Annotated in this window: 53 protein-coding genes and 1 pseudogene (2 of these 54 only partly in view); 31 read left to right on the top strand and 23 right to left on the bottom strand. The window is 64.1% G+C overall.

Translation table 11 applies throughout. From position 1 onward, the window contains the following. From IVA88_RS07790 to IVA88_RS07765, 6 genes are all read left to right on the top strand, one after another. A protein-coding gene (locus tag IVA88_RS07790; RefSeq protein WP_247496697.1) for an efflux RND transporter periplasmic adaptor subunit crosses the window boundary here: on the top strand, nt 1-272 show its 3' portion. Its footprint begins 922 nt before the window's first position; the window shows 272 of its 1,194 coding nt (coding positions 923-1,194); the start codon falls outside the window, past its left edge; the stop codon is at nt 270-272. Between the two features lie 74 nt (nt 273-346). Continuing rightward, nucleotides 347-3,442: a MexW/MexI family multidrug efflux RND transporter permease subunit gene (locus IVA88_RS07785; RefSeq protein WP_247496696.1), complete on the top strand. Its 3,096-nt coding sequence runs from the start codon at nt 347-349 to the stop codon at nt 3,440-3,442. A 141-nt stretch (nt 3,443-3,583) separates the two neighbouring features. Then, the gene (locus tag IVA88_RS07780) at nt 3,584-5,632 is read left to right on the top strand and encodes a sensor histidine kinase (protein WP_247496695.1); all 2,049 of its coding nucleotides are present in this window, start codon (nt 3,584-3,586) and stop codon (nt 5,630-5,632) included. Further along, complete coding sequence (locus IVA88_RS07775; RefSeq protein WP_247496694.1) at nt 5,629-6,018, top strand: response regulator; 390 nt, start codon at nt 5,629-5,631, stop codon at nt 6,016-6,018. Before IVA88_RS07780 ends, IVA88_RS07775 begins: the two co-directional genes overlap by 4 nt. After that, nucleotides 6,015-7,265 (top strand): adenylate/guanylate cyclase domain-containing protein, encoded by a 1,251-nt coding sequence (locus IVA88_RS07770; protein WP_247496693.1) that lies wholly within the window; start codon nt 6,015-6,017, stop codon nt 7,263-7,265. The genes IVA88_RS07775 and IVA88_RS07770 overlap by 4 nt, the downstream gene beginning before the upstream one ends. A gap of 9 nt (nt 7,266-7,274) precedes the next feature. Next, entirely contained in the window at nt 7,275-8,021 is a 747-nt protein-coding gene (locus IVA88_RS07765) for a hypothetical protein (protein WP_247496692.1), read from the top strand. Here IVA88_RS07765 and IVA88_RS07760 read toward each other — a convergent pair. The 12 genes from IVA88_RS07760 to IVA88_RS07705 form a co-directional block, all read right to left on the bottom strand. Continuing rightward, nucleotides 8,018-8,905 (bottom strand): ABC transporter permease, encoded by an 888-nt coding sequence (locus tag IVA88_RS07760; RefSeq protein WP_247496691.1) that lies wholly within the window; start codon nt 8,903-8,905, stop codon nt 8,018-8,020. The genes IVA88_RS07765 and IVA88_RS07760 overlap by 4 nt on opposite strands. Nucleotides 8,906-8,908: 3 nt before the next feature. Beyond that, nucleotides 8,909-9,850 carry an ABC transporter permease gene (locus tag IVA88_RS07755; RefSeq protein WP_247496690.1) on the bottom strand — a complete coding sequence of 314 codons (942 nt, stop codon included), beginning with the start codon at nt 9,848-9,850 and terminating at the stop codon, nt 8,909-8,911. A 31-nt stretch (nt 9,851-9,881) separates the two neighbouring features. Continuing rightward, nucleotides 9,882-11,393: an ABC transporter substrate-binding protein gene (locus IVA88_RS07750; RefSeq protein WP_247496689.1), complete on the bottom strand. Its 1,512-nt coding sequence runs from the start codon at nt 11,391-11,393 to the stop codon at nt 9,882-9,884. Nucleotides 11,394-11,416: 23 nt separating this feature from the next. Further along, nucleotides 11,417-12,517, bottom strand: coding sequence for a dipeptide ABC transporter ATP-binding protein (locus tag IVA88_RS07745; protein WP_247496688.1), 1,101 nt, complete (start codon nt 12,515-12,517; stop codon nt 11,417-11,419). Then, nucleotides 12,517-13,506 carry an ABC transporter ATP-binding protein gene (locus IVA88_RS07740; RefSeq protein WP_247496687.1) on the bottom strand — a complete coding sequence of 330 codons (990 nt, stop codon included), beginning with the start codon at nt 13,504-13,506 and terminating at the stop codon, nt 12,517-12,519. Before IVA88_RS07740 ends, IVA88_RS07745 begins: the two co-directional genes overlap by 1 nt. Continuing rightward, nucleotides 13,503-14,213, bottom strand: coding sequence for a DUF1028 domain-containing protein (locus IVA88_RS07735; protein ID WP_247496686.1), 711 nt, complete (start codon nt 14,211-14,213; stop codon nt 13,503-13,505). Before IVA88_RS07735 ends, IVA88_RS07740 begins: the two co-directional genes overlap by 4 nt. Nucleotides 14,214-14,222: 9 nt before the next feature. After that, the gene (locus IVA88_RS07730) at nt 14,223-16,028 is read right to left on the bottom strand and encodes a gamma-glutamyltransferase family protein (RefSeq protein ID WP_247496685.1); all 1,806 of its coding nucleotides are present in this window, start codon (nt 16,026-16,028) and stop codon (nt 14,223-14,225) included. An 81-nt stretch (nt 16,029-16,109) separates the two neighbouring features. Continuing rightward, on the bottom strand, nt 16,110-17,099 hold the full coding sequence (locus IVA88_RS07725) for an oligopeptide/dipeptide ABC transporter ATP-binding protein (protein ID WP_247496684.1): 990 nt from the start codon (nt 17,097-17,099) through the stop codon (nt 16,110-16,112). Then, nucleotides 17,096-18,082, bottom strand: coding sequence for an ABC transporter ATP-binding protein (locus IVA88_RS07720; protein ID WP_247496683.1), 987 nt, complete (start codon nt 18,080-18,082; stop codon nt 17,096-17,098). The genes IVA88_RS07725 and IVA88_RS07720 overlap by 4 nt, the downstream gene beginning before the upstream one ends. A 13-nt stretch (nt 18,083-18,095) precedes the next feature. Continuing rightward, nucleotides 18,096-19,064, bottom strand: coding sequence for an ABC transporter permease (locus IVA88_RS07715; RefSeq protein ID WP_247496682.1), 969 nt, complete (start codon nt 19,062-19,064; stop codon nt 18,096-18,098). After that, nucleotides 19,065-20,045 carry an ABC transporter permease gene (locus IVA88_RS07710; RefSeq protein WP_247496681.1) on the bottom strand — a complete coding sequence of 327 codons (981 nt, stop codon included), beginning with the start codon at nt 20,043-20,045 and terminating at the stop codon, nt 19,065-19,067. A gap of 101 nt (nt 20,046-20,146) precedes the next feature. After that, nucleotides 20,147-21,745: an ABC transporter substrate-binding protein gene (locus IVA88_RS07705; RefSeq protein ID WP_247496680.1), complete on the bottom strand. Its 1,599-nt coding sequence runs from the start codon at nt 21,743-21,745 to the stop codon at nt 20,147-20,149. Between the two features lie 293 nt (nt 21,746-22,038). On the opposite strand from IVA88_RS07705, the gene IVA88_RS07700 reads away from it, so the two are divergent. From IVA88_RS07700 to IVA88_RS07675, 6 genes are read left to right on the top strand one after another with little or no spacing between them, the layout of a single operon-like run. Beyond that, nucleotides 22,039-22,296 carry a DUF6489 family protein gene (locus IVA88_RS07700; RefSeq protein ID WP_247496679.1) on the top strand — a complete coding sequence of 86 codons (258 nt, stop codon included), beginning with the start codon at nt 22,039-22,041 and terminating at the stop codon, nt 22,294-22,296. Further along, nucleotides 22,296-23,096 (top strand): alpha/beta hydrolase, encoded by an 801-nt coding sequence (locus tag IVA88_RS07695; protein WP_247496678.1) that lies wholly within the window; start codon nt 22,296-22,298, stop codon nt 23,094-23,096. The genes IVA88_RS07700 and IVA88_RS07695 overlap by 1 nt, the downstream gene beginning before the upstream one ends. Before the next feature lie 46 nt (nt 23,097-23,142). Next, nucleotides 23,143-24,693 carry a wax ester/triacylglycerol synthase family O-acyltransferase gene (locus tag IVA88_RS07690; protein ID WP_247496677.1) on the top strand — a complete coding sequence of 517 codons (1,551 nt, stop codon included), beginning with the start codon at nt 23,143-23,145 and terminating at the stop codon, nt 24,691-24,693. A 10-nt stretch (nt 24,694-24,703) separates the two neighbouring features. Next, entirely contained in the window at nt 24,704-25,699 is a 996-nt protein-coding gene (locus IVA88_RS07685; protein WP_247496931.1) for an alpha/beta hydrolase, read from the top strand. 45 nt (nt 25,700-25,744) lie between these two features. Then, nucleotides 25,745-28,975: a cytochrome P450 gene (locus IVA88_RS07680; RefSeq protein ID WP_247496676.1), complete on the top strand. Its 3,231-nt coding sequence runs from the start codon at nt 25,745-25,747 to the stop codon at nt 28,973-28,975. A 30-nt stretch (nt 28,976-29,005) separates the two neighbouring features. Beyond that, nucleotides 29,006-29,680, top strand: coding sequence for a spermidine synthase (locus IVA88_RS07675; protein ID WP_247496675.1), 675 nt, complete (start codon nt 29,006-29,008; stop codon nt 29,678-29,680). Between the two features lie 29 nt (nt 29,681-29,709). Here IVA88_RS07675 and IVA88_RS07670 read toward each other — a convergent pair whose 3' ends face one another. Further along, on the bottom strand, nt 29,710-30,174 hold the full coding sequence (locus tag IVA88_RS07670) for a nuclear transport factor 2 family protein (protein WP_247496674.1): 465 nt from the start codon (nt 30,172-30,174) through the stop codon (nt 29,710-29,712). A gap of 127 nt (nt 30,175-30,301) precedes the next feature. Next, a complete protein-coding gene (locus tag IVA88_RS07665; protein ID WP_247496673.1) occupies nt 30,302-31,216 on the bottom strand; it encodes an alpha/beta hydrolase in 915 nt (304 codons plus the stop codon). 172 nt (nt 31,217-31,388) lie between these two features. On the opposite strand from IVA88_RS07665, the gene IVA88_RS07660 reads away from it, so the two are divergent. The 16 genes from IVA88_RS07660 (at nt 31,389) to IVA88_RS07585 (ending at nt 45,168) form a co-directional block, all read left to right on the top strand. Continuing rightward, the gene (locus tag IVA88_RS07660; RefSeq protein ID WP_247496672.1) at nt 31,389-31,772 is read left to right on the top strand and encodes a hypothetical protein; all 384 of its coding nucleotides are present in this window, start codon (nt 31,389-31,391) and stop codon (nt 31,770-31,772) included. Beyond that, nucleotides 31,769-32,851, top strand: coding sequence for an alpha/beta fold hydrolase (locus IVA88_RS07655; RefSeq protein WP_247496671.1), 1,083 nt, complete (start codon nt 31,769-31,771; stop codon nt 32,849-32,851). Before IVA88_RS07660 ends, IVA88_RS07655 begins: the two co-directional genes overlap by 4 nt. Then, nucleotides 32,848-33,441 (top strand): GNAT family N-acetyltransferase, encoded by a 594-nt coding sequence (locus IVA88_RS07650; protein WP_247496670.1) that lies wholly within the window; start codon nt 32,848-32,850, stop codon nt 33,439-33,441. Before IVA88_RS07655 ends, IVA88_RS07650 begins: the two co-directional genes overlap by 4 nt. 204 nt (nt 33,442-33,645) lie before the next feature. Further along, on the top strand, nt 33,646-34,101 hold the full coding sequence (locus tag IVA88_RS07645) for a phasin (RefSeq protein ID WP_247496669.1): 456 nt from the start codon (nt 33,646-33,648) through the stop codon (nt 34,099-34,101). Nucleotides 34,102-34,212: 111 nt separating this feature from the next. Next, nucleotides 34,213-35,499 (top strand): DUF445 domain-containing protein, encoded by a 1,287-nt coding sequence (locus IVA88_RS07640; protein WP_247496668.1) that lies wholly within the window; start codon nt 34,213-34,215, stop codon nt 35,497-35,499. A gap of 201 nt (nt 35,500-35,700) precedes the next feature. After that, complete coding sequence (locus IVA88_RS07635) at nt 35,701-36,471, top strand: alpha/beta hydrolase (protein WP_247496667.1); 771 nt, start codon at nt 35,701-35,703, stop codon at nt 36,469-36,471. 92 nt (nt 36,472-36,563) lie between these two features. Further along, nucleotides 36,564-37,430, top strand: a complete 867-nt coding sequence (paaX, locus tag IVA88_RS07630) for a phenylacetic acid degradation operon negative regulatory protein PaaX (protein ID WP_247496666.1) — start codon at nt 36,564-36,566, stop codon at nt 37,428-37,430. A 76-nt stretch (nt 37,431-37,506) separates the two neighbouring features. Next, on the top strand, nt 37,507-38,499 hold the full coding sequence (gene paaA, locus IVA88_RS07625; RefSeq protein ID WP_247496665.1) for a 1,2-phenylacetyl-CoA epoxidase subunit PaaA: 993 nt from the start codon (nt 37,507-37,509) through the stop codon (nt 38,497-38,499). 10 nt (nt 38,500-38,509) lie between these two features. Then, nucleotides 38,510-38,797 carry a 1,2-phenylacetyl-CoA epoxidase subunit PaaB gene (gene paaB, locus IVA88_RS07620; RefSeq protein ID WP_247496664.1) on the top strand — a complete coding sequence of 96 codons (288 nt, stop codon included), beginning with the start codon at nt 38,510-38,512 and terminating at the stop codon, nt 38,795-38,797. Further along, the gene (gene paaC / locus IVA88_RS07615) at nt 38,797-39,573 is read left to right on the top strand and encodes a 1,2-phenylacetyl-CoA epoxidase subunit PaaC (RefSeq protein WP_247496663.1); all 777 of its coding nucleotides are present in this window, start codon (nt 38,797-38,799) and stop codon (nt 39,571-39,573) included. Before paaB ends, paaC begins: the two co-directional genes overlap by 1 nt. Further along, nucleotides 39,567-40,070: a 1,2-phenylacetyl-CoA epoxidase subunit PaaD gene (gene paaD, locus IVA88_RS07610; protein WP_247496662.1), complete on the top strand. Its 504-nt coding sequence runs from the start codon at nt 39,567-39,569 to the stop codon at nt 40,068-40,070. The genes paaC and paaD overlap by 7 nt, the downstream gene beginning before the upstream one ends. A gap of 2 nt (nt 40,071-40,072) precedes the next feature. Next, the gene (gene paaE, locus IVA88_RS07605) at nt 40,073-41,155 is read left to right on the top strand and encodes a 1,2-phenylacetyl-CoA epoxidase subunit PaaE (RefSeq protein ID WP_247496661.1); all 1,083 of its coding nucleotides are present in this window, start codon (nt 40,073-40,075) and stop codon (nt 41,153-41,155) included. A gap of 55 nt (nt 41,156-41,210) precedes the next feature. Next, the gene (gene paaI / locus IVA88_RS07600) at nt 41,211-41,660 is read left to right on the top strand and encodes a hydroxyphenylacetyl-CoA thioesterase PaaI (protein ID WP_247496660.1); all 450 of its coding nucleotides are present in this window, start codon (nt 41,211-41,213) and stop codon (nt 41,658-41,660) included. A gap of 35 nt (nt 41,661-41,695) precedes the next feature. After that, complete coding sequence (gene paaK / locus IVA88_RS07595; RefSeq protein ID WP_247496659.1) at nt 41,696-43,027, top strand: phenylacetate--CoA ligase PaaK; 1,332 nt, start codon at nt 41,696-41,698, stop codon at nt 43,025-43,027. 51 nt (nt 43,028-43,078) lie between these two features. Beyond that, a complete protein-coding gene (locus IVA88_RS07590) occupies nt 43,079-44,083 on the top strand; it encodes a zinc-binding alcohol dehydrogenase family protein (protein WP_247496930.1) in 1,005 nt (334 codons plus the stop codon). Nucleotides 44,084-44,085: 2 nt separating this feature from the next. Continuing rightward, a complete protein-coding gene (locus IVA88_RS07585; RefSeq protein ID WP_247496658.1) occupies nt 44,086-45,168 on the top strand; it encodes a YeeE/YedE family protein in 1,083 nt (360 codons plus the stop codon). Nucleotides 45,169-45,172: 4 nt separating this feature from the next. Here the strand turns inward: IVA88_RS07585 and IVA88_RS07580 are convergent, their stop codons facing one another. The 5 genes and pseudogenes from IVA88_RS07580 to IVA88_RS07560 form a co-directional block, all read right to left on the bottom strand. Continuing rightward, nucleotides 45,173-46,396: a bifunctional alpha/beta hydrolase/OsmC family protein gene (locus tag IVA88_RS07580; protein WP_247496657.1), complete on the bottom strand. Its 1,224-nt coding sequence runs from the start codon at nt 46,394-46,396 to the stop codon at nt 45,173-45,175. A 25-nt stretch (nt 46,397-46,421) separates the two neighbouring features. Continuing rightward, nucleotides 46,422-47,081 carry a sulfite oxidase-like oxidoreductase gene (locus IVA88_RS07575; RefSeq protein WP_247496656.1) on the bottom strand — a complete coding sequence of 220 codons (660 nt, stop codon included), beginning with the start codon at nt 47,079-47,081 and terminating at the stop codon, nt 46,422-46,424. A gap of 3 nt (nt 47,082-47,084) precedes the next feature. Beyond that, the gene (locus IVA88_RS07570) at nt 47,085-48,407 is read right to left on the bottom strand and encodes an MFS transporter (protein ID WP_247496655.1); all 1,323 of its coding nucleotides are present in this window, start codon (nt 48,405-48,407) and stop codon (nt 47,085-47,087) included. 33 nt (nt 48,408-48,440) lie between these two features. After that, nucleotides 48,441-49,665: pseudogene (locus IVA88_RS07565) on the bottom strand (cytochrome P450). Nucleotides 49,666-49,723: 58 nt separating this feature from the next. Continuing rightward, nucleotides 49,724-49,933, bottom strand: coding sequence for a ferredoxin (locus IVA88_RS07560; protein WP_247496654.1), 210 nt, complete (start codon nt 49,931-49,933; stop codon nt 49,724-49,726). Between the two features lie 135 nt (nt 49,934-50,068). Here IVA88_RS07560 and IVA88_RS07555 point away from each other — a divergent pair, with 135 nt between their 5' ends. Next, a complete protein-coding gene (locus IVA88_RS07555) occupies nt 50,069-50,716 on the top strand; it encodes a TetR/AcrR family transcriptional regulator (RefSeq protein ID WP_247496653.1) in 648 nt (215 codons plus the stop codon). On the opposite strand, the gene IVA88_RS07550 is transcribed toward IVA88_RS07555, so the two are convergent. From IVA88_RS07550 to IVA88_RS07535, 4 genes are all read right to left on the bottom strand, one after another. Then, nucleotides 50,713-51,351 (bottom strand): aspartate/glutamate racemase family protein, encoded by a 639-nt coding sequence (locus IVA88_RS07550; RefSeq protein ID WP_247496652.1) that lies wholly within the window; start codon nt 51,349-51,351, stop codon nt 50,713-50,715. The genes IVA88_RS07555 and IVA88_RS07550 overlap by 4 nt on opposite strands. Nucleotides 51,352-51,504: 153 nt before the next feature. Next, a complete protein-coding gene (locus IVA88_RS07545) occupies nt 51,505-52,518 on the bottom strand; it encodes an amino acid ABC transporter substrate-binding protein (protein ID WP_247496651.1) in 1,014 nt (337 codons plus the stop codon). A gap of 12 nt (nt 52,519-52,530) precedes the next feature. Then, complete coding sequence (locus IVA88_RS07540; RefSeq protein WP_247496650.1) at nt 52,531-53,880, bottom strand: aspartate aminotransferase family protein; 1,350 nt, start codon at nt 53,878-53,880, stop codon at nt 52,531-52,533. 2 nt (nt 53,881-53,882) lie between these two features. Continuing rightward, nucleotides 53,883-54,755 carry a MurR/RpiR family transcriptional regulator gene (locus tag IVA88_RS07535; RefSeq protein WP_247496649.1) on the bottom strand — a complete coding sequence of 291 codons (873 nt, stop codon included), beginning with the start codon at nt 54,753-54,755 and terminating at the stop codon, nt 53,883-53,885. A gap of 86 nt (nt 54,756-54,841) precedes the next feature. On the opposite strand from IVA88_RS07535, the gene IVA88_RS07530 reads away from it, so the two are divergent. Together IVA88_RS07530 and IVA88_RS07525 are read left to right on the top strand one after the other, a co-directional pair. After that, nucleotides 54,842-56,029, top strand: a complete 1,188-nt coding sequence (locus IVA88_RS07530; protein WP_247496648.1) for an ABC transporter permease subunit — start codon at nt 54,842-54,844, stop codon at nt 56,027-56,029. A 2-nt stretch (nt 56,030-56,031) separates the two neighbouring features. Further along, a protein-coding gene (locus IVA88_RS07525) for an amino acid ABC transporter permease (RefSeq protein ID WP_247496647.1) crosses the window boundary here: on the top strand, nt 56,032-57,003 show its 5' portion. 135 nt of this gene lie beyond the right edge of the window; the window shows 972 of its 1,107 coding nt (coding positions 1-972); the start codon lies at nt 56,032-56,034; the stop codon falls past the right edge of the window.

Genomic DNA, 57,003 nt, shown 5'->3' with positions numbered 1-57,003 from the left:
TGCCGGAGACGGCGGTCGACTACACGCTGTACGGCGACTCGGTGTTCGTGATCAGCGAGAAGAAGGAAGAGGACGGCAAGACCAGCCTGAGCGCGGTGCGCACTTTCGTGCAGACCGGCAACCGGGTCGAAGGTCGCGTCGAAATCGTCAAGGGCGTGAAGCCGGGCGACAAGGTCGTCGCCGTCGGCCAGCTCAAGCTCCAATCGGGCGCGGCGGTATCGATTTCGACCGACCCGGCCCCGCAGATCCCGGCGCAGCCGCCGCGATACTGAGGTCGTCACGTCGCAGCATGATCCGGCTTGGCCGGGTCATGCGCTTTGCAAGTCAATGAATCGAGATCGCCGCGATGCGCTTTACTGATATTTTCATCAAACGCCCGGTCCTGTCGGTCGTCGTCAGCCTGCTGATCCTGCTGATCGGCCTGCGCGCGGCGACGACGCTGCCGATCCGGCAATATCCGAAGCTGTCGAACACGGTCATCAACATCACGACCGTCTATCCAGGCGCGTCCGCGGACCTGATCCAAGGCTTCATCACCACGCCGATCGAGCAGGCGGTCGCTTCCGCCGAAGGTGTCGACTACATCACCTCGTCCTCGGTGCTCGGCACCTCGACGATCCAGGTCTACATCAAGCTGAACTTCGACCCGAACCAGGCGCTGACCGAGGTTCTGGCCAAGACGAACTCCGTCAAGTACCTGATTCCGAAGGAATCCAACGATCCGATCGTTACGAAGACCACGGGCCAGACCACGGCCGTGATGTATCTCGGCTTCTCGTCCGAAGAGCTGTCGGGCTCGGCGATCTCGGACTATCTGACGCGCGTTGTGCAACCGGTGCTGTCGACCGTCGACGGCGTGGCTTCGGCGGATATTCTCGGTGGCCAGACCTTTGCGATGCGGCTGTGGCTTGATCCGCTGAAGATGGCTGGGCGCAACGTGTCGCCGGCTGACGTGGCCGCGGCAATCACCGCCAACAACTTCCAATCGGCGGCGGGCCAGACCAAGGGCTACCTCATCGTCTCGAACGTTTCGACGAATACGGGCCTGACCGACGTCAATCAGTTCAAGAAGATGATCGTCAAGGCCAAGGACGGCGGCTTCGTACGTATGGAGGACATCGCCACCGTCGAGCTTGCGGCTCAAAGCACCGATGCGAGCGTCGCCTTCAACGGCGAGCACGCGATCTTCATCGGTGTGCAGGCAACACCGCAAGGCAACCCGCTGACGCTGGTCAAGGGCGTGCGCGCGCTGTTCCCCGAGCTCGAGCGCAATCTGCCGCCGTCAATGAAGATGAAGGTTGCCTACGATTCGACCAAGTTCATCCAATCCTCGATCGACGAGGTCGAGAAGACATTGGGCGAAGCCGTGATCATCGTGATCGTGGTGATCTTCCTGTTTCTGGCGTCGTTCCGTTCGGTCATCATTCCCGTCGTCACCATCCCGCTGTCGATGATCGGCGTCTGCACGCTGATGCTGGCGCTGGGCTTCAGCTTCAACCTCCTGACTTTGCTCGCGATGGTGCTCGCGATCGGCCTCGTGGTCGACGACGCCATCGTCGTGGTGGAAAACATCCACCGCCATCTGGAGGAAGGGAAAACGCCGGTCCAGGCGTCGCTGGAAGGCGCGCGCGAAATCGTCGGTCCCGTCGTCTCGATGACCATCACCCTCGCAGCCGTGTACGCGCCGATCGGGTTCCTCGGTGGCCTGACCGGCTCGTTGTTCCGCGAATTCGCCTTCACGCTCGCGGGCTCGGTGATCGTGTCCGGCGTGATCGCGCTGACGCTGTCGCCGATGATGTGCTCGGTGCTGCTGAAGAACAGCGAAGAGGGTCGCTTCGCCAAGTTCGTCAACAAGGTGTTTGGCGGGTTGACGCGATGGTACGGGCGAAGGCTCGACCGCTCGCTCGACTACAAGGCCATCACCGGCCTGTTCGCGGTGACTATTCTCGGGCTCGTCGGCTTCCTCTACATGCACACGTCGAAGGAGCTGGCGCCTGAGGAGGACCAGGGGATCGTGTTCGCGGTGACCAAGGCGCCGAAATACGCCAACATCGACTACGTCGATTTCTACGGCGAAAAGCTCGACAAGGAATTCCAGAAATTCCCCGAGACCGATCTGCGCTTCGTGCTGAACGGCATCAACGGCCCGCAGGGCGGTATCGCCGGCATGCTGCTGAAGCCCTGGGAGGAGCGCAAGCGCTCGTCGATCCAGCTGAAGTCGCTGGTGCAGGCCGAGCTCTCCAAGATCGAGGGCGTGCAGGCGTTCGCGTTCAACCTGCCGCCGCTGCCGGGCGGCCCGGGCGGCCTTCCGGTGCAGATGGTGATCAACTCTACCGCCAGTTTCCAGACTGTCTATGAACAGATGGAGAAGCTGAAGGCAGCTGCCCGCAAGAGCGGCATGTTCATCGTCTCCGACAGCGATCTTGCGTACAACCAGCCGAACGTGAAGGTGACGATCAACCGCACCAAGGCGCAGGATCTCGGCATTAACATGCAGAACCTCGGCAGCACGCTCGCGGTGCTGCTCGGCGGCAATTACATCAACCGCTTCAACCTCGAGGGCCGTTCCTATCAAGTCATCCCGCAGGTGCCGCGCGCCCAGCGGCTTTCGCCGGAATCGCTCGCCGGCTACTACGTGACGACCAACACCGGCCAGCAGCTTCCGCTGTCGACGGTGGTGTCGATCGAGACCAAGACTGAGCCGAATTCGCTGACACATTACAATCAGCTCAATTCGGCCACCTTCTCGGCGGTGCCGATGCCCGGCGTAACCGTCGGTGCGGCGGTCGACTTCCTCGAGAGCGAGGCCAAGAACCTGCCGCAGGGTTTCAGCCATGATTATCTCGCTGACAGCAGGCAGTATGTTCAGGAAGGCAACCAGCTCGCGATCACCTTCGGCTTCGCGCTGATCATCATCTTCCTGGTGCTGGCGGCGCAGTTCGAGAGCTTGCGCGATCCGCTGGTCATCATGATCTCGGTGCCGATGGCGATCGTTGGCGCGCTGATCCCGCTGTTCTTCGGTGTGGCGACCATGAACATCTACACCCAGGTCGGCCTACTGACCTTGGTTGGCCTGATCACCAAGCACGGCATCCTGATGGTGGAGTTTGCCAACGAGCTCCAGATCAACGAGCGGCTCGACCGCCGCTCGGCGATCGAAATGTCCGCCCGTATTCGTCTGCGACCGATCCTGATGACGACGGCCGCGATGGTGACGGGCCTGATTCCGCTGCTGACCGCGACCGGCGCAGGCGCGGCCAGCCGCTTCTCGATCGGTCTTGTGGTCGTCGCCGGCATGTCGATCGGCACGCTGTTTACGCTGTTCGTGCTGCCTGCCGTCTATGTGGTGCTGGCGACCGATCATCGCGCGGCGGCGGATTCCGAGCGGAACAAGCAGGTCAACGACCTCGACCTCAACACCAAGGCGCTGCGGCCGACCTGAGGCCGCAGGTAAGCGAACCCGAGGGCGGCAGGGGCCAATCCGCTGCCGCCCTTTTCTATTTGCCTCGGGCGCCCCGGCTGCATGAGGCCTTTCCCGCGCCCGCGAGAGACAAGGTCCGGTCTTCTTGCTAGGTTCGGCGCGATGAGCCTTTCCCTCAACCCCGACACCCCGCAAGCACGGACGCTGCCAAGCGCGGCGCCGGGCGGCGTCGTGTCCGGTACCCCGCCAGGGCAGGGGATCAGGAGCCGACTGTTCGCCAAATATGTCGCCCTCTTCGTGGCCGTCGTCGCGATCGCGCTGTTGGCCAACGGCCTGTTCGAGGTCCTCTTCTATTATCGCGAGCACAAGGCGGCGCTGATCCGGGTTCAGCATGAACAGGCCGAGGCGGCCGCGGCCAAGATCGGTCAGTTCGTCAAGGAGATCGAGAACCAGCTTGGCTGGACCACGCAGCTGCCCTGGTCGGCGAGCTCGATCGAGCAGCGCCGGTTCGATGCGCTGCGCTTGCTGCGCCAGGTGCCCGCGATCACCGAACTCGCCCAGGTGGATTCCACGGGCAAGGAACGGCTGCGGGTCTCGCGGCTCGCCATGGACGCGATCGACAGCGGCATCGACCTGTCGGGCGATCCGAAGTTCACCGAGGCGGTCGCGCACAAGGTTTTTTACGGTCCGGTCTATTTCCGCAGGGAGTCCGAGCCGTACATGACCCTGGCGCAGGCCGGGCCGCGCAAGGATGCCGGCGTCAGCATCGCGGAGGTCAATCTCAAGCTGATCTGGGATGTCGTGTCCCAGATCAAGGTGGGCGAGCACGGGCATGCCTACGTGGTCGGCCCGGAGGGTCGCCTGATCGCGCACCCCGATATCAGCCTGGTCCTGCGCAACACCGACATGTCCGGTCTCCCCCAGGTGCGCGCCGCACTTGCCGTAGGCGGCGCCGCGCTCGACGCGCTTTCCGAAGCGCGCAACATCCAGGGACAGAAGGTGCTGACCGCGTCGGCCTCGATCGCACCGCTGCACTGGACCATGTTCGTCGAGCTGCCGGTGGAGGAGGCCTATGCGGCGCTCTATGCCGCGTTGCAGCGGCTTGCCTTCGTGCTGCTCGCTGCGTCGGCCTTCGCGGTGCTCGCCGGGATCTTCCTGGCGCGCCGCATGGTCGGACCGATCCAGGCGCTGCGAAGCGGCGCCGAGCGCATCGGCGGCGGCGATTTCTCGCAACGCATCTTGATCAAGACTGGCGATGAACTCGAGGGCCTCGCGGACCAGTTCAACGACATGGGTGAGCGCCTGCAGGAATCCTACACGGATCTTGAGAACAAGGTTGAGCACCGGACCGCAGAACTCCGGAAATCCCTCGACGATCTTCGCGCCGCGCAGGACCGCCTGGTCCAGACCGAGAAGCTCGCGTCGCTCGGCCAGCTCACGGCGGGGATCGCGCACGAGATCAAGAACCCGCTCAATTTCGTCAACAATTTCTCGGCGGTGTCGACCGAGCTGATCGACGAGCTCAACGAGGCCCTGCAAGCGACCTCGCTCGACGGCAAGACGAAAGAGGAGGTTGACGAGCTGACCGGCATGCTCAGGAGCAACCTCGATAAGGTGGTGCAGCACGGCAAACGTGCCGATTCCATCGTCAGGAACATGCTGCTGCATTCGCGCGAGGGCTCCGGCGAGCATCGCCCCGGCGATATCAACGCGGTCCTGGAGGAGAGCCTTAATCTCGCTTATCACGGCGCACGTGCTGAAAGGCCCGGCTTCAACGTTACGATCGAGCGCGGCTTCGACCCCGCCGCGGGCATGGTCGATATCTATCCGCAGGAAATCATGCGAGTCTTCCTCAATCTTATCTCGAACGGCTTCTACGCCACCGCCAAGCGTAAGGAGAGCGCCGCAGACGCCTTCGAGCCAACCCTGCGCGCGGCAACGAAAACTCTCGGCGACAGGGTCGAGATCCGCATTCGCGACAACGGCACGGGGATCCCGCCCGAGGTGAAGGAGAAGATGTTCAATCCCTTCTTCACCACCAAGCCGGCCGGCGAGGGCACCGGGCTCGGCCTTTCCATGAGCCATGACATCGTCGTGAAACAGCACGGCGGCACGATCGACGTGAACACGGAGCCCGGTGTATTCACCGAGTTCATCATCACCCTGCCGCGCATGATGGCGGCGGGCGGCACATCCGGAGGCAAGAGTTGAACGTTTACATCCTGGTCGTCGATGACGAGCCCGACGTCGAGGCGCTGTTCCGGCAGCAGTTCCGGCGCGACCTGCGCGCCGGCCGCTTCCAGATGGAATTCGCGCCGTCCGCGCCTGACGCGCTGAAGCTCGCCGCCGAGGTTCGCGATCCCTCGTTGATCCTGATTCTGTCCGACATCAACATGCCCGGCATGAGCGGGCTCGACATGCTGCCGAAGGTGCGTCTTGCGCATCCGGACGTTCCCGTCATCATGATCACCGCCTATGGAGACGCCGAGACGCGCCGGAAGGCGATCGAGCGCGGCGCGGTCGGACTTCTCACCAAGCCGATCGATTTCGCGCTGCTGCGGCAGGAAATCGACACGAGGCTCGAGCAAGCCGCATGACCGCGACCATCCTCTTCGTCGACGACGAGCCGGATCTCGAGGCGCTGGTCCTGCAAAAGTTCCGCAGGCAAATTCGCGACGGGCTGGTGACCATCATGTTCGCGCGCGACGGCCTCGAAGCGCTGCAGTCGCTCGAGCAGAACCCGCACGTCGACATGGTCGTGTCCGACATCAACATGCCCAGGATGGACGGGCTGTCGCTGCTGGCGAAGCTTCAGGAATCCGAAGACAAAAAGTCTACCATCATCGTGTCGGCCTATGGCGACATGAGCAATATCCGCACTGCGATGAACCGCGGTGCATTCGACTTCCTGACCAAGCCGATTGATTTCGCCGATCTGGAGATGACGATCCAGAAGACCATCCGCCACATCGAGATGCTGCGCGAGGTGCGGCGCCGCCAGATGGATGCCGAGCGCGCCCACGCCGCGCTCTCGCGTCATTTCTCGCCGGAACTCGCCAAGCGTCTGGCGGCAGGAGGCGAAGGTGAGGAGATCGAAGTGCAGTGGCGCGATGTCGCGACCATCTTCACCGATATTACCGGCTTTACCTCGCTGGTCGAGAGCGCGCCCCCCGAGACGCTGGGCGCGCTTCTCAACGAATATGTCGGCGGAATGACCGAAATCGTCTTCGCGCATGAGGGGACCGTCGCCAAGATCATCGGCGATGCGATCCAGGTGCTGTTCAACGCGCCCGGCGATCAGCCGGACTATGCGACGCGCGCGGTCGCCTGCGCACACGATCTCGACGCCTGGGCGGAGGATTTTTCCGCACGTTGGAAGGTGAGAGGCGTGAATTTCGGCACCACGCGCATCGGCATTCACGCCGGGCCGGCGCTGGTCGGAAATTTCGGCGGCAACCGGTTTTTCGACTACACCGCGTATGGAGACTCCATCAACATCGCGGCGCGGCTGGAAGCCGCGAACAAGCATCTGGGCACGCGGATTTGCGTGAGTGCCAGCGTCGCCAATGCGGCTGAGAATTTTCGCGGTCGTCCGGTCGGTGAGCTGATGCTGCGCGGGCGCAGCGAGCCCTTGCGCGCGTTCGAGCCGCTGGCGCCGGCCCAATTCGCTGCGCCGGAATCGGCGCTGTATTCTGACGCTTTTGCCAAGATGGAGGCCGGTGATGCCGCCGCCATGCCGGCGTTCGCCGCGCTGGTCGGCATGCACGCCGACGATTCCCTGGCCGGCTTTCACCTGAAGCGCCTGCTTAACGGCGCCAAGGGTATTCGCATGCAACTGGAATAGGAGTCCGACATGACACTCGAATTCTCCGCCGGCAATTACCGTTTCATTCCGTCGGTATTCCAGTATTCAGCCGGTGCTGCCGCGGATGACGGTTATGAGATCGAGCGCGTGCGGTTCGATCGCCTTGTGCCGCTCGCGGAAGGGTTTGCGCTCGCCGCTAAATATATCCAGGAGGCGGGGCGGCCGCTGACGGCGTTCTGTGCCTGCGAGCTGCGCTCACCGGCGGCCTTCAGCGAGGAAGGCTTTCGCGCGTTCAACCTGCACTATGTGAAGACGCTGTCCGAATGGGGCATCTTTGACGGCATCACCAATCCGGTGGCGCGCAGCAATGTCTGTCCCGAGATCGATCCACCGGCCGAGCCGTCGTTCTACGCTTACTCCTTCACGCGACCGACAAGCTCGAAGACGCCGAGCTTCGTGATTGCCGGCGGCGCTGAGGCGCGCGAGGGCGGTGGGACCTATGTCGAGCGCACCGTGCGCTATCGCGACCTCAGCCCGGAAGGCCTGCGCGAGAAGGTGCGCTTCACGACGACGTCCCAGATGGAGAACAGGATGACGGCCTTGGGGTTCGGCTGGAAGGACACGACCGGCGTGCAGGCCTATTCCGTGCACGACTTCCACCACGCGCTGGTGGACGAGCTCGTCCGCCGCGGGGCATTGCGCTCCGGCCTGACCTGGCACTATGCCCGGCCGCCGGTGGTCGATCTCGAATACGAGATGGATTGCCGCCGCGTGATGCGCGAAGTGGTTATCTAGCGCTGGCGCGGATCGAGCGCGTCGCGCAGGCCGTCGCCGAGCAGGTTCAGCGACAGCACGACCAGGAATATCGCAAGCCCCGGCCAGATCGCCATCCAGGGCGCCTGGGTCAGGAAACGCTGCGCCGCGTTGAGCATGCTGCCCCAGGACGGCGCCGGCGGCTGCTGGCCGAGGCCGAGGAAGGACAGCGCGGCTTCGGCGATGATGGCGGCGGCAATCGACAGCGTCGCCTGCACCAGCAGCGCCGGCAGGATGTTGGGCAGGATGTGCGAGAACGCGATCCGCCACGGCGGATTGCCGAGCGCGCGCGCCGCCTCGACATAGTCCTCGGCCTTGACGACAAGCACCTGGCCGCGGGTCAGGCGGATGAAGATGGGGGTTGCCGAGATGCCGATCGCGATCATGGCATTGCCGAGGCTCGGCCCAAGGAATGCGGCGAGCGCGATCGCCAGGATCAGGAAAGGGCAGGCCAGCATCGCGTCGGTGATCCGGCTGATCAGCGCATCGACAAAGCCGCCGCGATAGCCGGCAAGCAGGCCGAGCGGAACGCCGACGCCTAGCGCGATCGCGACCGAGATGAGGCCCGCGAGCAGCGACGCGCGCGCACCATAAACGACGCGGCTCAGGATGTCGCGGCCGAGCTCGTCAGTGCCGAACCAGTGCGCCGCAGTCGGCGGCTTGCGGACCAGACTCCAGCTCGTCGCGATGGGGTCGTAGGGCACGACGAGCGGCGCAAGGGCCGCAAGCAAGATGAACGCCGTGATCACGACGAGCCCGAACACGGCGGCCTTGCGCTTGAACAGCCGCCGCCGGGCGCGACGGGCCGGGCTGTCCAGCTCGTAGGCTTGGGTGGTGGGAGTTGCTGATAGTGCAGCCTCGGTCATCGCCTAGCCCCTTAGCCGCGGATTGACCAGGACATAGGCGACGTCTGCAACGAGGTTCAGGGTGATGTAGACGGTGGCTGTCACCAGCACGACACCCTGTACGACCGCGTAGTCGCGGTTGAACACGGCGTCCACGATCAGCTTGCCGAAGCCGGGAATGGAGAAGATCTGCTCCGTCAGCACCGCTCCCGACAACAGCGTACCGAGCTCGAGCGCGCCGAGCGTGATGATCGGCGTCAGTGCGTTGCGCATGGCGTGCTTGAGGATGACCGAGCGTTCGGACAATCCCTTGGCGCGCGCGGTGCGGACGTAGTCGCTTTCCAGCACCTGGAGCATGGCGCTCCGGGTATGCCGCATCAGGACCGCGGAAATCGCGTTGCCGAGGACGAAGGCCGGCATGATCGTCGCGGCGAGGCTCGCGCGCCAGTTCTCGGTCAGCGGCACGTAGCCCGACGCCGGCAGCCAGCCGAGTTCGATCGAGAACAGGAAGATCAGCATGATCCCGAGCCAGAAATTCGGCGTCGAGATGCCCCACAGCGCGAACAAATTGGCGCCATAGTCCCAGGCGGTGCCCTTCTTCACGGCGGAGACGATGCCGGCGGGAATGCCGATCAGGAGTGCGATCAACATTGCCATCGAGCCGAGCTGGAGCGTCACCGGCAGCTTCTGCGCGATCAGCTCGCGCACCGGCATCTTGTTGCGCAGCGATTCGCCGAAATTGCCTGATAGAACGCCCTTGAGCCAGTAGACGTACTGCACGGGAATCGGCTGATCGAGCCGGTATTGCTGGCGGATCTGTTCGATCACGGCGGGATCGCGCTCCTCGCCGGCCATCACCAGCGCCGGATCGCCCGGTAACAATTGCTGGAGCGAGAAGATCAGGACCGACACGAAGAACAGTGTCGGTACGATCTGCACAATGCGGCGGGCGAGGAAGTTCAGCATGGCGCCGGCCGCGTCTCAGACGATGCCACGCTCACTTGAACTTCAGCCCGACCACGCGCACCAGCCCGTCGGGCATCTGCCTGTAACCCTGGAGCTTGGTCGTGTGCGCAATCAGAAGCGTGCGGTGGTAGATGTAGATGATCGGCAAATCGTCGAGCACGATCTTGGTCAGCTTTGCGTAGATCGCCTTGCGCTCATCGACGTTGGCGGTCAGCCGGCCGTCTTCCATCAGCTTGTCGGCTTCCGGATTGGCATAGCCGCCGTCGTTCTGCGGTGCCTTGCTGCGCATGAAGATGTAGGAGTTGCCGTCGGGGTCGATGCGGCCGCTCCAGTTGATCTGGAAGATCTGGAATTCGCCGGCCTGGGCCTGCTTGAACGTCGTTGCGAATTCCACGGCGCGGATCTTGATGTCGAAGCCCGCTTCCGCGGCCATGGACTGGATGACCTGGGCTACGGCTTCGTTCTCCGCGCCTTTGGGAATCATGTAGTCGACGGACACCGGCGAAGCGACTCCGGCTTCCTTCAGAAGCGCCTTGGCTTTCGCGATGTCACGGCCACGGACCGGAAATGCCTTCTGGTAGTAGGGGTGGGTTGGGCTGACCCATTGATTGCCCGGCGTGAACTCGCCGTTGAAAACGACCTGGTTGAGGGCCTCGCGATCGATCGACAGGTCGAGCGCCTGGCGGACTTTCGCCGATTGGCTCAATGGCCCCTTGGCCTTGTCGTTGCCGATATTGACGGTGAGGCCGTAATAGCCGAGCTCCGGTGCCGTCGATAGCACGAGGCGCGAATCTGCGCGCACGTCCTTGATGTCGGTGGCGAGCACGCGCTCGATCAAATCGAGTCCGCCGGACTTGAGGTTCGCAAGGCGCACCGTGGCGTCCACGATCGGCAGGAACACGACTCGGTCGATATGGATGTTGTCCTTGTTCCAGTAATCGGCGAATTTTTCGAAGACCATGCGGTCCTGCTGCACGCGCTCGACGAATTTGTAGGGACCGGCGCAGATCGGATGCAGGCCGAACTTGTCGCCGGCCTCCTTCGCCGCCTTGGGCGACACCATCATGCCGGAGCGGTCGGTCAGTTGGGCGATCAGCGGCGAGTAAGGGGTCTTCAGCACCAGCTTGATGGTGAGGGGATCGACAACCTCGACGTGATCGACGCTGGCAAGCTCGGACTTCCGGAACGAGGTCGGCAGCGTCATGTGCCGCTCGATCGAGAATTTGGCGGCTTCGGCGTCCAGCGGTTCGCCGTCGTGGAATTTGACGTTCGGCCTGAGCTTGATCGTCATCTCCTTGCCGTCGGCCGAGGTCTCGTGCGACAGCGCAAGCTGCGGCACGATGTTGAGCTTCTCGTCGATGTCGAATAGCTTGTCGCAGAAGGCGGAGAACACGATGCGCCCGACATAGGTGCGGCCGATGCTGGGGTCGAGGATATCAGGGTCTTCGGCGATGCCGATGCGAAGCGCGGTCTGGGCCTGTACGCCGCCCACGAGCGACGTCAGCAATGCCGACGCCAGGATTGCCAAACGCATAGGATTCATCGCTCTCAACCTCTGTTTTACGGCTATGCCGGGTCCGTCCCCAATGAACTAACCCCGCTGCCGCGGACTGCTTCCGGGCCGCCGCTGAACGCGGCGACCAATTTTTCGAGAACTGGCGAGAAACCGCCGTCCGTCGGGACGATCGCCGCGGACGATGGCAGTTCCGACGTTCGGTGGCACGCCGTTGCATGTCCGATGCCATCCGGCACGAGTTTTGGCATTTCGCTGCGGCAACGGTCGACCACATAGGGGCAGCGGGTGTGGAAGCGGCATCCCGGCGGCGGATTGAGCGCGCTGGGAATCTCTCCCTGCAGCACAATCCGGCTGCGCTTTGCCCGCGGCTTGGGCACCGGGATCGCGGAGAGCAGGGCCCGGCTATAGGGATGACGCGGCGCGGCAAACAGCGCATCCGCCGCCGCCGTCTCGACGATCTGGCCGAGATTCATCACCGCCACGTGGTCGGCGATGTGCTTGACCACCGCGAGATCGTGCGAGACGAAAATGTAGGCGAGGCCGAGCCGGTCCTGGAGTTCCCGCAGCAGATTGAGGATTTGCGAGCGGATCGAGACGTCGAGCGCCGAGACCGGCTCATCGCAGATGATCAGTTTGGGCTCGACCGCGAGCGCGCGGGCGATAGCGATGCGCTGGCGCTGCCCGCCGGAAAACTCGTGCGGGTAACGTCGGGCCAACCGCGGCTCCAGCCCGACCAGCCGCAAGATCTCCTCGACGCGTTCGCGCCGCCGGGCGGGCGGCACCAGATCGTGCAGCGCCAGCGGCTCGGCCAGGATCTGGCCGACCGTCATGCGCGGATTGAGCGAGGCGTAAGGATCCTGGAAGATGATCTGGGCTTCGCGGCGGAAGGCGCGCAGCGCGCCGGCGTCGAGCGAGAGGAGATCGCGGCCTTCGAAACGGATTATGCCGGCATCCGGCTCGATCAGCCGCAGCACCAGGCGGCTGACGGTGGATTTGCCGCAGCCGGATTCGCCGACCAGGGCCAGCGTCTTGCGGGCCTCCAGCGAGAAGGACACGCCATCGACAGCCTTGACATGCGCCAGCGCGCGGCCGAACAGCGAGCGCTCGGCGACGAAATGCTTGACCAGGCCTTCGACCTCGAGCAGCGCCATCACGACACCAGGCGTTCGAGCGGCGCGCGGATGCAGCGCGAGAGGTGGCCGGGGCTGACTTCGACCAGCGGCGGCGGCGCCCTGGTGCAGGCGTCCAGCACGAAGGGGCAGCGCGCGGCGAAGCGACAGCCGGCGGGGGGCTGCGCCATGTTCGGCACCATGCCCTCGATCGTCGCGAGCTGTCCGGCGCGATGGTCGAGCCGCGGAATCGAGCCGAGCAGGCCGACGGTGTAAGGGTGTTGCGGCGCGGAGAACAGTTCGTCGACCGGTGCGCGCTCGACGATTTCGCCGGCATACATCACCGCGACCTCGTCGCAGACTTCGGCGACCACGCCGAGATCATGGGTGATCAGGATGATGGCCGCGCCGCTCGCAGCCTTCAATTCCCGCATTAATTCGAGGATCTGCGCCTGCAGCGTGACGTCGAGCGCGGTGGTCGGCTCGTCCGCGATCAGCAGCCGCGGGTCGCAGGCGAGCGCCATCGCGATCATGACGCGCTGGCGCATGCCGCCGGAGAGCTTGTGCGGATATTCGTCGATCCGCCGCTCGGGCGAGGGGATGTGGACGCGACGCAGCAGCTCGATCGCTCGTTCGCGCGCACTCCTGCGCGAGCCGCCGCGGTGGCGCAGAATCGTCTCGACGATCTGATCGCCGATGGTGAAGCTCGGATTGAGCGACGTCATCGGCTCCTGAAAGATCATCGCGAGCCGGTTGCCGCGCAGATCGCGTAGCGTCTTGTCCGATGTCTTGAGCAGATCGAAACCGTCGAAGCGGATCGCGCCGGAGATCTCCGCGCCCTGTTTTGGCAGCAGGCCCATGATCGCCAGAGACGTCACGCTCTTGCCGCAGCCGGATTCGCCCACGAGGCCGAGCGTCGCACCATTGGCGACGCTGAGATCGACGCTGTCGACCGCGTGGGTGACGCGGCCGTCATCGCCGTGGAAACGGATGCGCAGATCTTTGATCTCGATGAGAGGGGCCGCGCTCATGATCGTTTTGCGCGCGCTGCGGCGATGCTGGCCTCGATGGCGCTGCGATCGGTGTTGCCGGCCGGGTTCTGACGCGTCGGCATGGAGGCGCGGAAGTGGACCCAGAGCTCGTGGCTAACCCGCTCGAGCCGCTCGAGTTCGCCGAGCGGATCGGGATGATCGTCGGCGCGCACATCCAATGCCGGCCATTCCTCCTCGTCGTGGATCAGGAGCGCGGCGGACTGCTTGCCACGCTTGTCGCCGCCAGCGGCTTCGCCCGCCCGCATCGCGGCGAGCAGGCGGCGCGGGAACGGCAGGCTCTCATTGGCGATATAGGTTCTTGCGGTCTCGTCGAGCACATCGGCGCCCGCGAGCATATTGCCGGCAATGGAAAAACCGTTACCTGCGATGTGTCCGCACCAGTCGACGCAGTCGCGTCCGGTATGCGCGGCAATCGCGCCGCTGGCGTCCATCATGTGGAGCTGGCGAATTTCGCGGCCGTCGTCCGTCGCGAGAAGAGTGGCCAGCACGTCGTGCGCGTTGAGACCCTCACGCAGCAGCTTGATGCCGTCAATCCCGTAATAGGGATTGACGAAGGCCTGCGTCGCGATGGCGCCGAGGCCCGCCGCGATGTAGGGGACGCGCGCGCCGACGGCGAAGAAGCGCGTGGCAACGGCGATGCCGAACTGGCCGGTAGCAGGATCGCGCGCGATGATCGACCAGGTCATGTACTGCCTCTAGCGTCCCGCGGCATAGCCCTGCATGCCGCGCGGATTGGCGGCGGCGCGGCGGCGCGGACCGACGCGCGAGGCCGCGGTGAGGCGGCCTTCCGACCAGTCCGGTCCGACCTCGACGATATGTCCGCGTTCGCGAAGATTCTCTATCGTCGCCTTCGGCACGCGGTTCTCGACCACGAGCACGCCGGGACGCGCGGTGCGGGGCCAGAACGAGATCGGGAAATGCTCGGAATGCCAGGCCGGCGCGTCGATCGCCTCCTGGAGATTGAGATTGCAATGGACGTGCCGCAGGAAAAACTGCGTGATCCACTGATCCTGCTGGTCGCCGCCCGGCGAGCCCCAGGCCAGATAAGGCTCGCCGTCGCGCAATGCCATGGTTGGGGACAGCGTGGTGCGCGGTCGTTTGCCGGGCGCCAGCGCAGCGGGGTGGTCCTCCTCCAGCCAGAACATCTGGGCGCGGCTGCCGAGGCAGAAGCCGAGCTCGGGAATGATCGGAGAGGATTGCAGCCAGCCGCCCGACGGTGTCGACGACACCATATTGCCGGCCTTGTCGATGATGTCGAAATGCACGGTGTCGCCGCGCACCTCGCCGAAGCGGCCCACCGTCGGTTCGCCGGCACCGAGCGCGCCGACCGCCTCGCGCTGACCCTCGGCACGGCGCAGCTTGACCACGCCGCCAAAGCCCTCGATCGAACCGGGGAGGAAGTCGAGCGAAGCCTTGTCGGTGACGAGCTTGCGCCGTTCGTCATTATAGGCGTCCGACAACAGTGTCGCGATCGGGATCTCGTTGAACTCAGGGTCGCCGTAGAATTTTTCGCGGTCGGCGAAGGCGAGCTTGGCGCATTCGATCTGGAGATGGATGAATTCGGGTCCGGTCGGATCGAGCCCATCGAGCGCAAAGCCCTTCAGCAACGCGAGTTGCTGCAGGGTCACCGGACCCTGGCTCCAGACCCCCGCCTTGCAAATGGTGTAGCGGCCATAATCGTAGGTGAGCGGGGCCTCGACAGTGGGCTGCCATCTCGCCATGTCATCGGCCGACAGCACGCCGCGATGTGGCGAGCCGCTGACGTCCATCACGTCCTGCGTCCGGCAGAATTTGTCGATGGCTTCCGCGACAAAGCCATGCGACCAGGCTTTTCGCGCGCGCTCGATCTCGGCGTCCCGCCCGCCGCCGCCGCTTTCGGCTTCGCTCAGGATTCGTGCGTAGGTCGCCGCAAGTGTCTTGTTGGTGAAGAGCGTGCCGGGCCTCGGCACTTCGCCGTTCGGGAGGTAGACGGCGGCTGACGTCGGCCAGTGCTTGCGGAACAATTGCTCGACGGTCTGGATCGTGGCGCAGGCGCGCTCGACCAGCGGATAGCCGTCGTGCGCATAGGAGATTGCGGGCTCCAGCACGTCGCGCACGCGCATCGTGCCGTAGTCACGCAGCAGCATCATCCAGGATTCGAAGGTGCCGGGGACGCAGGCCGCGAGCAGACCGGTGCCGGGCACCATGTCGAGGCCTTCGCTCTTGTAATGTGCGATGGTGGCGCGAGCCGGTGCCGGACCCTGGCCGCAGATCACCTCGGTGCGGCCGCGCTTCACGTCGTGCACGATGATCGGGACGTCGCCGCCGGGGCCGTTCAGATGCGGCTCGACCACCTGGAGCGTGAAAGCGGTGGCGACGCCGGCGTCAAAGGCGTTGCCGCCCTTTTCCAGGATGGCCATGCCGATGGCGGTCGCGATCCAGTGCGTGGTCGCGACGACCCCGAATGTGCCTTCGATCTCAGGGCGTGTCGTGAAGGGATCGGGATTGACGATACTGGCCATGGACTACCTCATTTGCGGCGCGCGCAATTGATCACAGGGCCAGGCCGCCGCCAAATGCGCAGGCTGCATGGCACGCGCGCGTCATGCCGGTACCGGCGCGGTGTTCACCACGTGGCAGGCGACGCCGTCGATCAGTTCCGGGGCTTCCTTGCGGCAGAGATCGAACGCCAGCGGGCAGCGCGGATTGAAGGCACAGCCGGGCGGCGGATTGATCGGGTTCGGGATCTCACCCTTCACTGGAATCCGCTGGCGGCCGCTCATGGCGAGATCAGGCACGGCACCGAGCAGCATCTTGGTGTAGGGCATGCGCGGACGAGCAAACAGCTCGCGTCCTTCCGCGATCTCGACAATGCGGCCGAGATACATCACGCCGACGCGGCTCGCCATATGGCGGACCACGGCGAGGTTGTGGCTGATGAACATGTAGGTCAGGCCAAACTTGTCCTGGAGGTCGCGCATCAGGTTCAGGATCTGCGCCTGCACGGAGACGTCGAGCGCCGAGGTCGGCTCGTCGCAGACGATGAATTCGGCATCGGAAGCGAGCGCACGCGCGATGGCGATGCGCTGGCGCTGGCCGCCGGAGAATTCGTGCGGAAACTTCAAGCGGTCGTCGGGATGCAGGCCGACGAGGCTGAGCAGCTCGCCGACGCGTCCCTGGATGTCGCGCTCGCCCTGGATCAGGTCGAAGGCGCGGATCGGCTCGGAGATGATGGCATCCACCCGGAAGCGCGGGTTCAGGCTCGCATAGGGGTCCTGGAAGATCATCTGGATGCGGCGGCGCAGCTTTCGACGTGCCGGCGCCTGCCGCGGGTCGGTCATCGAGACGCCGTCGATCAGGACGTTGCCGGAGCTCGGCGGCAGCAGGCCGACGACCATCCGCGCCACCGTCGTCTTGCCCGAGCCGGATTCTCCAACCAGTGCAAAAGTCTCGCCCTTCCTGATGTCGAAAGTGACGCCGTCGACGGCCTTGAGATATTCGAGCTGGCCGCCCTCGAGCACGCGGTTGAGCCAGGGCTTCGAGACGTCGAAGACGCGCCGCAGATTTGTGGCCTGGACGAAGGGAGCGCTCACGCCGCGCTCTCCGTCGGCACGCTGTCATAGAGGTGGCAGGCAACGGATTGCGTGCCGCGCGGCAGCGGCTCGGGCCGCTCGATGCGGCAGCGGTCGAATGCGAATGCGCAGCGCGGATTGAACGAGCAGCCGCGCGGGATCGCCGACAGGCGCGGCATGGAGCCGGGGATCTGCACCAGACGCTTGTCGTCGCCGGCAAGGGTCGGGATCGCGCCCATCAGGCCCTTGGCATAAGGGTGCAGCGGATTCCTGACGACGTCCTGCACCGGACCGATCTCGGCGACGCGGCCGGCATACATCACCGCGACACGGTCGGACGCCTCCGCGATCACGCCCATGTCGTGGGTCACCAGCATCACGGCGGTGCCGTGGTCGCGACCGAGTCGCTTGATGAGCGAGATGATTTGCGCCTGTACGGAGACGTCGAGCGCCGTGGTCGGCTCGTCCGCGATGATCAGCTCCGGCTCGGCGCAAATCGCGAGCGCAATGACCACGCGCTGGCGCATGCCGCCGGAGAATTCGTGCGGATAGCCGTCGATGCGCTTTTCCGGTGCGGGGATCCCGACTTCGGCGAGCAGGTCGATGGCGCGGCGGCGCGCGGCGGTCTCGGACAGGTTCAGATGGGTTCTGATCGTCTCGATGAGCTGATCGCCAATCTTGTACAGCGGATTGAGCGAGGTGAGGGGATCCTGGAAGATCATGCCGATACGTTTTCCACGCACGCGGCGCATCTCTTCCGGCGGCAGATTGTCGATGCGCAGGCCGGACAGGCGGATCTCGCCGCCCGAGATGCGCCCCGGGGGATCGATCAGGCCAATGACCGCGAGTCCGGTGACCGATTTGCCGGCGCCGGACTCGCCGACAACACCGAGCACCTCGCCCTTCGCGATGTCGAAGGAGACACTATCGATCGCGCGCAGCGTGCCCCGGCGGGAGGCGAACTCGACCTGAAGATTACGAACGGAGAGAACGGGCTCGGTCATGAACGCTGCATACTCATCGGAGTTTCGGGTTAAGCGCGTCGCGCAGCCAGTCGCCGAGCAGATTGATCGACAGGATCAGCGCCGCGAGTGCGATTCCAGGGAAGGCGACGATCCACCATTCGCCCGCGAACAGATAGTTGTTGCCGATGCGGATCAACGTGCCCAGCGATGGCATGGTCTCAGGCATCCCCGAGCCGAGGAACGACAGCGTCGCCTCGGTGATGATAGCGAGCGCGAGATTGATGGTGGCGATGACGAGAATCGGCCCCATCGTGTTCGGCAGCACGTGGCGCAACATGATCACCGGGGCGGGCAGGCCAATGAGCTGGGCGGCGGCGACATAGTCCTTGTTCTTCTCGACCATGACGGAGCCGCGCACGGTGCGGGCATATTGCACCCAAAAGCTCAACCCGATCGCGAAGACCAGGACAGCCAGCATGCTCATCTCGTCGAGCTTGTTGCCGAAGACCGATTTGGCGATGCCGTTGATCAGCAGCGCGATCAGGATCGCCGGGAACGAAAGCTGCACGTCGGCGATGCGCATGATCAGCCCGTCGACGGCACCGCCGAAATAGCCGGCCGTCAGCCCGAGCAGGATGCCGATCGCGCCGGAGAAGACGACGCCGAGCACGCCGACGAGAAGCGAGATGCGCATGCCGTAAAGGATCGCGGACAACACGTCCCGGCCTTGTTCGTCGGTGCCGAGCAGGAACGGGCTCTGGCCGTCGGAGGTCCATAATGGCGAGATGCGCGAGTTCATCAACTGGAGCTGCGCCGGGTCGAAGGGATTCTGGACCGACAGCACCGAGGCGAGGATCGCGACCAGGAAGAACAGCAGCGTCACCGCCGCTGCGACCATGGTGATTTTGGAGCGGCGAAATGAATAGAACAGGTCGCTGTCGAGCGTGCGTTTGAACCAACCCGGCGCGTCGGCGCGCGGGCCGCGTTCGTCGACCTTGTGCGGGACGACGGCTTCGCTCATTCAATGTGCCCGGCTGATCGTCGAGCGCAGCCGCGGATCGACGATGGTGTAGAGGATATCAACCACGAGATTGATGGTGACGAAGATCAGGGACACCATCATCAGATAGGCGGCCATGATCGGGATATCGACATTCTGCACGGCCTGGACGAACAGCAACCCCATGCCGGGCCACTGGAACACGGTCTCGGTGATGATCGCAAATGCAATTACCGAGCCAAATTGCAGGCCAGCCACCGTGATGACCGGGATCAGCGTGTTGCGCAGCGCATGGCCGAAATGGATGGCGCGGGTGGTGAGGCCGCGGGCACGGGCGAAGCGGATGTAGTCGGTGCGCATGACTTCGAGCATCTCGGTGCGGACCAGCCGCATGATCAGCGTCATCTGGAACAAGCCTAGCGTGATCGAGGGCATGATCAGCGCCTTCAGTCCGGACAGCGTCAGCAGACCCGTCGTCCACCAGCCGATATGCACGACGTCGCCGCGCCCGAACGAGGGCAGCCAGCCGAGCGTCACCGAGAACAGGTAGATCATGAGAATGCCGATCAGGAAGGTCGGCAGCGAGATGCCGATCAGCGAGATCGCCTGGAACGCGTGTGTGAGCCAGCTGTCGCGGCGAAGCGCCGAATAGACGCCCATCAGGATGCCACAGAGCATCGCGAAGATGGTGGCGCAGATCGCGAGCTCCAGGGTCGCGGGCATCCGCTCCATCAGAAGATTGGAGACAGGCAGGCGGAACTGGTAGGAGACGCCGAACTTGAACTGCGCAGCGTTGCCGATATAGCGGCCGAACTGCACGATCACGGGATCGTCGAGGCCGAGCGATTTGCGGATCGCGGCGCGTTCGGCGCCGGACGTGTCCATCCCGACCATCTGGTTCACGGGATCCCCGGCGAAACGAAACATCGAGAAGGAGATGATCCCGACGGCGATCATGACACCAATGGCCTGAATGGCCCGGCGCAGTGTGAAAGCGAGCATCTGTTCCTTTCACATAACTTCAGCAGCACGCATCATCGCGTTAGCCCGAAACAGCAAGTCCCGGAAGCCAGGGCTTCCGGGACTTCACAACTTGTCGACAACTACTCGTCCTGCTTGGTCGCCCAGTAGAGCAGGACCTGGTTGTCTGCGCGCTGGGTCAGCTTCACCTTCTTGGACACGCCCCAGGCCAGCGCCTGCTGATGCAGCGGCACGTAGGCCCAGTCCTTCATCGAGATCTCCCAAGCCTGCTTGATCAGCAAATCGCGCTTGGCCGTATCGAGTTCCAGGAGAACCTTGTCCGCGAGTTCGTCGAACTGCTTGTTGCAGTAACCAGCGAGATTGGCTTCTCCGCGGTTGGGATCCTTAGGATCATCGCGGCAACCCATGATGTCGTGCAGGACGTTGTGGGAGTCCAGCGTGTCGGGGGTCCAGCCCAGCATGAAGAACGACGTCTTGTAGCCGCCGGGCTTCAGAACCTTGGCGAAATACTGGGCTTTGGGTTGCGCCAGCAGCTCCACTTTGAGGCCGATGCGGGCGAGCATGCCGACGACGGCCTGACAAATCGCGGCGTCATTGACGTAGCGATCGTTGGGGCAGTCCATCGTGACTTCGAAACCCTCGGGATAGCCGGCGTCAGCCAGGAGCTTCTTGGCGGCGTCGGGATCGAGCTTCGGCCGGGTGAAATCCTTCGAGGCAAAGATCTCTGGTGCGACCATCAACGCGGACGGCGTAGACAGTCCGCGCATGACGCGATTCTTGATCAGGTCGACGTCGATTGCCCGGTAGACGGCTTCGCGGACGCGAACGTCCTTGAATGGGTTCTTGCCCTTGACGTTGGAGTACAAGAGCTCGTCACGCGCCTGATCCATGCCGACAAAGATGGTGCGGAGTTCAGGTCCCGTCAGCACGGTGGCGTTCGGACTCGCTTTCACGCGCTCGATGTCCTGGACCGGAACCGGCTCGATCACGTCGACCTCGCCGGACAACAGCGCCGCAACACGCGTGGCGGGGTTGGCGATCGGCGTGAAGATGATCTCCTTCAGATTATGTTCCGGCTTGCGCCACCAGTTCGGATTGGCCTTGAAGACGGTCTTCACGCCCGGCTGATGGCTGTCGATCGTGAAGGCGCCGGTGCCGTTCTCATGGAGCGAGGCGTAGCTCGGGGTCGTGGCGGCGGCCGGCGTCGGTGCCATCGCATCGTTCGCCTCTGCCCATTTCTTGTCCATGATGTACCAGGTCGCCCACAGCGCCGTCAGAATAGGATTGGGCGAGGTCAGGATGAAATCGACGGTGTAATCGTCGATCTTGACCACCTTGGCATCGGCGGGAACGCGGCTCTGGAAATTCGAGCCTTTCGCCCGCACGCGGTCGGCCGAGAACACCACGTCGTCCGCGGTGAAGGGGTCGCCGTTGTGGAATTTGACGTCCTTGCGCAGGTGAAAGCGCCAGCGTGTCGGCTCCGGCGTCTCCCAGCTTTCGGCGAGTGCCGGGACGATCTTCAGGTCCTTGCCGCGGGCAACCAGGCCCTCATAGACATGACCGAGATGCGCACTGGTGGTCGACTCGTTCAGCGTGTACGGGTCGAGCGACTTGAGCTCACCCTGGTTGGCGTAGCGCAGCGTCTGGCTCGACGCCGGCGAGACCGCCAACGCAAGCATACCGGCGAGCGTCGCCGCAAACAGAGTTCGACCGACTGACATTCTTGACCTCTCCACTCTGCCGCGCCGTGATTTTTGATTTTTCGGCGTGGCGGCCCAATCCATGTTGCCCAGAGTTCTCGACCCGTGCAAGCGCCATTCCAGCAAGGAACGCGCCAAGTTGCACCGCTGTGCAGCAATGCTGACCGGCAATCTGGAGGCGAGGGGCGGATTCGATTGACCATACCCGCTGATCGCGGAAGCCTGAGCACGGTCGCCGGCTCCAGGCCGCTTGCGTTGCACACCGTCTCGCGGCGATACTGCGGCAGGCCGCTCGAATCTCATCTGGAGGGGACATGAAAGTTAATATCGAAATCGACTGCACCCCCCTTGAAGCCCGTCAGTTCATCGGATTGCCCGACCTGGCTCCGATGCAGACGGCGGTGATGGACAAGCTGCAGCAGCAGGTCCTGAGCAACATCGACAAGGTCTCGCCGGAGTCGCTGATCCAGAGCTGGTTCACCTTCGATCCGAAGATCGCCGAGCGGTTTCAGGACATGTTCGTCACCATGGCCGGTCTCGGCAGCCCGCGTAGCGGCGATAAGAAGAAATAATGCCGCCCGGTCCGGACGGGCCGCTGACCCCAGGCCGGCTTCGTCCGCCGGGCCTTGCTTTGCTGCTCGCCGAAGCCCGTGGGATCTTCGAACTCAACGCCAGCCTGGTACTGTCGCTGGTCCTGATGCGCGCGCCCAGAGGCGATGGCCATCCGGTGCTGGCGCTGCCCGGCTTTCTCGCCAGCGACCTCTCGATGGCGCCGATGCGGCGCTACCTCAGCGAGCTCGGCTATGAGGCACATGCCTTGCGGATGGGCCGCAATTTCGGCGGGCTCGGACGGATGCGGGATTCGCTACGCGCCCGTCTCGCCGAAATCCATGCTGCGAGCGGACGCAAGGTCAGCCTGGTCGGCTGGAGCCTCGGCGGCGTCTATGCGCGCGATCTCGCACTCCAAGCGCCCGACATGGTCCGTAACGTCATCACGCTCGGCAGCCCCTTTGCGAACGACGTGCGAGCGACCAATGCCACGCGTCTCTACGAGATGATGTCCGGCGAGCGGGTGGAGGATTTTGCCGAACTGCGCCAGGCGATCGCCGGCGATCTGCCGGTGCCGGCGACATCGATCTATTCGCGCGCCGACGGCATCGTGAACTGGCGGACGTGCCTGCTACGTCCCTCCGACCGTGCCGAGAACATCGAGGTGCATCTGGCGAGCCATATCGGGCTTGGGGTGAATCCCGCAGCGCTGTGGGCTGTGGCGGACCGCCTTGCGCAACCGGAGGGGGAGTTCTGGCCATTTGACCGGGCAGGGCCGTTTGCCATTGCATATGCCCCGCCGGAACAGGCAGTATCGGCCTGACGAGAAGCGCCGCCTAAGGCGCCCGTCAAATAATTGGGAGGGAACTATGGCTGAGGGCAAGAAGCTGTCGTCGCTGGACGCGTCGTTTCTCTATCTGGAAACGCCGGAAATGCCGATGCACGTCGGGAGCATGGCGATCTTTCGCCTGCCGGACGACTACAAGGGCGACTTCTTCGAAGACTTCAAGGCGATGATCGTATCGCGCCTGCACATCGCGCCGATCCTCAAAGCGCGCCTGGAGAAGGCGCCGCTCGACATCGATCACCCCTCCTGGGTTGAGGACGATCAGTTCGACATCGACCGTCACATCTTCCGCGCCAGCCTGCCGCAGCCGCGCGACCGCGCCACGCTCGAACGCATCGTTGGCTGGATGCACGCCAAGCTCCTCAATCGCGCCCGCCCGCTCTGGGAGTTCTACGTGTTCGAGGGCATGAAGGACAACGAGGTCGGGCTTTACTCCAAGATGCACCATGCCGCCATCGACGGCGGCGCCGGTGCGGCGCTGACCAACATGATCTACGACATCTCGCCGGTCCCGCGGAAGGTCGATCTGCCGACCGCAGGAGCCAAGCCCGCACAGGAGCCGCGCGATATCGCCGCGAACCTGCTGGATTCCTACCAGCAGCTCTTCACCCTGCCCCTCGATGCATCGGCCGCCGCGAAGAACCTGCAACTGCCGCGCACCGGCAAGAGCGACATCGGCTCGATCCTGTTTGATAATGCGATGTACCAGATCGAGAGTGCGGTGCGCTTTGCCGGCAACATTCCGACCATGGTCAAGAGCGTGTCGGACGTGCTCGGCAAGATATCCGATCCAAAATCGCGCGAGAGCCTCGCCAGCATGGTGTCGCCGCCGACCATGCTCAACAAGTCGATCTCGTCCGAGCGCAGCTTTGCCGGCGTCTCGATCTCGCTGTCGCGATCCAAGGCGCTGGCCAAGCAGGCCGGCGGCAAGCTCAATGACGTCGTGCTGGCGCTCGCCTCCGGCGTGGTCCGGCGCTACCTCCAGCAATATGCCACGCTGCCGGCGAAATCGCTGACCGCGGCCGTGCCGATCTCGCTACGCGAGGAGGGCAACACCGAGGCCAATAATCAGGTGTTCGGCATGATCTGTTCGATCGCGACCAACATCGACGATCCGAAGGCGCGGCTGGAAGCCATTATCGCGCAGTCGACCAAGTCCAAGGAGATGTCGCATCCGCTGCGCGCGCTGATGCCGCAGGTCTCCAACATCTCGATGCTGGGCGCGCCGATCATCGTTCAGATCATGGCGCTGCTCTACAGCCGCTCCGATTTGTCGAATGTGTTGCCGCCGGCCGCCAACATCACGGTGTCCAATGTGCCGGGGCCGCGGCAAACGCTCTACGCCGCCGGCGCCGAGCTGTTGCACATCTTCCCGGTGTCGATCTCGACGCATGGACAGGCGCTCAACATCACCGTGCAGAGCTATCGCGACCAGCTCGATTTCGGCTTCATCGTCGGCGCCAACATTATTCCGCACGTGCAGGTGATGTGCGACATGCTGCCGGAAGAATTCGCCGCGCTGGAGGCGGCCTACGCCCCGCCCGCGGCCGACGTCAGGGGCGCCGCGGAGTAGGAACGTGACGATGATTGAAATGCCGCCGCTCAAGTTCGCGCGGACGAACGGAATCCGCATGGGCTATTACGAGGCGGGCCCGGCCGATGATAAGCCGCCGATCGTGCTGTGCCATGGCTGGCCCGAGCTTGCTTTCTCCTGGCGTCACCAGATCAAGGCGCTCAGCGAGGCCGGCATCCGGGTGATCGCGCCGGACCAGCGCGGCTATGGCGCGACCGATCGTCCCGAGCCGGTCGATGACTACGACATGGAGCATTTGACCGACGATCTGGTCGGGCTGCTCGATCATCTCGGGATCGACAAGGCGATCTTCGTCGGCCACGATTGGGGCGGATTCGTCGTCTGGCAAATGCCGCTGCGGCATCCTTCGCGCGTTGCCGGTGTGGTCGGCGTCAATACCCCGCATTGGGACCGCGCGCCGATCGATCCGATCGCGCTGTTCCGACAGCGCTACGGCGATCAGATGTATATCGTTCAGTTCCAGGATCCCGCGCGCGGGCCGGACAAGATATTCGGCAGCCGCGTCGAGCAGACGTTCGACGCGTTCATGCGCAAGCCACTGGCGCGGCCGGCGGCGAAAGCGGAGGAGCCGCCGATCGCGGGTGTCGGCGCTTCGTCAAAGACCAATCTGGCTTTCCCGCAGATGATCGCGGCCTATGACGCCAAGCACGATCCGCGTCCGCCTATCCTGTCTGACGACGAGAAGAAGGTGTTCGTCGATACATTCACAGAGACCGGCTTCACCGGCGGCATCAATTGGTATCGCAATTTTACGCGCAATTGGGAGCGTTCGAAGGGGCTCGATCATCACGTATATGTGCCGTCACTGATGGTCATGGCGGAGAACGATGCCGTGCTGCCGCCGTCGGCGGCCGACGGCATGGAGAAACTGGTGGCCGATCTCGAGAAATATCTAGTGAAGGACAGCGGCCATTGGACGCAGCAGGAGAAGCCGGAAGAGGTCAGCGCCAAATTGATCGAATGGCGTAGAAGGCGGTTCGGCTAGCTCGCAACGACGGCGTTGAATACCGAGGCAGGGGAAGCACTTTTAATGTCATCGAAGAACCGTCTGGACCCGATCCCGCAGCCGCCGACCAAGCCGGTGGTCGGCAACATGCTGTCACTGGATTCGTCCGCGCCGGTGCAGCATCTGACGCGGCTTGCCAAGGAGCTGGGTCCGATCTTCTGGCTCGACATGATGGGCTCGCCGATCGTGGTCGTCTCCGGCCACGATCTCGTCGACGAGCTGTCCGACGAGAAGCGTTTCGACAAGACGGTGCGCGGTGCGCTGCGGCGGGTGCGCGCAGTCGGCGGCGACGGCCTGTTCACGGCCGACACCAGGGAGCCGAACTGGAGCAAGGCGCACAACATCCTGCTCCAGCCCTTCGGCAACCGCGCCATGCAGTCCTATCATCCGAGCATGGTCGACATCGCCGAGCAGCTGGTCGGCAAATGGGAACGGCTCAACGCCGACGACGAGATCGACGTCGTCCACGACATGACGGCGCTGACGCTGGATACGATCGGCCTGTGCGGCTTCGACTACCGCTTCAATTCGTTCTACCGGCGCGACTACCATCCCTTCGTCGAATCGCTGGTGCGCTCGCTCGAAACCATCATGATGACCCGCGGCCTGCCGTTCGAGCAGCTCTGGATGCAGAGGCGGCGCAAGACCATGGCCGAAGACGTCGACTTCATGAACAGGATGGTCGACGAGATCATCGCCGAGCGCCGCAAGGGTGGCGAGGCGACCGACGACAAGAAGGACATGCTTGCGGCGATGATGACCGGCGTCGATCGCTCGACCGGCGAGCAGCTCGACGACGTCAACATCCGCTACCAGATCAATACGTTCCTGATCGCAGGCCACGAGACCACCAGCGGCCTGTTGTCCTGCACGCTCTATGCGCTGCTAAAACACCCCGATATTCTCAAGAAGGCCTACGACGAGGTCGATCGCGTCTTCGGTCCCGACGTCAATGCGAGGCCGACCTATCAGCAGGTGACGCAGCTCACCTATATCACGCAGATCCTGAAGGAGGCGCTGCGGCTATGGCCGCCGGCGCCGGCCTATGGCATCTCGCCGCTCAACGACGAGACCGTCGGTGGCGGCAAGTACAAGCTTCCGAAGGGTACGTTCACGACCATCCTGGTGACGGCGCTGCATCGTGACCCCAACGTCTGGGGGCCGAACCCGGACGCGTTCGATCCGGAGAATTTCAGCCGGGAGGCGGAAGCCAAACGGCCGATCAATGCCTGGAAGCCGTTCGGCAACGGCCAGCGCGCCTGCATCGGCCGCGGCTTCGCCATGCACGAGGCCGCGCTCGCGCTCGGCATGATCCTCCAGCGCTTCAAGCTGATCGACCACCAGCGCTATCAGATGCATCTGAAGGAAACGCTGACGATGAAGCCGGAGGGCTTCAAGATCAAGGTCCGTCCGCGCGTCAATCGCGAGCGCGGTGCCTATGGCGGGCCTGTCGTGGCTGCGGCGCCCAAGGCGCCGCGTCAGCCGACCACGCGGCTCGGCCACAACACGCCGATGCTGGTGCTTTACGGCTCCAATCTCGGCACCGCCGAGGAGCTCGCGACGCGCATGGCCGACCTTGCCGAAATCAACGGCTTTGCCGTTCATCTCGGGCCGCTCGACGATTACGTCGGCAAGCTGCCGCAGGAGGGGGGCGTGCTGATCATCTGCGCCTCCTACAACGGCGCGCCGCCGGACAATGCGACGCAATTCGTCAAATGGCTCGGCGACGAGCTGCCGAACGATGCGTTTGCCAATGTGCGTTACGCCGTGTTCGGCTGCGGCAACAGCGACTGGGCCGCGACCTACCAATCGGTGCCGCGCTTCATCGACGAGAAATTGTCGGCGCATGGTGCGCGCGCCGTCTATCCGCGCGGCGAAGGCGATGCGCGCAGCGATCTCGATGGCCAGTTCCAGAAATGGTTCCCGGCGGCCGCCCAGGTCGCCACCAAGGAATTCGGCATCGACTGGAATTTCACCCGTACCGCGGAGGACGATCCCCTCTACGCGATCGAGCCGGTCGCCGTGACCGCCGTCAACACCATCGTCGCCCAAGGCGGCGCGGTGGCAATGAAGGTGCTGGTCAATGACGAGCTCCAGAACAAGGCCGGTTCCAATCCGTCAGAGCGTTCGACACGCCACATCGAGGTGCAGCTGCCGTCCAACATTACGTACCACGTCGGCGATCATCTGAGTGTGGTCCCGCGCAACGATCCGACGCTGGTGGATTCGGTTGCCCGTCGCTTCGGCTTCCTGCCGGCCGACCAGATCAGGCTTCAGGTCGCCGAAGGCCGCCGCGCGCAATTGCCGGTCGGCGACGCCGTGTCGGTGGGCCGTCTGCTCAGCGAGTTCGTCGAGCTCCAGCAAGTGGCGACACGGAAGCAGATCCAGATCATGGCCGAGCACACGCGCTGCCCGGTGACCAAGCCGAAGCTGCTGGCCTTCGTTGGCGAGGAGGCCGAACCGCTCGAGCGCTATCGCAGTGAGATTCTAGCCAGGCGGAAATCGGTTTTCGATCTGCTGCTCGAATATCCAGCCTGCGAATTGCCGTTCCACGTCTATCTGGAAATGCTCTCGCTGTTGGCGCCGCGCTATTATTCAATCTCGTCCTCGCCGTCGGCCGATCCAACGCGTTGCAGCGTCACGGTCGGCGTGGTCGAAGGGCCGGCCGCCTCCGGCCGCGGCACCTACAGGGGCATCTGCTCGAACTATCTCGCCAATCGACGCGCGGGCGACGCGATCTATGCTACCGTGCGTGAGACCAAGGCCGGCTTCCGGCTTACTGATGATTCGTCCGTGCCGATCATCATGATCGGTCCGGGCACGGGACTGGCGCCGTTCCGCGGCTTCCTCCAGGAGCGCGCCGCGCGCAAGGCGAAGGGCGCCGCGCTCGGCCCGGCCATGCTGTTTTTCGGCTGCCGCCATCCCGATCAGGATTTTCTCTACGCGGACGAGCTGCAGGCACTGGCGGCAAGCGGTATCACGGAGCTGTTCACGGCGTTCTCGCGCGCAGAGGGCCCGAAGACGTATGTGCAGCACGTCCTCGCCGCGCAGAAGGACAAGGTCTGGCCGCTGATCGAGCAGGGCGCCATCGTCTATGTCTGTGGCGACGGCAGCAAGATGGAGCCCGATGTGAAGGCGGCGCTGGTCGCAATTCATCGCGAGAAGAGCGGCAGCGATGCCGCCACGGCTGCGCGCTGGATCGAGGAGATGGGAGCCAGGAACCGGTATGTGCTGGACGTGTGGGCGGGTGGATAACCCGGCGGCCGGACGTGCTAAAGCTCTCGCATGATTCCCTGGGAAAAGATCGACACCGCCAAAATCCCCGGCTCCGATGAAGAGCTTCGCCTGATGCGGCGAGGCAAGGAGTTCTCCATCAAGCTCGGCACCAACGAGCTGATGAACAACCGCCTGTCAGGCTCGGAAGCCGCGCTCGCCACGCTCGCGGCGAAGCAGATCGAGACGGTCGCAAAGCCTGTCGTCCTCATCGGCGGCCTGGGTATGGGTTTTACGCTGCGTGCGGCGCTCACCGTGCTCGGAGCTAAGGCGAAGATCGTTGTCTCCGAGCTCGTGCCGGCGGTGGTCGCCTGGGCGCGGGGCCCGATGGCGCAGGTGTTCGGCGACAGCCTCGATGATGTCAGGGTGAGCATCCGGGAAACCGATGTTGGCGAAATCATCCGGGCACATCGGTCGGCGTTCGACGCTATTCTCCTCGACGTCGACAACGGGCCGGAAGGGCTGACCCGGAAGGGCAATGATGCGCTCTACAATGCGAGCGGGTTGAAGGCGGCGAAGACGGCGCTGCGAGCGGGCGGCGTCCTGGCCGTCTGGTCCTCGGGACCGAACCCGGCTTTTACCAATCGGCTCGGGAGTGCCGGCTTCGACGTCAACGAAGTCAATATCCGCGCCACCGGAAGAGGCGGCGGCGCGCGCCACGTGATCTGGATGGCCAGGAAGAGCTAGGCCGTCTGCGCTGCCACCAGCTCAATCCGTCAGAACATCGTGTTGTTGTTCGCGGGAGTTTCGGGGATGGCCTGAACGACGTCCCAGTGTTCGACGACTTTGCCGTTCTCCAGCTTGAAGATGTCGACGATCGCGTTGCCCCTGCTGCCGGGCTCGCGAACTGCGTGAACGTGCAGGATGACGTAGTCGCCATCCACGAAGCTGCGCTTGATCTCGCTGTGCGAGTTCGGGAATTTCTCGCGCAGGAAGCCGATGAACTTTCGGAAGCCGTCTGGACCATCGGCTGCGTTTGGATTGTGCTGGACGTAGCGGTCGCCGACATGGGCGAGGGCTGCATCGGCGTCCTTTTGGTTGAGCCCCTTCTCGTAGAAGGCAAGGACGGTTTTGCGATTGGCTTCTTCTTGCGCGCTACCCGCCATCGCGGCGCCACTGGCGAGGGACAGTGTGAGAACTGAAGCGGCGACGATTGCGGCCGACCGGACGATGAGGTGCATGTGAACTCCGAGAGGCCGCAGCCTGTTTCTTGGCGATTGAGGGAGGCCTGTATAACTTTCGTGCCGGCTCGCGTTAAGAGAGTAACCGGCAGCTCACATGGTCACTGTGAGGAGACCTTCTACCGGTCTACGCCGCCTGCGCCGCAGCGCCATGCGCGTGCTTGTCGATGGCGCCAATGATCTCCGGCCAGAACCGCATCGGCAGCGCGTGGCCCATGCCGTCGATCATCAGCAGCTTTGCCCCCGGAATTGACTCTGCCGTGTCCCTGCCGCCTTCGGGACGGACCAGGGGATCGACCGTGCCGTGGATGACGAGCGTCGGCGTCTTTACACCGTGAAGCCGCTCCTTGCGGCTGCCGGAGGCGAGTACCGCGCGGAGCTGCCGGCCGACGCCGGCCGGATTGAGCCCGCGCGCGAACACGCGCTCGGCACGATCAGGGTCGAGTGCTTCCTCTTCCGGAAAGGACCCGGCCCGCAACACCTTCCAGGTCTGGCCGTAGCGGACGATGAACTCCTCCTTGCTGCGCGGCGGGGGCGCCATCAGCATCGCGGCGGCCTCGCGGGTCGGCGGCGGCACGCGCGGATTGCCTGTCGTCGACATGATCGAGGTCAGCGACCGCACGCGCTCGGGAAACGACAGCGTCACCTCCTGCGCGATCATGCCGCCCATGGACGCGCCGACCAGATGCGCCGACCTGATGCCGAGCGCGTCCATCAGCCCGACCGTGTCCTTGGCCATGTCGATGAGTTTGTAGGTGGCCGCAACGGGAATCCTGAGGAAGCGGAGCTTCAACAGCTCGAGCGGCGTCAGGCGCTTGCCGCCGGTGAAATGGCTCGACTTGCCGATGTCGCGGTTGTCGAAGCGGACCACGCGAAAGCCGCGTGCGGCGAGCTGCTCGCAGAACGCATCGTCCCAATGGATCATCTGGGCGCCCAACCCCATGATCAGCAGCAGCGGCTCGGCATTGTCGTTGCCGAAAATCTCGTAACAGATGTCGATGCCGTTGGCACGGACGGTTTGCGGCGGCTGATGGGCGTTCACGGGTGCGTTCCCTTGGCTTTTGATCATTGCTGTATCGCACGGTTTGACCCCTCAATGAAGCCGCGTGCGCGACACCGTACCCGCTGCTTGCCGGTTGACCGGCACCGCGCAACGGTGTGGTATGGCGAAAAAAGGAAGGGCATCGAAGCTCTCGATTTTCCGGAGGACGCCGATGACCGACAAGACCAACGACCCCGTTGCCCTGTGGCAGAAGATGGTTGGCGATATGGAAAAGGGGTTCAACTCCTTCGCCAATCAGGCCATGTCGTCGCCCGAGTTTTCGCAAGCCATGAACCGGGCCGGCGGTGTTGCTGCAGGTGCTCAGAAGCAGCTCGGCGACCTCATGGAGAAATATCTGGTCTCCATGAATCTGCCGAGCCGGGAGCAGGTCACCGGCCTTGCCGAGCGGCTGCAAGCCATCGAGGGACAGATCGGTGAGATCAAGTCGATGCTGAGCCAGATGGCGGCGGGTTCCGGACTATCTCAACGCTCCGATGGCGCATTGCGCCCGCCGCGCACCAAGCGCCCGCCATCTGAAGGCGGAGAGCAGACATGAATGCACCCGCCGGATTGGATTTTGCAGGGATCCCGGAGCGCATCCAGTCCGAGGTGCAACGCGCCATCCAGCGCAGCATCAAGGGCGTCGAATATTTCTCGACGTCCGGTCCCACGCTCGGTTCGACTCCGAAGGACGTGCTGCATTCGCGCGGCACGATGAGCCTCTACCATTATCGGCCGATGTCCGACGAGATCTACCGAATTCCGATCTTGATCGTGATGGCGACCACCAATCGCGGTTACATTCTCGACCTCGTGCCCGGCCAGAGCTTCATCGAGTTCCTGTTGAAACGCGGCTACGACGTCTACATGCTCGACTGGAGCGCTCCACGGCCGGAGGAGAAGAGCCTCCGCATGGAGGATTACGTCCTCGACTTCATCCCGGACTGCATCCGCCGCGTGCAGCAGGATTCCGGCGAACAGGACGTCTCCGTCATCGGCTATTGTTTCGGCGGTGTGCTGTCGCTGCTCTATGGCTCGATCCACAGGGACGGGCCGATGAAGAATTTGATCTGCTTCACCACGCCCATCGACTTTCGCGAGATGAAGCTGTTCGCGAATTTCTCCGACCGTCGCTATTTCGACGTCGACCGCCTCGTCGACAGCGTCGGCAACGTGCCGCCCGAGATGATCCTGTCGTCGTTCGAGATGCTGCGCCCGGCCTCGCGCACCGTCAGCCAAATCCAGCTCTGGGAAAACATCTGGAACGACGAGTTCGTCAAGTCGTACCGGATGTTCGACCGCTGGGCGACAGACACGTTGCCGCTCGCTGGGGAATATTTCCGCACCATCACCAAGGACCTGATGTGGGACAACAAGCTGTTCAACGACACCATGTCGGTCGGCGGTCGTGCTGCGAAGCTCGAGGACATCAAGGTGCCGTTCCTGCATGCTGTGGCGGAGCATGACCACATCGTGCCGTATGAGGCCGCAAAGCACCTGATCGCCAAGATCGGATCCGAGGACAAGGAAGAGGTGATGCTGAAGGGCGGTCACGTCTCGCTCGTCGCCGGCGCCAATGCGGTGAAGCGGCTATGGCCGAAACTGGATTCCTGGCTGGGGAAGAGATCGACATGAGCGAGCAGCGTTCCTATCCGCGTCATTTCAAGACGGACGCCGGCGATATCGAGATCCGCCTGATGTCGTCCGCGGACGAAGCCGCGGTGCTCGCCTTCGGCAAGGGCCTGCCGACCCACGACTTGTTGTTCCTGCCGCGCAACATCAGTGAGCCGAAGGTGCTCTCCGCATGGGTCAAGGAGATCGAGCGCGGCGCGATCACGAGCCTGCTCGCGGTCAGGGGCGGCACGGTCGTCGGCTGCGGCACGTTGGTGCGCGACCCGCATTCCTGGTCGCCCCATGTCGGCGAGATCCGGATGGTGGTTTCGCTCGACGTGCGCGGGAAGGGGGTCGGACGGACGCTGTCGCAGGAAACCTTCGCACTCGCGCTCGGCGCCGGCCTCGAAAAGCTCTCGGTCCAGATGACGGTCGATCAGCAGGCGGCGATCACGCTGTTCGAGAGCCTCGGCTTCAAGGCCGAGGCGTTGCTGCGCGACCACGTCCGGGACGTCGATGGCAAGACCCACGATATCGTCGTGCTTGGGCACAACATCGCGCAGGTCCAGGCGCAAATGGAGGCCTATGGGCTGCCGGGCGCCGTCCAGCACTGAAAGCCTCTGGTCGGGTGCCCGGGAACCTGGATGGCCAGAGAGGCGCCCGGATGCCTCTCATTAAGGCTGTTCACGCTTTCGTGATATCGCACTGCAATATGAATATTGCATCGCACAATTAACTATGGCATATAAGCCGTGCCCCGGGCCAGAACCGGACGGGGTGAGCCCATAGCTCAACGCAATGAGGATGGAGAGACCCCAATGACCACCGAAACCAATACCGCTTTCGAAGGCTTCAAGGACGCGTTCAAGAACATCCAGAACCTGGAAGTTCCCGAGGCGGCCCGTGAGTTCGTCAAGAAGACCGCCAACACCGCCAAGGACCGTGCTGCCGAGGTGTTCGCTGGCTCCGAGCGCGTGACCGCCGCCGTCGAGAACGCGGTGACCGAGTCCGTCACCGAAGCCGGCAAGATCAGCCGCAACATCCAGCAGGCGATCTACGAGGACGCCGAAGCGTTCTTCGCGGGCATCCACAAGCTCGCGTCCGCCAAGTCGTTCAGCGAAGCTGCCGAGATCCAGTCCGGGCTGCTCCGCGCCCGCGGCGAAGCGTTCGTCTCGCGCGCCAAGGCGACCACCGACTATCTCGGCAAGCTCGCCGCGAACGGTGCGAAGTCCGCTCAGGACAATTTTGCCAAGGTCTACAACAAGACCGCGTGATCTGGCGCCCGAGCTTAAACTGAATTTTGAGGCCCGCTTCGGCGGGCCTTGTTTTTTGGGTCGCCGTCATTGCTTCGCTTCGCTTGCAATGACGGGTACTGTGATGCAGTCATGACTCTACTCGCCACCTTCTCCTTCGACACTCCCGGCGACGCCGAACGCGCGGCCGAGCTGCGCCGCGTGAAAGCGCTGGCGACGCTGGTGCTGGGGTCGACGCTTGTCCTGTTCGTCGTCGCGAAATGGTTGCTGCCCGTGCATCCCGTGTTCGGATTCATCGCGGCCTTCGCGGAAGCCGCAACCATCGGCGGGCTCGCCGACTGGTATGCGGTGGTCGCCCTGTTCAAGCGTCCGCTCGGCCTGCCGATCCCGCACACCGCGATCATCCAGAGCAACCAGGCCCGTATCGCCGACAAGCTCGGCGAATTCATCCAAGTGCATTTCCTCGAGGCTGCCCCCGTCGAGGCGAAGCTGAAGGAGATCGATTTCGGCTCCTTCGTCGCCGACTGGTTGCGTGATCGCAAGCGCAGCGATGACCTCGCGCGCTTTGCGCTGCGCCTGCTGCCGGAGGCGGTCTCAGCGACCGAGAGCTCCGGTCTGATGACCTTCATCATCCGCCGCATGTCCTCGCAGCTCCAGGCCATCGACCTGGCGCCGCTCGCGGCCGGCACGTTGCGCGGTTTCGTCGCGGAAGGGCGGCATCAGATCCTGTTCGACGATCTCCTGCGCGTGATGCACGAGACGCTGAACCAGACCGAGACGATGGCGATGATCCGCGAGAAGGTGCGCGCGGAGTTGCCGACCTTGCTCAGGCTCTACCGGGCCGACAAATTTTTGGTGAACAGAATCGTGGCCTCGGCCACCGCGTTCTTCAATGAAGTCCGCAGCGATCCCAAGCACCCGTTCCGCGGCGAGTTCGACCGCATGGTGCTGAGCTTCGTCGATCGGCTCGGCACCGATCAGGCCTATGTCGACCGCATCGACGGCTTGAAGCGCGATCTGCTAGCGCGTCCGGAACTCGCCGATCTTGCTCGAACCGTCTGGGCCAACACGCGGTCCTTCATCGAGCGCAGTGCAAGCGGCGAGACGCAGGTGCTGCAGCATCATCTCGCCGGCATGTGTGTTGCGGCCGGCGAAGCGCTCGCCGGCGATGCCGAGCTGCGCGGCGAGATCAACAAGGGATTGGTGGCGGTGCTGCGCAGTTTCGTCGCAGACCAGAAGAGCGGCGTTTCGACCTTCATTTCGGACCAGGTCAAGTCGTGGGACATGGCGCAGCTGATTTCGCTGATCGAAATCAACATCGGCCGCGACCTGCAATACATCCGCTTCAACGGCTCGCTGATCGGCGGGCTCGCAGGCCTTGCGCTTTACTCCGTAGAATTCCTGCTTCGATTGTTGTGACTTTTGCGTCACGGAGGCCAGCATTAACGCGCGGGCCTATTGTGGCCCGGTGTGTCTGCCGCTTGAATGTCGGGAACCCGCTGCCTAGCTGATTCATGTTGCGTTGCGGAACGATCAAGAAGCCGGCGTGTTGGAATCCCATACCCGATTGCCGGCACGCACCCGGTGGCCTTTTCAGCAATTCTTCCCAGGGGACCATTGATGACCGCTACTGCCCAGACGCTGCGTCCGCCGTCCCGTACTCTGATGTTCCTGGAAGGGCGAGCGATCCACGAGTTCGGCGCATTCCTCGGCGCGCTGCCGCTGCTCAGCCTCGCGCCGCGCGGCGACGGGCATCCGGTGCTGGTTCTGCCGGGCCTCGTGGCCTCCGATATGTCCACGCGCGCGTTGCGCACGTTTCTGTCGGGCAAAGGCTATGCGGCGAGCGGCTGGCGCCAGGGCCGCAATTACGGCCTGCGCGAGGGCGTGCAGCACGCGATGGTCGATCTCGTTCATGAGCTCAGCGACAGGCACGGCCGCAAGATCAGCCTGGTCGGCTGGAGCCTCGGCGGTCTCTATGCGCGCCAGCTCGCCAAGATGATGCCCGACCGCGTGCGCCAGGTGATCACGCTCGGCAGCCCCTTTGCCGGCGATCCCCATTCGACCAATGCCTGGCGCGTCTATGAATGGGCGAGCGGGCGGAAGTCCGACGATGTCGATCCGCAGTTCGGCGGCGATCTCGCCGTTCCGCCGCCGGTGCCGACCACGGCGATCTTCAGCCGCACCGACGGCGTCTGCGCCTGGCAGGGCTGCATGGAGAAGACGGGCGCGCAGACCGAGAGCATCGAGATCGAGAGCAGCCATTGCGGCATGGGCCATCACCCGGCTGCGGTCTACGCGGTGGCCGACCGCCTCGCGCAGAAGGAAGGCCAGTGGCGGCCCTTCGACCGTAGCGGCTGGCGCAGCGTGGTCTATCCCGATCCGCATCGGTAGTTCTTTGCCTCTCCCCGTAAGAACGGGGCGAGGGAGAAGACCGTCGCACCCGTCCATTGTCGCGCCCGCACCAAACGCGCTATGCCTCGCGCATGGCGCAGCCGTTGTCCCGCATCATCGATCAGCTCAAGCGCGAGCCGTCGCGCACCGGCTCCATCGTCATCACCGTGTTCGGCGATGCCATCGTGCCGCGTGGCGGCTCGGTATGGCTCGGCACACTGCTGGAATTCTTTGAAAGCCTCGACATCGACAGCGGCGTGGTGCGTACCGCGATGTCGCGGCTTGCCGCCGATGGCTGGCTGACGCGTGAAAAGGTCGGCCGCAACAGTTTTTATCGCTTGGCCGACAAAGGCCGTCAGATCTTCGAGGCCGCGACGCGCCATATCTATGATCCGCCGCCGTCCGACTGGACCGGGCGCTTCGAGCTGCTGCTGATCGGCAATGGCTGGGATCGCGACGCCTCGCGCGAGGCGCTCCGCAATGCCGGCTTCGGCAGCCCGCTGCCGGGCGTGTGGGTCGCGCCGTCAGGCGTGCCGGTGCCGGACGAGGCCGCCGGCGCGATCCGCCTTGAAGTCTCGGCCGAGGATGACAGCGGCCGCCGGCTGCTCAGTGCGAGCTGGCCGCTGGATCGCACCGCGGACGCCTATCTGAAGTTCATGAAGACGTTCGAGCCGCTGCGCGCCGCGATCGCGCGCGGCACGCACTTGTCCGAGGCCGACGCCTTCACGGCGCGTATCCTCCTGATCCACCATTACCGCCGCGTCGTGCTGCGCGATCCGCTGCTGCCCGAAAGCCTGCTTCCGGCGGACTGGCCGGGCAGGGCCGCCCGCGCGCTGTGCGGCGAAATCTATCGCGCGCTGCTTGCTCCGTCGGAACAATGGCTTGATGGTCATGGAACCAACGAAAAGGGGCCATTGCCGCCAGCGCGAAAACTCCTGGAAAGGAGATTTGAGGCTTGATCATTATGTTACAGAAATATCTTGCATGAGGTAGTTCTTGTTATATATTGCCTCTCAATAAAATGGGAGGACGCGCATGTATACCCAGGCGCTGAACACGGCAGAGGCCGACGATCGCGGTCTTGAGGACGCGGCCAAGGCTGCGCAGTTCCAGGCCCGCATCGATGCCGAGGAGCGCATCGAGCCGAACGACTGGATGCCGGCGGCCTATCGCAAAACGCTGACCCGGCAGATCTCGCAACACGCTCATTCCGAAATCGTCGGCATGCTGCCCGAAGGCAATTGGATCACGCGCGCGCCGTCCCTGCGCCGTAAGGCCGCGCTGCTTGCCAAGGTGCAGGACGAGTGCGGCCACGGGCTTTATCTCTATGCCGCGGCCGAGACGCTCGGCACTTCGCGCGAAGAGCTGGTCGATGCCATGCTCACGGGCAAGGCAAAATATTCCTCGATCTTCAACTATCCGACACTGACCTGGGCCGACATCGGCACCATCGGCTGGCTGGTCGACGGCGCCGCGATCATGAACCAGATCCCGCTGTGCCGCTGCTCTTACGGTCCTTACGCGCGCGCGATGATCCGCGTCTGCAAGGAGGAGTCGTTCCACCAGCGCCAGGGCTATGAAATCATGCTGACGCTGTGCCGCGGCTCGGACGAGCAGAAGGCGATGGCGCAGGATGCCTTGAACCGGTGGTGGTGGCCGGTGCTGATGATGTTCGGCCCGCCCGATGCCACGAGCCAGCATAGTGACACCTCCACGAAGTGGAAGATCAAGCGCTTCTCAAATGACGAGCTCCGCCAGAAGTTCGTCGATGCCACGGTGCCGCAGGCGCAGTATCTCGGCCTCACCATTCCGGATCCCGGCATGATTCAGGATGCGGACGGGCACTGGCGCTACAGCGAGATCGACTGGAGCGAGTTCAAGCAGGTGCTCGCCGGTAACGGTCCCTGCAACCGTGACCGGTTGGCCGCGCGCCGCAAGGCGCACGAAGAGGGCGCCTGGGTGCGCGAGGCGGCTGCGGCGTATGCCGCGAAGCGCGCGCAGCGTCGGACGGCACAAGCAGCAGAATAGGGAAATCGCGATGGCCACGCCGAACACGCCGCTATGGGAAGTCTTCATTCGCAGCCGCAACGGGCTCGCGCACAAGCATGTCGGCTCGCTGCATGCGAGCGACGCCACGATGGCCCTACAGGCCGCCCGCGATCTCTACACCCGTCGCGGCGAGGGTCTTTCGATCTGGGTGGTGCCGTCGACGGCGATCACCGCGAGCGATCCCGCCGAAAAGGGCATGATGTTCGAGCCGGCGGAATCGAAGATCTACCGGCACCCGACGTTCTACGAGGTGCCCGAAGAAGTAGGGCACATGTGATGCGCGTCGCGAACATCCAGGTCTCAGAGACGCCGGTGGTGCTTTACGCATTGCGCCGTGCCGACGACGCGCTGATCCTCGGGCACAGGCTGTCGGAATGGTGCGGACATGCGCCGATGCTGGAAGAGGACATGGCACTCTCCAACATTGCGCTTGATCTCATCGGCCAGGCGCGCGAGCTCTACACCTATGCCGCCAAAGTTGAAGGCAAGGACAACGACGAGGACAGGTTCGCGTATCTGCGCGACGTCAGGCAATACCGCAATTTGCTGCTGGTGGAGCAGCCGAACGGCGACTTCGCCCAGACCATGGTTCGGCAGTTGTTCTATTCCGCCTTCGCCGATCTCTACTGGCGTGCGATGATGACGTCCCGCGACGCGACGCTGGCGGCCATCGCCGCGAAGTCCGAGAAGGAGAGCGCCTATCACCTTCGCCATGCCTCGGAGTGGATCATCCGGCTCGGCGACGGCACGGATGAAAGCCGCGCCCGCGCGCAGGGCGCGATCGATCATCTCTGGGCATTTACCGGCGAGATGTTTGCCGTCGATGAAGGCGAACGCGCCCTGATCCATGCCGATATCGCCATCGATCCCGGAAGCTTGCGCGGTCGCTGGCTGACGACGCTCTCGGCTGTCATCCGTGAGGCCACGCTTGATCTGCCGCAGACCGACTGGATGCAGCAGGGCGGCCGTTCCGGGCGGCACAGCGAGCATCTTGGCCATCTTCTCGCCGAGCTGCAGTCGATGCAGCGCACTTTCCCGGGGCAGACATGGTGACGGTGCTGGAGCGCCATAACGAACTGCGCCAACGCGCCTGGGACGCCGCGGCGAGCGTGGTCGATCCCGAAATTCCGGTTTTGACGATCGCCGATCTCGGCGTGCTCCGCGATGTCGTTCTCGACGGCGATCACGTCGAGGTCGCGATCACCCCGACCTATTCGGGCTGCCCGGCCATGAACATGATCGCATTGGAAATCGAGGTCGCGCTGGAGCGCGCCGGCTTCCGCCGTCCCACGATCCGCACTGTGCTGTCGCCGGCCTGGACCACCGACTGGATGAGCGAGGAGGGCCGCCGGAAGCTTCACGCCTACGGCATCGCGCCGCCGCAAGCCTCGAATTCACGCCGCGCGCTGTTCGGCGAGCAGGCCGTTGCGTGCCCGCAATGCGGCTCAGCGAATACCGAGCTGCTGTCCGAATTCGGCTCGACCTCCTGCAAGGCGCTGTGGCGTTGCAGGGCCTGCCGCGAACCGTTTGATTATTTCAAGTGTCATTGACCATGTCTGCAGCCGTACCGCGCTTCCATCGCCTGGCCGTGAACGACCTCCGCCGCGAGGCGTCCGACGCCGTATCGCTGACATTTGCCATCCCGACGGAGCTTGCGACCGACTACGTCTTCACGCCCGGCCAATACCTCACACTCCGCACCATGCTGGATGGCGAGGAAGTGCGCCGCTCCTATTCGATCTGCTCCGGCCCCGATGACGGCGAGATACGCATCGCCGTCAAGAAGGTTGATGGTGGCGCGTTTTCGAGCTGGGCAGCGGACGATTTGAAGTGCGGCGACGAGCTGGACGTGATGACGCCTACAGGACGCTTCGGCGTGGTCCCGCCGGCCGGCGCCGGCCGCATCCATGTCGGCTTCGCCGCTGGCTCCGGCATCACGCCGATCCTGTCGATCGTCAAGGGGACGCTTGCGCGCGAGCCGGACAGCCAATTCTTCCTGTTCTACGGCAATCGCGCGACGGACAACATCATGTTCCTCGAGGCGCTCGAAGAGCTCAAGGATCGCTTCATCGACCGCTTCTCGATCTTCCACGTCATCTCCGGCGAGGAACAGGACATTCCGATCCTGTACGGACGGCTCGACGGCGAAAAGGTGAAGGTGCTGCTGCGCTCGCTGGTGCCGGCCGCGAGCATCGATCACGTCTTCATCTGCGGCCCGCTTGGCATGAGCGAAGAGATCGAGGCGACCTGCCGCGGCCTTGGCATCGCGGAAGAGCGTATCCATGTCGAGCGCTTTGTCTCCGAGTTCGGCGGTAAGCCGCGGCCGAAGAAGGTCCTTGCCCCCGACGCGCCGCCGAAAGCGACGGCGTCGCTGATCATCGACGGCAAGCGCCGCGACGTGCCGGTCGCCGAGGACGAGGCGATACTTGATGCGGCACTGCGCGCCGGCATCGATCTGCCCTTCGCCTGCAAGGGCGGCATGTGCTCGACCTGCCGTGCAAAACTGGTCGAGGGCGAGGCGCCGATGGACATCAACTACTCGCTGGAACGCTGGGAGCTGAAGGCCGGCTTTATCCTGACCTGCCAGGCGAAGCCATTGTCGGAGCGGGTCGTGGTCGATTACGACCACGTTTGACAGTTATGGCCAAGCAGCAGAGCATTACGGATAAACAATTGGCCGGGAGATGCGTGTGAACGTCAAAGCCGCCCTGTCGCCTGAGGATGTTGCCCGCGCCTGCGCCGATGCGATGTGGGCGGAGGACGATGCCTCAAAGGGCCTCGGCATGGAGATCGTCGAGATTGGCCCGGGTTTCGCGACGCTGGCGATGAATGTACGGCCGGACATGGTCAACGGCCAGCGCATCGCTCACGGCGGCTTCATCTTCACGATCGCCGATTCCGCCTTCGCCTTTGCCTGCAACTCGCACAACGACCGCGTCGTGGCGGCGCAGGGCCAGATCACCTTCATCAAGCCGGGCAAGCTCGGCGACCGTCTCGTCGCAAAAGCGCGCGAGGTTACGCGCGGCGGCCGCTCCGGCATCTATGACGTGCGCGTCACTGCCGGCGATACCGTCATCGCTGAATTCCGCGGGCACTCGCGGGTCATTCCCGGCACTTGGCTGCCGGCGCAAGATCAATAAGAAAAAGAACAAACCAATGATGTGGGGAAACGAGGATGGCTCTGACCAAGCGCAAGGAAGGTGGCGACACATATCGCGCCGAAATGGACGCGCATGAGCGCGCGTCACGTGACGAGATCAAGGCGCTCCAGACGCAGCGGCTGGCCTGGTCGCTGAAGCACGCCTACGACAACGTCGCGCACTATCGCAAGGCGTTCGACGCGGCCGGCGTGCACCCGTCGGACTTTCGAGAGCTCTCGGACCTTGCGAAATTTCCGTTCACGGTGAAGACGGACCTGCGCGACAACTATCCCTTCAACATGTTCGCCGTGCCCCGTGAAAAACTGGTGCGCGTGCATGCATCCTCGGGCACGACGGGCAAGCCGATCGTGGTGGGCTATACGCAGGGCGACATCGACACATGGTCGGACGTGATGGCGCGCTCGATCCGCGCTGCCGGCGGCCGTACCGGCATGATCATCCACAATGCCTACGGCTACGGTCTCTTCACCGGCGGATTAGGGGTGCACTATGGCGCCGAAAAGCTCGGCTGCACCGTGGTGCCGATCTCCGGGGGCATGACCGAGCGGCAGGTGCAGCTCATCAACGATTTCCGGCCCGACATCATCACGGTGACGCCGAGCTATATGCTGGCGATCCTCGACGAGTTCAAGCGCCAGAAGCTCGATCCGCGTCAATGCTCGCTCAAGGTCGGCATCTTCGGCGCCGAGCCCTGGACCAATGCGATGCGGGGCGAGATCGAGGACGCTTTCGACATGGACGCGACCGACATCTACGGTCTTTCCGAGGTGATCGGACCCGGCGTCGCGCAGGAATGCATCGAGTCCAAGGATGGCCTGCACATCTGGGAGGATCATTTCTACCCTGAAGTTATCCACCCGGAGACCGGCGCGGTGCTGCCGGACGGGGAGAAGGGTGAACTGGTCTTCACATCGCTCACCAAGGAAGCATTTCCGGTGATCCGCTATCGCACCCGCGACCTGACGCGGCTGTTGCCGGGCACGGCGCGGCCGGGCATGCGGCGGATGGAGAAAGTCACGGGCCGTTCCGATGACATGATCATCCTGCGCGGCGTCAATCTGTTCCCGACCCAGATCGAGGAGGTGCTGCTTGCGACGGACTGGTGCGGCGGGCATTTCATCCTGGAACTGACTCGCGAGGGACGCATGGACGAGTTGACCATCATTGCCGAGGCGCGGCCGGAGAGCTGGGACGGCCGCGGCCTTATCGACCATGCGAGCCGGATCTCGACCCACATCAAGAACACCATCGGCATCAGCTCCAGGGTGCAGGTGGTTGCGCCGGCCACGCTGGAGCGTTCGCTCGGCAAGGCCAAGCGGCTCTACGACAAGCGGCCGAAGGATTGACTCGACCGCCCCCAAAGGCGACAAGGCCCGCGAGAAGTCATGGGCCGTTCGATGTCACCAGCCGATACCAAAGCCGTCGATGCGCGCTGTGTGCGCCTCAACGCCCAGGCCGAGAATGCTGATGCGCTTGCGCCTGCCGTCGAGTGTCATGCGCTCACCCGTGGTCCGGATGATCTCCTGATCGAGATCAAGGCCGCCGCCGTCAATCCGTCCGACGTCAAGGCCGCGACCGGGCTGATGCCCTATGCCGTCTTCCCGCGCACGCCGGGTCGCGATTACGCCGGCGTGGTGATCGACGGGCCGGCTGGCACAATCGGCCGCGAGGTGTTCGGCTCTTCCGGCGATCTCGGCATCCGTCGCGACGGCACTCACGCCAGCCATCTCGTCGTGGAAACTGACGCGGTGGTAGACAAGCCGAAGACGGTGTCCTGGGAGGAGGGCGCCGGCATCGGCGTGCCCTTCGTCACCGCCATGGAGGGCTTTCGCCGCGCCGGCATTCCAAAGCCCGGTGAGACGGTGCTGGTGTTCGGCGTCAACGGCAAGGTCGGTCAAGCGGCGGTGCAGATCGCGACCTGGCAGGGCGCTCGTGTCATCGGCGTGGTGCGCAAGGCGGAAGCTTATGAAGGCCACACCAACGCGCACGTCGAGGTGATCGACGCTTCCGCGACCGACGTCGCCACACGCGTGCGCGAATTGACCGGTGGCAAAGGCGCCGACATCGTCTTCAATACGGTCGGTGATCCCTATTTCCAGGCGGCGCACAAGTCGCTCGCGCTTCGCGGCCGCCAGATCCTGATCGCCGCGATCGACCGCATCGTGCAGTTCAACATCCTCGAATTCTACCGTGGGCAACACACTTATGTCGGCATCGACACGCTGGGGCTCCCCTCGGCCGCGACAGGTGCTGTGCTGCGCGACCTCGGCCCGGGCTTCGCGAGCGGGCATCTGAAGCCGTTTCCGATCAAGACGAACGCCGTCTATCCGCTCGAACGCGCGAAGGAGGCCTATGTCGCCGTTGCCGGCTCGTCGCGGGATCGCGTGATCCTGAAGCCTTGATCATGGAGTCGTCCACCCAGCTCGTCATTCTCGCCGGCCTCGTCATTGGCCTGGTCTACGGCGCCGTCGGCCTGCTCAGCGGCTTCTGCCTGATGAGCAGCATGCGCGGGTGGCTATCGAAGGGGGATGAGCGGTTGGTGCGGACCTATGCGCTGGCGATCGCGGTTGCGATCGCAGCGAGCCAGTTTCTGGCCGGCAACGGCATGGTCGATCTCGGCAAGTCGATCTACCTGCAGGAGTCCTTTTCGGGACCGGTGCTGTTTCTCGGCGGGCTTTTGTTCGGCTACGGCATGGTACTATCGAACGGCTGCGGTTCGCGCGCGCTGGTGCTGCTCGGTCGCGGCAATCTCCGCTCCTTTGTCGTGGTGGTCGTGCTCGCCATCGCCGCGCAGATGACGCTCAAGGGCCTGATCGCGCCGGCGCGCATCGCGCTGGTCCAGGCCTCGCAAACCACGGTCAACGTGAATTCGCTGCCGTCACTATTGGCCATGTTCGGTCCGGCAGAAGCGGTTTCGCGCGCGATTGCTGCTGCTGTCATGGTCGTTGCGCTGATCCTGTTTGCTTTCGCACAACCGGCGTTCCGGCGGTCGCCCGGCCAGATCGCAGCCGGTGTCATCGTCGGTTTCCTCGTCGCCGGTGGCTGGTTCGTTACCGGCTATCTCGGCGCGGATGACTTCAACCCCGTCCCGGTGACCTCGCTCACCTTCATCGCGCCGATCGCGGATAGCCTGCAATACGCCATGCTCTCGACCGGCCTGACGCTGAATTTCGGCATTGCGACAGTTGCCGGCGTCTTCGCCGGCAGCCTGGTCACCGCACTCGCCACGGGCCGTTTTCATCTCGAAGGCTATTCCTCGCCACGCCACATGCTGCGATCGGCCGGCGGCGCCGCACTGATGGGCATCGGCGGCGTGATGGCCTTCGGCTGTTCGATCGGACAAGGGCTCACCGGCGTGTCGACCCTCGCGCTCGGCTCGTTCGTCGCTCTCGCCGGCATCCTGCTCGGCACGACGGCGGGCCTGCGCGGAATCCTGCGCGTTCAGCCTCTCAAACCGATCACCGACACAAGCTCAAGGACCGCCTAGTAGATCAGGCCACAGCCTTCGTCACGATGCGGATTTCCGAGGTGAGAGTCCGGTGCACCGGGCACTTGTCGGCGATCTCCATCAATTTCTTGCGCTGCTCGGGATCGAGCGCGCCGTCCATCGCGATGTCACGCTCGATCTGGTCGAGCATGCCATCGCGCGTCTCGCACTCCGCGCAGTCTTTTGCGTAGATCTTGGAATGCTTCAGGGTGACGGTGACACGATCGAGCGGCAGCGACTTGCGGTCGGCATAAAGGCGCATGGTCATCGAGGTGCAGGCACCGAGGCCGGCCAGCAGGAAATCGTAAGGACCAGGACCGGCATCTTCGCCGCCGGCTGGGGTCGGCTCATCCGCGACCAGGCGATGCGGACCGACGGAGATGGTCTGGTTGAATTTGCTCTTGCGGGTCTCCTGCACCACGATTTGGCGCGGCGCCTCAGGGAGATCCATTGCCTTCGCAGGTTTGGCTGTGTCGATGTACCGGCTTGCCCAGGCCGCGATCACGTCGGCCGCGTAGAGCGCGTCGGCCGCCTTGGTCAGGAGATGATCGGCATGATCGAGCGAGACATAGCTCTTGGGATGCCTGGCGGAGACGAAGAGCTTCGTCGCATTGTCGATGCCGACGGTATCGTCGACCGGCGAATGCATGACCAACAGCGCCTTGTGCAGGCCGCTGACGTCCTTCATCAGCTCGTGCTCGGCGATGTCGTCGAGGAATTCGCGCTTGATCCGGAACGGGCGTCCCGCAAGCGAGACTTCGACCTCACCCTGCGTGCGAATGTCGTCGATATGCTCCTTGAACAGGCCGGTGACGTGGGCGGGATCGGATGGTGCCGCGATGGTCGCAACCGCCGTGGCTTCCGGAATTTGTCCGGCTGCCGCGAGGATCGCGGCGCCGCCGAGGCTGTGACCGATCAGGATCGACGGCGCCTTGCGGACACTACGCAGATGATCGGCCGCGCGCACGAGATCGGCGACGTTGGAGGAGAACGTCGAGTTGGCGAAATCCCCCTCACTGGACCCGAGCCCGGTGAAGTCGAAGCGCAGCACTGCGATACCCTTGGCGGCGAGCGCGACCGAGATGCGCTTGGCGGCCAGCGCGTCCTTGCCGCAGGTGAAGCAATGCGCGAACAGCGCGAAGGCCGCGGGCTCGCCGTCGGGTAGCTCCAGCGCGGCCGAAAGTTGATGGCCGCCTTCGCCGGTGAATTGAAAGCGCTCTGTCGGCATGGGCTTCCCCCGTCCTTGCTTGAACCTAATCGCCCGAATAGCGCTGCTCTGCCCAGGGATCGCCGCGGTTATGATAGCCACGGACTTCCCAGAAGCCCGGCGCGTCCTCGGTCAGGAACTCGATGGCCTGGAGCCATTTGGCGCTCTTCCAGAAATACAGATGCGGCACGACCAGCCGCACCGGGCCGCCATGCTCCTCCGACAGTGGCTCACCGGACCAGCTATGGGCGAGCAATGCGTCCTCGGCGGCAAAATCTTCCAGCGCGAGGTTGGTGGTGTAGCCATCATGGGAATGCAGCACCACGAAGCGGGCGTCCTCGCGCGGCTGGCAGGCGGCGAGCAGCTCGCGTGTCGCGAGCCCCTCCCACTGATTGTCATAGCGCGACCAGGTGGTGACGCAGTGGATGTCAGAGATGAACTGCGCCTGCTTTTGCGCGATGAACTCCGCAAAGGTCCAGAACACCTGATTCTCGATCGCGCCATAGACGTCGAGCCGCCAGCGCTCGCGCGAAACCGGCGGCACGACCCCCAGATCGAGCACCGGCCAGTCTTTTGTCAAATGCTGGCCGGGCGGCAGGCGCTGATCTTCCGGGCGCGTGATCTTGCCGGTCAAAAAGCGGCCCTCACGCGCCCATTTCTCCTTGGTGCGCGTCAGCTTGTTGTCGGATGGCGTCTCGTCGGCCATGAGCTACTCGTGGCGATGCATCGCGGAGGCGTGCTTGGTGTCGCGCATGGTGGAATAGATGATGAGCGACAGGCAGATGATGCCGGCGAGATAGTAGTAGAACCACTCCTCATGCCCGATGCTCTTGAAATAGAGCGCGATCGCCGGCGCCGTGCCGCCGAAGATCGAGACGGTGATGGCATAGGGCAGGCCGACGCCGAGAGCGCGGACATTGGTCGGGAACAGCTCGGCCTTCACCACGGCGTTGATCGAGGTGTAACCGGCGACGAACAGCCAGGCAGCGCAGATCAGGATGAACGCGATGAACGGCGACTTGGTCTCCTTCAGCGTCATCAGCAGCGGCACGGTTGCGAGCGTGCCGGCGACGCCGAAGAAGATCAGCAGCGGCTTGCGGCCGATCTTGTCGGAAATGGCGCCATAGATCGGCTGCAGGATGGTCGCGAAAATCAGCGTGCCGAAGATCACGAAGGTGGTCTGGTCCTCGGTCAGCCCGACCGAAAGCTTGACGAAGGTCTGCATGTAAGTGGTGAAGGTGTAGAACGCCGCGGTGCCGCCCGCGGTCAGGCCGACCACCAGCAATAGCTCCCGCGGATATTTCAGCAGGTTCGTGATCGAACCGGTCGGCTTGACCACCTTCCTGGCTTCCTCGAAGGCCTCGGTCTCGTGCAGGTGGCGCCGCATCACCGCAGCGAAGATCGCGAGCATGGCCCCGATCGCAAACGGGATACGCCAGCCCCAAGCCTTCAACTCCTCTGGCGTGAGAAAGACCTTTTGCAGAAGCAGCAGAACGATGATCGCGGTAAGCTGGCCGCCGATCAGGGTGACGTATTGGAAGCTCGAATAGAACCCGCGATGCTTGGGATCGGCGACCTCGCTGAGATAGGTCGCGCTGGCGCCGTACTCGCCGCCAAGGCTCAGGCCCTCGATCATGCGGGCGAGCGCCAGGATCACCGGCGCGGCGAAGCCGATCGTGGCGTAGGTCGGCGTCAACGCGATGATCAGCGAGCCGAAGCACATGAAGACGACCGACAGCGTCAGCGAGATTCGCCGCCCGTGATGATCGGCTATATAGCCAAACAGCCAGCCGCCCAGTGGGCGCATCAGGAAGGTCGCCGCGAACACGACGGCGACATTCAATTGCTGTACGACGGGATCGCTGCCGGGGAAGAAGGCGGGAGCGAAATAGAGCGCGAACGCCGTATAGGCGTAGAAATCATACCATTCGACGAGGTTGCCGATCGAGCCGATGAAGATCGCCTTGATCCGGCGCTTGGCGTCGGCGATGTCAATGTGGTCGGAGGCCGGTTGGGTTATTTGCTCAGTCACGTCCGGCCTCTCCGTATCCCTGTTCGGAAAGGTCTACATCGCCTTTCCAAGCAAAAATGGCAACTGGCGGGGGCCTCTGACGGTTCCCTGTGACCAGGTCACCGTGCCTGCCGGATCGAGGGTGAAGTCCGGAATTCGCTTCAGCCATTCCTCCAGCGCAACCTGCATCTCCATGCGGGCAAGGTTCGAGCCGACGCAGCGGTGGATGCCGAGGCCGAAGGCGGCATGGCGGTTCTCGCGGCGGTCAATCACGACCTTGTCAGCATCCGGAAACATTTTTGGATCACGGTTGGCGGCCGGGAAGGACAGCAGCACCATGTTGCCAGCCTTAACCGGGCAGCCTGAGATGGTGGTCTCCTTGATCACTTCGCGCGCCATCGTCACTGGCGAATAGGCGCGCAGCAGCTCTTCCACCGCGGTCGGGATCAGCCCGGGCTCGGCAATCAGGCGCTCGCGGTCGGCAGGCGTCCGGGCGAGATGCCAGAGCGAGGAGCCGATCGCGCTCCAGGTGGTGTCGATCCCGGCGATCAGGAGTAGGCGCAGCGAGCCCAGCACGTGCGAATCCTCGAGCGGGTTGCCTTCCTTGTCCCGGGCATTCATCAGGTAAGAAATGAGGTCCTCGGTTGGCTTGTTCTTGCGCTCCTCGATATGGGCGCTGAAATAGGCGCTCATCTCGTGCACGGCCTGGAGCAGCGTGTTTTCGTCCTTGATGCCGAGCTCCAGGATCATGTGGATCCAGTTGACGAAGAGGTCGCTGTCGCTCTCGGGAATGCCGAGCATGTGGGCGATCGCGCGCACCGGAATGTGCTTTGTGTATCGCGCGGCCGCATCGATCTGGCCTTCGGCGATGAAATCATCGATCAGCTCGTTGCAGATCGCGCGCACCCCGCGGCTCCAGCTTCTTCATCGCGTCCGGCGTGAACGGCGGCAGCAGCAGCTGCTTGGCCGGTTTGTGCACGGGCGGATCGGAGGTGATCGGCGGAGCCGCGTTCCTGCTGATGATCTCCGGCCGCACGTCACGGACGATGATCCGGCGCGAGGAGAAATGCTCGGTATCGTTGGCGATCTCGCGCACGGCCTCATAGGTGGTCGGCATGTAACAGCCGAGAAACCGCTCGGTGTGCACGACAGGTCCTGCAGCGCGCAGTTCGTCCCAGATCGGAAAGGGATCGTCCGTCCATTGCGGATCGGTGTGGTCGAAATCATGAACCCAATCGGTCACGGGCGGATGGGCGGTGGGCTGGCTGACGTCGGACATATCAGGGAATCCCTTGGGGCTCGTGTTCGAGGAAGGCACGCGGGCGGCAGGGCGCGCACTATTCCTCGATCACGTCGATTGCGAGTTCCGGACAATTGGATTTGGCAAGCCAGGCCTTGTCTTCGAGGCCGGGCGCGACGGCGCCGTCGCCGGCTTCGTGGGCGTTGCCGTATTCGTCGAGCTCGAACAGCTCCGGCGCCAGCGCCTTGCAGCGTGCGTGCCCTTGGCATTTGTCAGGATCGACGTGAACCCTCAGTCGCTCTGTCATGGCGGCTTCCTCGGTCGTGTGCGCGTGGACCCGAAGGCGGCGCGCGTTCCCATCTGAGTTTTTATTCAAGTTATAGCCTATTACATTCGCGGCAGGCTTCCCCTGTCAAGCGCGAACTTATAGGCTCGGCGCAACATGCGTTCACAACTTGCCCGCAAGCCCGAGAACACCTACCACCATGGCGATCTCCGCGACGCCCTGATCAAGGCTGCGCTGCGCGAGGCGGAGCAGGGCGGGGCGGAGGCGATCAGCATCAAGGCGCTTGCAAAGCAGCTGGGCGTCTCGCAGCCGGCGCCCTACCGGCATTTTGCCGATCGCGAGGCGCTGCTTGCGGCGGTGACGGCGGAGGCATTCCGGCAGCTCAGCGGGATTTTGCGAGCGGCGATGGCGAAGCCGTCCAAGCGGTCGAAGCTGTCGCGGCTGGCGCAGGCGACGCTGGATTTCGGATTGCGCCGCAACGGTATCTATCGCTTGATGTTCGCCTCGCGCACGGTGTCGTGTGCGGCGATAGGCAGCGAGCTGCACGAAGCGACGCGCGAAACGTTTGCGCTCGTGATCGAGGCCCTGGAAGCTCCGGCAGTTGATTACTTGCGCGAGCGGCAAGCCCTCAAGATATGGGCGGCGCTGCACGGCGTGGTGATGCTGGCTGAGCAGGGTCTGTTCACCGGCGAGGCGGCCCATGCCACGCGCGAGGACCTGGTCGAGGATTTTGTCGGCGAAACGAAGGCCGCGCTTGCGGCGGCGATCAAGGGCGCGCGCCGCCGGAAAAAGGCTGGCGTTTAGGCCTTCGCCGACAACAGCTTCATCAGCTTCTCGACGGCGCTGTCAGGCGTCGTCACGACGGTGCGGCCGGTAGCCTCCGCCACGAGAGGCGCGGTCGCCGCGATGCTGAATTGCGCGAGCGCGACGACGTCGCAATCACGCAGGTCACGCGAGGCTTCCACAATCAGCCGGTCATGAGTAGCGCGGTCGCCGCGGTCGAGCGCGGCCAGTGCGCCTTCGGCCAGCTTCGGCACGATCTCGACGGAGGCCGGAAATTCCGGCGGCATCGAGGCCAGCGTCGGCGGGAAGGTCGAGAGCAGGCCGATGCGCTGGCCCATCGCCACCGCCCGTTCGATCATGGCCTCGTTCGGCTTGAGCACCGGCATCGGCGCAAGCGCGCGCGCGACCGCCTCGATGCAGGGACCGAAGGCCGAGCAGGTAAACAGGATCGCGTCCGCTCCCGTGGCCGCGGCGTAGTTGCCGAGCGCAAGAAAGCGCTCGGTCATGGCATCGTTGAGCTTGCCGTCACGCGCCAGATCCGCCGACAGGCTGTCGTCGAGCAGGTTCATCAGCCGCGCCTCTGGCCACGCCTTCGCGAACGCCGCCTCGATCGGCGCGATGGAATGCTTGAGGGCATGGATCAGGGCGATGCGCATTGGCGTCTCTTCTCCCTCGACCCGTTCTTACGGGGAGAGGGTTGGGGTGAGGGGCTCTATCCGCGTAAGAGGTGAGAGTTAGGCTCGCGGAAGCTCCCCTCGCCCGACCGCTGCGCGGTCGACCTCTCCCCAAGCGGGGAGAGGTGAAGACTGTTACTTGAACGGCACCGCGTACATCAAGCCGCCCTTGCTCCAGAGGCCGTTGAGGCTGCGCTCGAGCTTGAGCGGGCTCGCCTTGCCGACATTGCGTTCGTAGATCTCGCCATAATTGCCGGTGGCCTTGATGGCGTTGACCAACCATTTGTTGTCGAGTCCAAGCCGCGAGCCGAGATCGCCGGAGGCGCCGAGCAGGCGCTGGATCGCGGGCGTCTGCGACTTCGCCATCTCATCGACGTTGGCTTGCGTGACGGCAAGCTCTTCGGCCTCGATCAGGCCGTAATGCAGCCAGGTGATGATGTCGCTCCAGACCTCGTCGCCGTTGCGGGTGAAGGGCCCGAGCGGCTCCTTGCTGATGGTTTGCGGCAGCACGACATAGTCGGCCGCGTTCGGCGCCGCGGTCGTCACGGCGCCTGCGAGCGCGGAAGCGTCCTGGGTCATGGCATCGCAACGGCCGCCGAAGAAGGTCTGGTACATGGTGTCGACGCGGTCGAACACCAGCGGCTTCCAGTCGATACCGTTGGCGCGGCCGTAATCCCCGAGCGTGACCTCATGCGTGGTGCCCTGCGCGACGCAGACGGTGGCGCCCTTGAGGTCCTTGATCTCCTTGACGCCGAGGTCTTTCTTCACCACGAAGCCCTGACCGTCGTAGAAGTTGATCGGGCCTTGCCGCAGGCCCAGCGTTACGCCGCGCAGATAGGTCTGCGTGGAGTTGCGGTAGAGCACGTCGATCTCGCCGGACTGGAGCGCAGTGAAGCGGTTCTGCGCGGTCAGCGAGACGTAACGTACCTTGCTGGCATCGCCGAGCACGCCGGCGGCGAGCGCGCGGCAATAATCGACGTCGAGCCCCTTGTAATTGCCTTGCGAATCCGGCGCGGAGAAGCCGGCAAAGCCGGCGCTGACGCCGCATATCAGCGTGCCGCGGCTCTTCACCGTGTCGAGCGTCGCGGCCGATGCGACCACCGTCGATGCCGCGAGCATGCTCGCTGCGATAACCATTTTCCTCATCATGTGACTCTCCCCTCAGTGATTGACGCTACGCAACACATTGTCGACGGCCATGCCGAGCTTGTTGACGATCAGGTCGATCTCGTCAGCCGAAACGATGTAGGGCGGCGCCAGCAGCACGTGGTCGCCACGAACGCCGTCCACGGTGCCGCCGCCGGGATAGCAACCGAGCCCGTTGGCAAAAGCGTCCGCCTTGATCTTTTGGTTCAGCTTCAGCGCCGGATCGAACGAGGTGCGGCTGGAGCGATCGGCGACGAGTTCGATTGCCCAGAACAGGCCGCGGCCCCTGATGTCGCCGACATGACGGTGGTTGCCGAAGCGCTCGGTCAGCCGCTGCTCGAGCTGCCTGCCGCGTTCCTTGACTTGGTCGAGCAGGCCGTCCTCGCGGATCACGTCCTGCACCGCGAGCGCAGCGGCGCAGGCGAGGGGATGCGCGAGATAAGTGTGGCCGTGCTGGAATGCGCCAGAGCCCGCACGAATCGTGTCGATGATCTTGCCACTCACGAGCATCGCGCCGATCGGCTGGTAGCCGCCGCCAAGACCCTTCGCGATCGCCTGAATGTCCGGGGCGACACCTTCCTGCTCCCAGGCGTGCGTGGTGCCGGTCCGGCCCATGCCGGACATGACCTCGTCGAGGATGAGCAGGGCGCCATGGCGATCGCAGATTTCGCGCACCGCTCTGAAATAACCGTCCGGCGCCGTCACGGCACCCGAGGTGGCGCCGACGACGGGCTCGGCGAGGAACGCCGCGACGGTATCAGGGCCAAGCCGCTGAAACTCGACCTCAAGTTCGGCGGTGAGGCGTGCCACGAACTGCGCATCCGATTCACCATGGTGCTTTTCGTGATACGCGAAGGCCGGGGTCACGTGGCTGAAGGCGTCGGAGAGCAGCGGCGCATAGGGCGCTCGCCGCCAGGCGTTGCCGCCGGCGGCCAGCGCGCCGAGCGTGTTGCCGTGATAGCTCTGGCGCCGCGCGATGAAATGCTGACGCCGCGGCTCGTTACGCTCGATGAAATATTGCCGCGCGAGCTTGATGCTGGCCTCGATCGCCTCCGATCCGCCGCTGACAAAATAGGCGCAGGCGAGGCCACCGGGCTCGTGACCGACCAGCGCCTCGGCAAGTGCTTCCGCCGGCTCGGACGTGAAGAAGGCCGTGTGGGCATAGGCCAGCGTCGAGGCCTGCTTCGCCATCGCCGCGATTACGCGCGGATGCTGGTGGCCGAGGCAAGAGACCGCCGCGCCGCCGGAGGCGTCGATCACGCGGCGTCCGTCCTCGGCAAAGAGATAGACGCCTTCGCCGCCGATCGCCTTGGGCGGCGTTTCGCGCAACGAACGATGCAGCACGCGGCTGGTGCGAGCGGCCATGGTCAACCTTTCTCTGAGACGTAAGTCGAGGCCGCGGCCAGCCGCGCCTCGGTATTTTCCAGGCGCTTCTTGGCGGCCGTGCCCCCGAGGGAAAACGTCACGGCGGCCAGCGATTGCGCGATCGCGATGGCGCCGGTGAGGCTCGGGAAGAAGCCGGGAGAAGCCGCGGCCTCGAACAGCAACACGTGATCGGTGCCTTCGGCCATCGGCGCTGTCACGCTGTCCGCGATCGCGATCAGTGTCGCACCGGCGCGATAAGCGGCCTGTGCGACGCGGACGCTCGCGTGCGTGTAGGGCATGAAGCCGATGACGATGACGGCTTCCCCGGCCCGGAACGCGCCGAGGTCGAGATCGTCGGGGCCGGACGCGCCGACGAGTTGCACCTGTTCGGGACGAAACAGCCGCAACTCGTAGTTCAGTAGTTCCGCGACGCTGCGGCAGCTTCGGTAGCCGGTGATCCAGATACGTTTTGCGTCGTGGAGCGCGCGCGCAGCCTCCGCAATCGGCTGGGCCGGAATGCGCGGAAGGCCTGCGGCCTCCGCCTTGAGCTTGTCGGTGACGAGTGCGATATCGGCGTTCGGGCCGTGGCGGCGGCTCTTGGCGCGGCCGGAGAAGGGCGCGATCTGCGAGGGCCGCCGCGCCTCCGTCAGCGCCGCGCGTAATTCATCCCAGCCGGAATAGCCGATCGCCTTGGCGAGCCGCGTGAACGCGGCGGGATCGGCGCCGGCAACTGCTGCCAGATCGCGCATTGAACGCGTCGTAGCATCGTAATCATTGGCTGCGACGAAACGACCGACTTCCTGCAACCGCATCGGGAGCGACGGCAATGCGATGCGCAGTTCGCTCAGCGGCGAGGATTTCGCGGGCCCGATCATGAAACATTTGTTGCACGAACTGGAGATCGGTGCAACAATTGACGTGCGCTGCCGGAAATCGTTATCTTGAGAGGGATTTTTGTGCTGTGACGTCAGACGCTCCGAGACCGCCGCCGCGCCGCCGCTTCTTCGGCGCTTTCGGGCGACGCGAGCTGAAAGGCCTGTTCTGGCAGGTCCTGGTGGTCGGGATCGCGGTCGCGGTCATCGCCTTTCTCTGGTCCAACACGGTTACCAATCTGTCCGCGCGCCGCATCACGACCGGTTTTGCCTTCCTCGGCCGTGAGGCTGGCATGCCCATCGCCGACAGCCTGCTCGCCTACAATCCAAGAGACTCATATCTCTGGGCCTTCGTGGTCGGCATCGCCAACACCCTGCGCGTCGCCGTGATCGGCATCGTGCTTGCGACCATTCTGGGGACGCTGATCGGTATCTCGCGCTTGTCCGCGAACTGGTTGGTGTCGCGGCTTGCGGCCGTCTATGTGGAAACGCTCCGCGACATCCCGCTGCTGCTTCAGCTTCTGTTCTGGTATGTGCTGATGCAGGCACTGCCGGCCGCACGCGCAGCGTTTCGGCCGATCGAGGGCGTGTTCCTGTCCAATCGGGGCTTGATCTTGCCGGCGATTCCAATTGGGGCGCCGCAGCTTTGGGTGCTCGGCACAGCGGTGCTGGGGCTTGTCGTGTTCTATGTCATCCAGCGATGGCTGATCTCACAGCAAATGCGCGACGGCAAACCGCGGCTGGCATGGCCTTTTGCGCTCGGGTTGCTCGTTGTGCTGCCTGCGGCGGTGTCCGTGCTGCTCGACGTGTCCTGGAGGATCGAATGGCCTGAGTTGCGCGGCTTCAACTTCGTCGGCGGACTGACGCTCGCGCCGGAATATTTCGCGCTGCTGATCGCGCTCGTCACCTACACCTCGGCGTTCATCGCCGAGATCGTGCGCAGCGGCATCCAGTCGGTGCCGCGCGGCCAGTGGGATGCCGGCAATGCGCTTGGCCTCCGCCGCAGCTTCATGCTGCGGCAGATCATCCTGCCACAGGCGCTGCGTGTCATCGTGCCGCCGATGACGAGCCAGTACCTCAACCTGACCAAGAACTCTTCGCTCGCGGTGGCGATCGGCTATCAGGACGTGGTCTCGATCGCCAACACGACGCTGAACCAGACCGGCCAGGCGATCGAGGCTATTGCCTTGATCATGGCGGTGTTTCTCACGATCAGTCTCGGCATCAGCTTTTTCATGAACTGGTACAATTCGCGCATCGCGCTGGTGGAGCGCTGACGATGACGGCAATCGCCGACATTCCGGAAGCGCCTCGCGCCGCCCGCCGCCCGCAAATTGGAAACCCGGTGCTGCGCTGGCTGCGCACCAATCTGTTCTCGTCGATCCCGAACGGCATCCTCTCGGTCCTGTTGCTGGCGGTGCTCGCAAGGGGCATCTTCAGCTTCGTGCAGTGGGGCATTGCCAATGCGGTCTGGCTCACGCCGGCGAACGATTCCAGCGCATGTCACGCGGTACGCGGCGTCGGTGCATGCTGGGCGATCATCCCCGAGAAATATCGCTTCATCCTGTTTGGCACCTATCCGTTCGACGAGCAGTGGCGGCCGGCGCTGGCGGTGCTGCTGTTCATTGCCCTGTTCTATCTATCCACCCGCCGCGCCCTCTGGCGGCGCGAACTCGCCTATCTCTGGATCGCCGCTCTTGCGCTGATCAGCATGCTGATGTGGGGCGGCATATTCGGCTTGTCGTTCGTCTCGCAGGACCGTTGGGGCGGCTTGCCGGTGACGCTGATCCTGGCGACCTTTGGTCTGGCTTTCGGCTTCCCGCTCGGCATCCTCGTCGCACTCGGCCGGCGTTCAAAGCTGCCGGCGATCCGCTCGCTCAGCGTGCTCTATGTCGAGCTGATCCGCGGCGTGCCGCTGGTCAGCCTGCTGTTCATGGCGAGCGTGATGTTTCCGCTGTTCATGCCGAACGGATTCAACATCGACAAGCTCCTGCGCGCGCAGGTCGCGATCATCCTGTTCGCCGGTGCCTATCTTGCTGAAGTCATTCGTGGCGGCCTCCAGGCCGTGCCCAGCGGGCAATACGAAGCCGCCGATGCGCTTGGGCTGTCCTACTGGCGCAAGAACCGGCTGATCGTCCTGCCGCAGGCGATCCGCCACGTCATCCCGCCGCTGGTCAACACCTTCATCGCCTTCTTCAAGGACACCAGCCTCGTCCTCATCATCGGTATTTTCGACCTGCTGACGACGGCC

The organism is Bradyrhizobium sp. 149 (genome assembly GCF_023073915.1).
GTDB lineage: Bacteria > Pseudomonadota > Alphaproteobacteria > Rhizobiales > Xanthobacteraceae > Bradyrhizobium.
This window is presented reverse-complemented; position numbering and strand designations above follow the sequence as displayed.

Bases quoted from the DNA above. Each gene is read 5' to 3' on its own strand.
- IVA88_RS07750 (WP_247496689.1), bottom strand. From the start codon at position 11,393: ATGAATCCTATGCGTTTGGCAATCCTGGCGTCGGCATTGCTGACGTCG.
- IVA88_RS07735 (WP_247496686.1), bottom strand. From the start codon at position 14,213: ATGACCTGGTCGATCATCGCGCGCGATCCTGCTACCGGCCAGTTCGGC.
- IVA88_RS07645 (WP_247496669.1), top strand. From the start codon at position 33,646: ATGACCACCGAAACCAATACCGCTTTCGAAGGCTTCAAGGACGCGTTC.
- IVA88_RS07580 (WP_247496657.1), bottom strand. From the start codon at position 46,396: ATGCCGACAGAGCGCTTTCAATTCACCGGCGAAGGCGGCCATCAACTT.
- IVA88_RS07700 (WP_247496679.1), top strand. From the start codon at position 22,039: ATGAAAGTTAATATCGAAATCGACTGCACCCCCCTTGAAGCCCGTCAG.
- IVA88_RS07685 (WP_247496931.1), top strand. From the start codon at position 24,704: ATGATTGAAATGCCGCCGCTCAAGTTCGCGCGGACGAACGGAATCCGC.
- IVA88_RS07640 (WP_247496668.1), top strand. From the start codon at position 34,213: ATGACTCTACTCGCCACCTTCTCCTTCGACACTCCCGGCGACGCCGAA.
- IVA88_RS07555 (WP_247496653.1), top strand. From the start codon at position 50,069: ATGCGTTCACAACTTGCCCGCAAGCCCGAGAACACCTACCACCATGGC.
- IVA88_RS07705 (WP_247496680.1), bottom strand. From the start codon at position 21,745: ATGTCAGTCGGTCGAACTCTGTTTGCGGCGACGCTCGCCGGTATGCTT.
- IVA88_RS07755 (WP_247496690.1), bottom strand. From the start codon at position 9,850: ATGCTGAACTTCCTCGCCCGCCGCATTGTGCAGATCGTACCGACACTG.
- IVA88_RS07660 (WP_247496672.1), top strand. From the start codon at position 31,389: ATGACCGACAAGACCAACGACCCCGTTGCCCTGTGGCAGAAGATGGTT.
- paaE (WP_247496661.1), top strand. From the start codon at position 40,073: ATGTCTGCAGCCGTACCGCGCTTCCATCGCCTGGCCGTGAACGACCTC.
- IVA88_RS07575 (WP_247496656.1), bottom strand. From the start codon at position 47,081: ATGGCCGACGAGACGCCATCCGACAACAAGCTGACGCGCACCAAGGAG.
- IVA88_RS07560 (WP_247496654.1), bottom strand. From the start codon at position 49,933: ATGACAGAGCGACTGAGGGTTCACGTCGATCCTGACAAATGCCAAGGG.
- IVA88_RS07730 (WP_247496685.1), bottom strand. From the start codon at position 16,028: ATGGCCAGTATCGTCAATCCCGATCCCTTCACGACACGCCCTGAGATC.
- IVA88_RS07745 (WP_247496688.1), bottom strand. From the start codon at position 12,517: ATGGCGCTGCTCGAGGTCGAAGGCCTGGTCAAGCATTTCGTCGCCGAG.
- IVA88_RS07715 (WP_247496682.1), bottom strand. From the start codon at position 19,064: ATGAGCGAAGCCGTCGTCCCGCACAAGGTCGACGAACGCGGCCCGCGC.
- IVA88_RS07535 (WP_247496649.1), bottom strand. From the start codon at position 54,755: ATGATCGGGCCCGCGAAATCCTCGCCGCTGAGCGAACTGCGCATCGCA.
- paaK (WP_247496659.1), top strand. From the start codon at position 41,696: ATGGCTCTGACCAAGCGCAAGGAAGGTGGCGACACATATCGCGCCGAA.
- IVA88_RS07760 (WP_247496691.1), bottom strand. From the start codon at position 8,905: ATGACCGAGGCTGCACTATCAGCAACTCCCACCACCCAAGCCTACGAG.
- IVA88_RS07780 (WP_247496695.1), top strand. From the start codon at position 3,584: ATGAGCCTTTCCCTCAACCCCGACACCCCGCAAGCACGGACGCTGCCA.
- IVA88_RS07655 (WP_247496671.1), top strand. From the start codon at position 31,769: ATGAATGCACCCGCCGGATTGGATTTTGCAGGGATCCCGGAGCGCATC.
- IVA88_RS07765 (WP_247496692.1), top strand. From the start codon at position 7,275: ATGACACTCGAATTCTCCGCCGGCAATTACCGTTTCATTCCGTCGGTA.
- IVA88_RS07635 (WP_247496667.1), top strand. From the start codon at position 35,701: ATGACCGCTACTGCCCAGACGCTGCGTCCGCCGTCCCGTACTCTGATG.
- IVA88_RS07720 (WP_247496683.1), bottom strand. From the start codon at position 18,082: ATGACCGAGCCCGTTCTCTCCGTTCGTAATCTTCAGGTCGAGTTCGCC.
- IVA88_RS07675 (WP_247496675.1), top strand. From the start codon at position 29,006: ATGATTCCCTGGGAAAAGATCGACACCGCCAAAATCCCCGGCTCCGAT.
- paaB (WP_247496664.1), top strand. From the start codon at position 38,510: ATGGCCACGCCGAACACGCCGCTATGGGAAGTCTTCATTCGCAGCCGC.
- IVA88_RS07695 (WP_247496678.1), top strand. From the start codon at position 22,296: ATGCCGCCCGGTCCGGACGGGCCGCTGACCCCAGGCCGGCTTCGTCCG.
- IVA88_RS07585 (WP_247496658.1), top strand. From the start codon at position 44,086: ATGGAGTCGTCCACCCAGCTCGTCATTCTCGCCGGCCTCGTCATTGGC.
- IVA88_RS07690 (WP_247496677.1), top strand. From the start codon at position 23,143: ATGGCTGAGGGCAAGAAGCTGTCGTCGCTGGACGCGTCGTTTCTCTAT.
- IVA88_RS07650 (WP_247496670.1), top strand. From the start codon at position 32,848: ATGAGCGAGCAGCGTTCCTATCCGCGTCATTTCAAGACGGACGCCGGC.
- IVA88_RS07545 (WP_247496651.1), bottom strand. From the start codon at position 52,518: ATGATGAGGAAAATGGTTATCGCAGCGAGCATGCTCGCGGCATCGACG.
- paaA (WP_247496665.1), top strand. From the start codon at position 37,507: ATGTATACCCAGGCGCTGAACACGGCAGAGGCCGACGATCGCGGTCTT.
- IVA88_RS07550 (WP_247496652.1), bottom strand. From the start codon at position 51,351: ATGCGCATCGCCCTGATCCATGCCCTCAAGCATTCCATCGCGCCGATC.
- IVA88_RS07710 (WP_247496681.1), bottom strand. From the start codon at position 20,045: ATGCTCGCTTTCACACTGCGCCGGGCCATTCAGGCCATTGGTGTCATG.
- IVA88_RS07770 (WP_247496693.1), top strand. From the start codon at position 6,015: ATGACCGCGACCATCCTCTTCGTCGACGACGAGCCGGATCTCGAGGCG.
- paaC (WP_247496663.1), top strand. From the start codon at position 38,797: ATGCGCGTCGCGAACATCCAGGTCTCAGAGACGCCGGTGGTGCTTTAC.
- paaD (WP_247496662.1), top strand. From the start codon at position 39,567: ATGGTGACGGTGCTGGAGCGCCATAACGAACTGCGCCAACGCGCCTGG.
- IVA88_RS07785 (WP_247496696.1), top strand. From the start codon at position 347: ATGCGCTTTACTGATATTTTCATCAAACGCCCGGTCCTGTCGGTCGTC.
- IVA88_RS07590 (WP_247496930.1), top strand. From the start codon at position 43,079: ATGTCACCAGCCGATACCAAAGCCGTCGATGCGCGCTGTGTGCGCCTC.
- IVA88_RS07670 (WP_247496674.1), bottom strand. From the start codon at position 30,174: ATGCACCTCATCGTCCGGTCGGCCGCAATCGTCGCCGCTTCAGTTCTC.
- IVA88_RS07740 (WP_247496687.1), bottom strand. From the start codon at position 13,506: ATGAGCGCGGCCCCTCTCATCGAGATCAAAGATCTGCGCATCCGTTTC.
- paaX (WP_247496666.1), top strand. From the start codon at position 36,564: ATGGCGCAGCCGTTGTCCCGCATCATCGATCAGCTCAAGCGCGAGCCG.
- IVA88_RS07540 (WP_247496650.1), bottom strand. From the start codon at position 53,880: ATGGCCGCTCGCACCAGCCGCGTGCTGCATCGTTCGTTGCGCGAAACG.
- IVA88_RS07680 (WP_247496676.1), top strand. From the start codon at position 25,745: ATGTCATCGAAGAACCGTCTGGACCCGATCCCGCAGCCGCCGACCAAG.